The sequence below is a fragment of the Kitasatospora sp. NPDC088346 genome (genome assembly GCF_044740765.1).
Classification (GTDB): domain Bacteria; phylum Actinomycetota; class Actinomycetes; order Streptomycetales; family Streptomycetaceae; genus Kitasatospora.
The window spans coordinates 114234-171516 of sequence record NZ_JBIURH010000004.1 but is presented as its reverse complement, the minus strand read 5'-3'; the positions used below and the strand labels follow the sequence as shown (position 1 = coordinate 171516).

The following is a 57283-nucleotide window of genomic DNA, read 5'->3' as shown; positions in this document are numbered from 1 at the left end:
TCGACGAGGTGGCCGACGAGCTGGAGGGCGCGCTGGAGGAGCAGGGGCTGGACCCGGCCGACGTGATCGAGAAGACCGTGGTGGACCGCGGCGAACTCACCTTCCACATCAGCCGCGAGCACCTGCTGAGGACCGTCCGCACGCTGCGCGACGACCCGGCGCTGCGCTTCGAGCTCTGCCTCGGCGTGAGCGGCGTGCACTACCCGGGCGACCGCGGCCGCGAACTGCACGCGGTCTACCACCTGCGCTCGATCACCCACGGCCGGCTGCTGCGGCTGGAGGTCACCGCGCCGGACGCCGACCCGAGGATCCCGTCCGTGGTCAGCGTCTACCCGACCAACGACTGGCACGAGCGCGAGACCTACGACTTCTTCGGCCTGGTCTTCGAGGGCCACCCCGCGCTGACCCGGATCATGATGCCGGACGACTGGCTGGGCCACCCGCAGCGCAAGGACTACCCGCTCGGCGGCATCCCCGTCGAGTACAAGGGCGCCCAGATCCCGGCGCCCGACCAGCGGAGGTCGTACAGCTGATGACCACTCACTACGAAGCAGGTGCGCGCGAGACCACCGAGGGACGGGTCTTCACCGTCACCGGTGGCGACTGGGGCGAGGTGGTCGAGGCCGTCGCCCGGGCGGACGACGAGCGGATCATCGTCAACATGGGCCCCCAGCACCCGTCCACCCACGGCGTGCTGCGGCTGATCCTGGAGATCGACGGCGAGACGGTGACCGAGGCCCGCTGCGGCATCGGCTACCTGCACACCGGCATCGAGAAGAACATGGAGTTCCGCAACTGGGTCCAGGGCACCACCTTCGTGACCCGGATGGACTACCTCACCCCGCTGTTCAACGAGACCGCGTACTGCCTGGCCGTCGAGAAGCTGCTCGGCGTCACCGACCAGATCCCGGACCGGGCGACCGTGATCCGGGTCCTGATGATGGAGCTCAACCGGATCTCCTCGCACCTGGTGGCGCTGGCCACCGGCGGCATGGAGATCGGCTCCACGACGCTGATGATCTACGGCTTCCGGGACCGCGAGGTCATCCTCGACATCTTCGAACTGGTCACCGGCCTGCGGATGAACCACGCCTACGTCCGCCCCGGCGGCCTGGCCCAGGACCTCCCGCCCGGCGCCGTGGACCAGGTCCGCGAGGGCATCAAGCTGCTCCGCTCGCGCATGCACGAGTACGACAAGCTGGCCACCGACAACCCGGTCTTCAAGGCCCGGCTGGTCGACGTCGGCCACCTGGACCTGGCCGGCTGCCTGGCGCTCGGTGCCACCGGCCCGATCCTGCGGGCCACCGGCCTGCCGCACGACCTGCGCAAGTCCGACCCGTACTGCGGCTACGAGGACTACGACTTCGACGTGGCCGTGGCCGACACCGCCGACTCCTACGGACGGTTCCTGATCCGCCTGGAGGAGATGCGGCAGTCGCTGCGGATCGCCGAGCAGTGCCTGGACCGGCTCAAGCCCGGCCCGGTGATGGTGGCCGACAAGAAGATCGCCTGGCCGGCCCAGCTGGCCGTCGGCCCGGACGGCTTGGGCAACTCGCTCGACCACATCCGCACGATCATGGGTACCTCCATGGAGGCCCTGATCCACCACTTCAAGCTGGTCACCGAGGGCTTCCGGGTCCCGGTGGGCCAGGCGTACACGGCGGTCGAGTCGCCCAAGGGGGAGCTCGGGGTGCACGTGGTCAGCGACGGCGGGACCCGGCCGTACCGGGTGCACTTCCGCGACCCGTCGTTCACCAACCTGCAGACGATGGCGGCGATGTGCGAGGGCGGCCAGGTCGCCGACGTGATCGTCGCGGTGGCCGGGATCGACCCGGTGATGGGAGGCGTGGACCGGTGACCAACGTAGAACTCGGTCTGCCGGCACTGCCGGCCAAGCCGTACCCGGCCGAGGTGCAGGAGCGCCTCGCCGCGGACGCCCGCGAGCTGATCGGCCGCTACCCGGTGGCCCGCTCCGCGCTGCTGCCGCTGCTGTACCTGGTGCAGGCCGAGGAGGGCTTCGTCAGTCCGACCGGAATCCGCTTCTGCGCCGAGCAGTTGGAGCTCACCACCGCCGAGGTGACGGCGGTCGCGACCTTCTACACGATGTACCGCCGCAAGCCCGCCGGCACCTACCACGTCGGCGTCTGCACCAACACGCTCTGCGCGGTGCTCGGCGGCGACCAGATCCTCGCCGAACTCCAGGACCACCTGGGCCTGAAGAACAACGAGACCACCGAGGACGGCCGGATCTCGATCGAGCACATCGAGTGCAACGCGGCCTGCGACTACGCCCCCGTGGTGATGGTCAACTGGGAGTTCTACGACAACCAGACCCCGGAGAGCGCCCGGAAGCTGGTCGACGACCTGCGGGCCGGCCGGGACCCGGAGCCCACCCGCGGCGCCCGGCTCTGCTCCTTCAAGGAGACCTCCCGGATCCTGGCCGGCTTCCCCGACGAGCGCCCCGGCGCCGTGGACGCCTCCGGCGCCGGCGGCGCCCCCTCGCTGGCCGGCCTGCGGCTGGCCAGGGGCGAGGCCCTGCCCGGCACCCCGGGCACCAAGGTGGTTGCACCCCGGCACGAAGGGACGGAAGCGTGATGACCTCCGCAGAGCCGGCCGAGAAGCTCCTCTCACCGGTCCTCTCCGCCTCCTGGGACGACACCCGCCCCTGGACCCTGGACACCTACCGCCGCCACGAGGGCTACCAGGGGCTGCGGGCCGCCCTGGAGATGTCCCCGGACGAGGTGATCGCCCTGGTCAAGGAGTCCGGCCTGCGCGGCCGCGGCGGCGCCGGCTTCCCGACCGGCATGAAGTGGCAGTTCATCCCGCAGAACGACGGCAAGCCGCACTACCTGGTGGTCAACGCCGACGAGTCCGAGCCGGGCACCTGCAAGGACATCCCGCTGCTCTTCGCCAACCCGCACAGCCTGATCGAAGGCATGATCATCGCGTCGTACGCGATCCGCTGCGACCACGCCTTCATCTACCTGCGCGGCGAGGTCGTCCCGGTGCTGCGCCGGCTGCACGCCGCCGTCGCCGAGGCGTACGAGGCCGGGTACCTCGGCAAGGACGTCCTCGGCTCCGGCATCGACCTCGACATCACCGTGCACGCGGGCGCCGGGGCGTACATCTGCGGCGAGGAGACGGCGCTGCTCGACTCCCTGGAGGGCCGCCGCGGCCAACCCCGGCTGCGGCCGCCGTTCCCGGCCATCGCCGGCCTGTACGCCTGCCCGACGGTGGTCAACAACGTCGAGTCGATCGCCTCGGTGCCGCCGATCCTGGCCCGCGGCAAGGACTGGTTCAAGTCGCTGGGCACCGAGAAGTCCCCCGGCTTCACCCTCTACTCGCTGTCCGGGCACGTCACCAACCCCGGCCAGTACGAGGCGCCGCTGGGCGTCACCCTGCGGCAGCTGCTGGACATCAGCGGCGGGGTCAGGGCCGGCCACCGGCTCAAGTTCTGGACCCCGGGCGGCTCCTCCACCCCGATGTTCACCGACGAGCACCTCGACGTCCCGCTGGACTACGAGGGCGTCGGCGCGGCCGGCTCGATGCTCGGCACCAAGGCGCTGCAGATCTTCGACGAGACCACCTGCGTGGTCCGGGCAGTCACCCGGTGGACCGAGTTCTACGCCCACGAGTCCTGCGGCAAGTGCACCCCCTGCCGCGAGGGCACCTACTGGCTGGTCCAGCTGCTCAAGCGGATCGAGGCCGGCGAGGGCGTCGACGGGGACCTGGAGAAGCTGCTGGACATCGCCGACAACATCAACGGCAAGTCCTTCTGCGCGCTGGGCGACGGCGCCGCCAGCCCGATCGTCTCCTCGCTGCAGCACTTCCGTGCCGAGTACGAGCAGCACCTCGCCGAGCGCCGCTGCCCCTTCGACCCGGCCGCCGCCACGGTGTGGGCCGACCGGTCGCCCGCCCCCGAGTCCGCCACCGAGAGGGAGGTGCACGCGTGACCGTCACCGAGACGAGCACCGACCTCGTCACGCTCACCATCGACGGCGTGGAGGTCCAGGTCCCCAAGGGCACCCTGGTGATCCGCGCCGCCGAGCAGATCGGCACCCAGATCCCGCGCTTCTGCGACCACCCGCTGCTCGCCCCGGCCGGGGCCTGCCGGCAGTGCATCGTGGAGGTCGAGGGCCAGCGCAAGCCGGTCGCCTCCTGCACCATCCCGGTCGCCGAGGGCATGGTGGTCCGCACCCAGGTCAGCTCGCCGGTCGCCGAGAAGGCCCAGCGCGGCGTGATGGAGCTGCTGCTGATCAACCACCCGCTGGACTGCCCGGTCTGCGACAAGGGCGGCGAGTGCCCGCTGCAGAACCAGGCGATGTCCACCGGCGCCGCGGACTCCCGCTTCGAGGGCATGAAGCGCACCTACGAGAAGCCGGTGCCGATCTCCACCCAGGTCCTGCTGGACCGCGAGCGCTGCGTGCTCTGCGCCCGCTGTACCCGGTTCTCCCAGGAGATCGCCGGGGACCCGTTCATCGACCTGGTCGAGCGCGGCGCGCTGCAGCAGGTCGGCACCGGCGAGGGCGACGACTTCCGGTCGTACTTCTCCGGCAACACCATCCAGATCTGCCCGGTCGGCGCGCTCACCTCGGCCGCGTACCGGTTCCGCTCGCGCCCGTTCGACCTGGTCTCCTCGCCCAGCGTGTGCGAGCACTGCTCGGCCGGCTGCGGGCAGCGCACCGACCACCGCCGCGGCAAGGTGCTGCGCCGGCTGGCGGGCAACGAGCCCGAGATCAACGAGGAGTGGAACTGCGACAAGGGCCGGTTCGCCTTCCGGTACGCGCAGCAGCGCGACCGGCTCAGCACCCCGCTGGTCCGCGACGCGAGCGGTGAACTCGCCCCCGCCTCCTGGCCGCAGGCCCTGGCCGCCGCCGCCGAGGGGCTGCGCGGAGCCCGCACGGGCGTGCTCACCGGCGGCCGGGTGACGGTCGAGGACGCGTACGGCTACGCGAAGTTCGCCCGGGTCGCGCTCGGCACCAACGACGTCGACTTCCGCTCCCGCCCGCACAGCGGGGAGGAGGCGGACTTCCTGGCCGCCGCGGTCGCCGGCCACGGGGTGGACCTGGACGGCACGGGCGTCTCGTACGCCGCGCTGGAGGCCGCCCCGGCGGTGCTGCTCGCCGGCCTGGAGCCCGAGGAGGAGGCGCCGATCGTCTTCCTGCGGCTGCGCAAGGCCAACCGGGCCGCCGGGCTGAAGGTCTACGCGATCGCCTCGCACGCCACCCGGGGTCTGGGCAAGCTGCGCGGTGCGCTGCTGCCGGCGGCGCCCGGCACCGAGGCCGAGTGGCTGACGGCGCTGGCCGGTGACGAGGTGCTCGCCGACGACGCGGGCCGCGCGGCCGACCAGTTGCGCGCCGCGGGCTCGGTGATCCTGGTGGGCGAGCGGCTGGCGGCCGTCCCCGGCGGGCTGAGCGCCGCGCTGCGGCTGGCGGCCGTGACCGGTGCCCGGCTGGCCTGGGTGCCGCGCCGGGCGGGGGAGCGCGGCGCGGTCGAGGCCGGCGCCCTGCCGGGGCTGCTGCCCGGCGGGCGGGCGGTCTCCGTGCCGGCGGCGCGGGCCGAGGCCGCCGAGGTGTGGGGCGTCGCCGACCTGCCGGCCCGGCTGGGTCGGGACACCGACCAGATCCTGGCGGCGACCGTGCAGGGCGACCTGACCGCGCTGGTGCTCGGCGGGGTGGGCCTGGACGACCTGGCCGACCCGGCGCTGGCCGAGGAGGCACTGACCCGGGCGTCCTTCGTGCTCTCGCTGGAGCTGCGGCCGTCGGCCGTCACCGACCACGCCGACGTGGTGCTCCCGGTCGCCGCGGTGGCCGAGAAGGCCGGCACCTTCCTGGACTGGGAGGGCCGGGTGCGGATGTTCGAGTCGGCACTCAAGGCCGACCAGCTGATGCAGCGCCAGGTGCACTCGGACGTGCGGGTGCTGAACATGCTCGCCGACGCGCTCGGCCGGCCGCTCGGCCTGCCGGACGTCCGGGCGGCCCGGCTGGAGCTGGACCGGTTCGCCCCCTGGCAGGGCGACCGGCCGACCGCTCCGGCGGTCCACCCCGCCCCGCTGCCCCGGCCGGCCGCGGGCCAGGCCGTCCTGGCGGGTCACCGGCTGCTGCTGGACAACGGTTCGCTCCAGGAGGGCGACCCGCACCTGGCCGGCACCCGGCACCCGGCCCTCGCCCGGCTGTCGCCGGTGACCGCCAAGGAGATCGGCGCCGAGCGGGCCGTGCGGATCACCGGCCCGGCCGGTTCGCTGGTCCTCCCGCTGGAGCTCGCCGACGAGCTGCCGGACCGGACGGTCTGGCTCCCCCTCAACTCCACCCCCGGCGGCGCGCACCGCGCCCTCGGCACCACCGTCGGCCACCTGGTCACCATCGCCCCGGCCGAGGAGGAATGATGCTTGCCGCCTACGAGACCCTGGGCTTCTTCGGCCGCGACCCCTGGTGGCTGGTGCTGCTGAAGGCCGTCTTCGTCTTCGCCTTCCTGGTCCTGACGGTGCTGATCGCGATCGTCTGGGAGCGCAAGGTCGTCGCCTGGATGCAACTGCGGATCGGCCCGAACCGGCACGGCCCGTGGGGTCTGCTCCAGTCGCTGGCCGACGGCGTCAAGCTGGCGCTGAAGGAGGACCTGGTGGTGAAGGGCGCCGACAAGGCGGTCTACATCCTGGCTCCGATCGTCAGCGCCATCCCGGCCTTCATGGCCTTCGCGGTGATCCCCTTCGGCCCGGCCGGCGACGAGATCTCGATCTTCGGCACCCGGACCCCGATGCAGCTCACGGACCTGCCGATCGCCCTGCTGTACATCCTCGCCACCGCCTCGGTGGGCATCTACGGCATCGTGCTGGCCGGCTGGTCCTCCGGGTCCACCTACCCGCTGCTCGGCGGGGTGCGCTCGGCCGCGCAGATGATCTCGTACGAGATCGCGATGGGCCTGTCCTTCGCGGCGGTGTTCATCTACTCGGGGTCGATGTCCACCTCGGAGATCGTCGCCTCGCAGCAGCCGACCTGGTTCGCGGTGCTGCTGCCGGTGTCGTTCATCGTCTACATCATCGCGATGGTCGGCGAGACCAATCGGGCGCCGTTCGACCTCCCGGAGGCCGAGGGCGAACTGGTCGGTGGCTTCAACACCGAGTACAGCTCGCTGAAGTTCGCGATGTTCATGCTGGCCGAGTACGTCAACATGGTGACCGTCTCGGCGGTGGCGAGCACGCTGTTCCTGGGCGGCTGGCGGGCTCCGTGGCCGGTCTCGACCTTCTGGGAGGGCGCGAACCACGGCTGGTGGCCGCTGCTGTGGATCACCCTGAAGATCCAGCTGCTGCTGTTCTTCTTCATCTGGCTGCGCGGCACCCTGCCCCGGCTGCGCTACGACCAGTTCATGAAGCTGGGCTGGAAGGTCCTGATCCCGGTCTCGCTGGTCTGGCTGGTGATGGTGGCCAGTGTCCGGGCCCTGCGCAACGAGGGCTACGACTTCGGCAAGGTGGTGCTGTACGTCGGCGCACCCATCGCGGTGCTGCTGCTGCTGGCCCTGGTACGGGACGTGGTGTCGCGCAAGGCCGAGCCCGAAGTGCCCACGGTGCGGGCCGAGTTCGACCCGCTGGCGGGCGGGTACCCGGTGCCGCCGCTGCCCGGGCAGGAGCTTCCGCCGGTGCCGCGCAGGCGCAGCCGGGCCCCGCAACTCCAGGACGCCCTCAACGGGGCCGACCACTCCGAGGGGAGCTGAACCGATATGTCGGACAAGAGTGCTGACAAGCCGTCGATCCTCGGCCCGGCCGCCGGCTTCGGCGTGACCTTCAAGGCCATGTTCAAGAAGCGGCTGACCGAGCAGTACCCGGAGCAGAAGAAGCCCACCGCCCCGCGGTTCCACGGCCGCCACCAGCTGAACCGGCACCCGGACGGCCTGGAGAAGTGCGTCGGCTGCGAGCTGTGCGCGTGGGCCTGTCCGGCCGACGCGATCTACGTCGAGGGTGCGGACAACGCCGACGAGGAGCGCTACTCGCCGGGTGAGCGCTACGGCGCGGTGTACCAGATCAACTACGCCCGCTGCATCCTGTGCGGGCTGTGCGTCGAGGCCTGCCCGACCCGGGCGCTGACCATGACCAACGAGTACGAGCTGGCCGACTCCACCCGGGCCGACCTGATCTTCACCAAGGAACAGCTGCTGGTCGGGTTGACCGAGGGCATGGTCGACTCGCCGCACTCGATCTTCCCGGGCGCCGACGAGGGCGCGTACTACCGGGGCGAGATCACCGCGGCGGCGCCCGGCACCGTCCAGCAGGAACGCACCGACCACGAGAAGGAGGTGCAGTCATGACCTCCACCGGAGAGGCCGTCCAGTTCTGGGTCCTCGCCGTGATCGCCGTCGGTGGCGCACTGGGCATGCTGCTGATGAGGAAGGCGGTGCACAGCGCGCTCTGCCTGGCCGCCACGATGCTCGCGCTGGCGGTCTGCTACCTGGCGCAGGGCGCGGTCTTCCTGGGCGTGGTCCAGATCGTCGTCTACACCGGCGCGATCATGATGCTGTTCCTCTTCGTGGTCATGCTGGTCGGCGTCACCTCGGAGGACTCGCTCAAGGAGCAGCTCAAGGGCCAGCGGTTCGCCGCGGTGGTCTGCGGGCTCGGCTTCGGGGTGCTGCTGGTCGCGGGGATCGCCAACGCGAAGCTGGACCACTTCACCGGCCTGGGCGAGGCCAACGCCGAGGGCAACGTGCAGGGCCTGGCCCGACTGATCTTCACCAGGTACGTCTGGGCCTTCGAGGTCACCGGCGCGCTGCTGATCACCGCGGCGATCGGCGCCATGGTGCTGACCCACCGCGAGCGGGTGCACGCCGCCAGCACCCAGCGCGAGCTGGCCGCCCAGCGGGTGCGCGACAACATCCAGGTGCCGCCGATGCCGGCCCCCGGCGTGTACGCGCGGCACAACGCGGTGGACGTCCCGGGCCTGCTGCCGGACGGCACCGTCGCCGAGGACTCGGTGATGGCCACCCTGCGCGAGCGCGGCCAGATCCGCGACGTCAGCCGGCCGATGCTGGAGCGGATGGCCGAGCTGGAGGAGAGCACCGCCGACTGGCTGGGCCGCCCGTCCTCGGCCCGGCCGCAGGTCGCCGGCCCGCGCCGGCAGCTGGAGACCGTGCCCACCAAGGACGTGAAGGAGGAGGCGGAGTGAACCCCGTCAACTACCTCTACCTCGCGGCCGTGCTGTTCACCATCGGCGCGTCCGGTGTGCTGATCAGGCGGAACGCGATCGTGCTGTTCATGTGCGTGGAGCTGATGCTCAACGCCTCGAACCTGGCCCTGGTCACCTTCTCCCGGCTGCACGGCAACCTGGACGGCCAGATCATCGCGTTCTTCACCATGGTGGTCGCCGCGGCCGAGGTCGTGGTCGGACTGGCGATCATCGTGTCCATCTTCCGGACCAGGCACTCGGCTTCGGTCGATGACAGCAACCTGATGAAGCTGTAGGCGGAGGGCCTTCGGTGAACTCTCTCATTCCGCTGCTCGTGGCGGCCCCGCTGGCCGGTGCCGCCCTGCTGCTGCTCGGCGGCCGCCGGCTGGACCGGTTCGGCCACTGGCTGGCCACGCTGCTCGCCGCCGTCTCCTTCGGCCTCGGGCTCGCGCTCTTCTCGGACCTCCTCGGCCGCTCCGGCGAGGACCGGACGCTGACCGAGACCCTGTACAGCTGGATCCCGGTGAACGGCTTCCAGGCCGACGTCGCCTTCCAGCTCGACCAGTTGTCCATCGTCTTCGTGCTGCTGATCTCCGGCGTCGGCACCCTGATCCACCTGTACTCGGTGGGCTACATGGCCCACGACGAGCGCCGCCGCCGTTTCTTCGGCTACCTCAACCTGTTCCTGGCCGCCATGCTGTTGCTGGTGCTGGCCAACAACTACCTGCTGCTGTACGTCGGTTGGGAGGGGGTGGGGCTCGCCTCGTACCTGCTGATCGGCTTCTGGCAGCACAAGCCCAGCGCGGCCACGGCGGCCAAGAAGGCCTTCCTGGTCAACCGGGTCGGCGACCTGGGGCTGTCGATCGCGATCATGCTGATGTTCACCCAGTTCGGCAGCTTCGCCTTCGGCCCGGTCTTCGGCGCCGCGGGCGACGCGAGCGAGGGGAAGCTGACCGCGATCGGCCTGATGCTGCTGCTGGCGGCCTGCGGCAAGTCGGCCCAGGTGCCGCTGCAGTCCTGGCTCGGCGACGCGATGGAGGGCCCGACCCCGGTCTCGGCCCTGATCCACGCGGCCACCATGGTCACCGCCGGCGTCTACCTGATCACCCGCTCCTCGGCCATCTTCAACCTGGCGCCCGACGCCCAGCTGGTCGTGGTGGTGGTCGGCACGGTCACCCTGCTCTACGGTGCGATCGTCGGTTGCGCCAAGGACGACATCAAGAAGGCGCTGGCCGGCTCGACCATGTCGCAGATCGGCTACATGATCCTCGCGGCCGGCCTCGGCCCGATCGGGTACGCCTTCGCGATCATGCACCTGGTGACCCACGGCTTCTTCAAGGCCGGGCTGTTCCTCGGGGCGGGCTCGGTGATGCACGGCATGGACGACGAGGTGAACATGCGTCACTTCGGCGGTCTGCGGAAGTTCATGCCGATCACCTTCGTCACCTTCGGCCTCGGCTACCTGGCGATCATCGGCTTCCCCGGCCTGTCCGGCTTCTTCTCCAAGGACAAGATCATCGAGGCGGCCTTCGCCAAGGGCGGCACCGAGGGCTGGATCCTCGGCACCTGCGCGCTGGTCGGCGCCGCGGTCACCGCGTTCTACATGACCCGGGTGATGCTGCTGACCTTCTTCGGCGAGAAGCGCTGGAAGACCGACGACGAGGGCCACCAGCCGCACCCGCACGAGTCGCCGTCCACCATGACGGTGCCGATGATCATCCTGGCCTTCGGCTCGGTCTTCGCGGGCGGGCTGTTCACCCTCGGCAACTCCTTCGTCAACTGGCTGGAGCCGGTCACCGGCCACGCCGAGGGCGACTCCCCGCTGACCCCGCTGACCGTCACCCTGGTCACCACCGCGCTGATGGTGGTCGGCGTCGGCGTCGCGTACGCCATGTACGGCCGCGCGCCCGTCCCGGTCACCCCGCCGGTCGGCTCCCTGCTCACCCGGGCCGCCCGCCGCGACCTGATGCAGGACGAGATCAACCACGCGGTGCTGGTCCGCCCGGGCACCGGCCTGGTCGCCTCGCTGGTCTTCTTCGACAGCAAGGCCGTCGACGGCTTCGTCAACGGCCTGGCCGCCACCGTCGGCGGGCTCTCCGGCCGCCTGCGCCGGATGCAGACGGGCTTCGTCCGCTCGTACGCGCTCTCCATGTTCGGCGGCACGCTGGTGCTGGTCGCCACCACTCTCCTGATGAGGTCAGTGTGATGACTCCTGTCCGATACCCGGGAGGCCGGCCATGAGCCACCTGCTGACCGCCACCTGTGCCGTCCCCGCCGTCGGCGCCGTGCTCACCGCGGCGCTGCCCGCGGGCACCACCGACGCGCGCCGCCGCACCACCAAACTGGTGGCGATCACCGTCTCGGCCGCCACCCTGGCGCTCACCGCCCTGGTGGCCGCGCGCTTCGAGCCGGGCGGGGCCCGCTACCAGCTCACCGAGTCGTACAGCTGGATCCGCTCCTTCGGGATCAGCTTCTCGCTCGGCGTGGACGGCATCGGCGCGGTGCTGACGCTGCTCACCGCCGTCCTGGTGCCGCTGGTGATGCTCGCCTCCTGGCACGACGCCGATCCGGCCTCCCCGCCCGCGGCCGGGAAGGAGGGGGCCGGACCCGCCGCCGACGGCAGCTTCGAGAACCGCCGGCGCACCCAGGCCTACTTCGCCCTGATCCTGGCGGTCGAGGCGATGGTGATCGTCTCCTTCCTGGCCACCGACGTCTTCCTGTTCTACGTCTTCTTCGAAGCCATGCTGATCCCGATGTACTTCCTGATCGGCGGCTTCGGCGACCGGGCGGGCGGCCCCGACTCGGCGGCCCAGCGCTCCTACGCGGCGGTCAAGTTCCTGCTCTACAACCTGCTCGGCGGCCTGGTCATGCTGGCCGCGGTGATCGGGCTGTACGTGATCGGGCAGGACCAGGGCTTCGCCACCTTCGACCTGCCGACCCTGACCGGCGCCATCGCCGACGGCAAGCTGGTGATCGACCCGGTCGCCCAGAAGGCGCTGTTCCTCGGCTTCTTCTTCGCCTTCGCCGTCAAGGCCCCGCTGTGGCCGGTGCACACCTGGCTCCCGAACGCGATGGGCGAGAGCACCGCCGGAACCGCGGTGCTGATCACCGCGGTGGTCGACAAGGTCGGCACCTTCGCGATGCTGCGGTTCTGCCTCGGCCTGTTCCCGGACGCCTCGAAGACCTTCGCCCCGGCGATCCTGGTGCTGTCGTTGGTCTCCATCGTCTACGGCGCGCTGCTGGCCGTCGGCCAGAAGGACATCAAGCGCCTGGTCGCGTACGCCTCGATCTCGCACTTCGGCTTCATCATCATGGGCATCTTCGCGATGACCAGCCAGGGCCAGACCGGCGCGACGCTCTACATGGTCAACCACGGCATCTCCACCGCCGCGTGGATGCTGGTGGCCGGCTTCCTGATCTCCCGCCGCGGCTCGCGCCTGATCGCCGACTACGGCGGCGTCCAGAAGGTCGCCCCGGTGCTGGCCGGCACCTTCCTGATCGGCGGCCTGGCCACCCTGTCCCTGCCCGGACTCGCCCCGTTCGTCAGCGAGTTCCTGGTCCTGGTCGGGACGTTCTCCCGGTACCCGGTGATCGGCATCATCGCCACCTTCGGCATCGTGCTCGCCGCGCTCTACGCCCTGGTGCTCTACCAGCGCACCATGACCGGACCGGTCAAGGAGGGCGTCCGGCAGCTGCCCGACCTGAAGCTGCGCGAACTGGCCGTGGTCACCCCGCTGGTGGCCCTGACCATCCTTCTCGGCGTGTACCCCAAGCCGCTCACCGACATCGTCAACCCGGCCGTGGACGCCACCCTCTCCCAGGTCCACCAGACCGACCCGGCGCCGGCCCACCCGGTCGCCGCCACCACCGGAGGTGAGCACGAGTGAGCGCCACCCACTGGCTGGCCGCCGCCGGCGGCAACAGCCCCAGCATCCCCGCACCACACGTCGAGTACGGCCAGCTCTCCCCGATGCTGGTGGTCTTCGGCGCCGCGCTGGCGGGCATCCTGGCCGAGGCCTTCCTGCCCCGCCGGATGCGGCACGGCGCCCAGCTCGGCATCGCCCTGCTCGGCCTCGTCGGCGCCTTCGCCGCGGTGGTGGTGCTCGCCGCGCAGGGCCACGCCACCACCAAGGCCGGCCTGCTGGCGATGGGCGCGGTCGCCATCGACGGCCCGGCGCTGTTCCTCCAGGGCGTCATCCTGCTCACCGCCGTCCTGGCGGTGCTCACCTTCGCCGAGGGCCGGCTGGAGCCGCGCCTGAACGGCCACGCGGTGGACGCCTTCACGGCCCAGGGCTCGGCCGTCCCCGGCGGCGAGCAGGAGCGCGAGGCGACCCGGGCCGGCCTGCGGACCTCCGAGGTCTTCCCGCTCACCCTGTTCGCCGTCGGCGGCATGCTGCTCTTCCCCGCCGCCAACGACCTGCTGACCATGTTCGTGGCGCTGGAGGTCTTCTCCCTCCCGCTCTACCTGCTCTGCGCGCTCGCCCGCCGCCGCCGGCTGCTCTCGCAGGAGGCCGCGGTCAAGTACTTCCTGCTCGGCGCCTTCGCCTCGGCGTTCTTCCTGTTCGGCACCGCGCTGCTGTACGGGTACGCCGGCAGCGTGCGGCTCGGCGACATCGCGGACGTGGTGTCGGGCGTCGCCCCGGTCACCCCGGCCCTCGCCACCACCACCCAGAACGACGCGCTGCTGCTGATCGGCCTGGCCATGCTCAGCGTCGGCCTGCTGTTCAAGGTCGGCGCGGTGCCGTTCCACTCCTGGACCCCGGACGTCTACCAGGGCGCGCCCACCCCGGTCACCGGCTTCATGGCGGCGGCGACCAAGACGGCCGCCTTCGGAGCCCTCCTGCGGCTGTTCTACGTGGCCTTCCCCGGCCTGCGCTGGGACTGGCGGCCCGTCATGTGGGGTGTGGCGATTCTCACCATGGTGGTCGGCGCGATCCTCGCGGTGACCCAACAGGACGTCAAGCGGCTGCTGGCGTACTCCTCGATCGCGCACGCCGGCTTTATCCTGACCGGCGTGATCGCCACCAACCGGCAGGGGCTCGGCGCGGTCCTGTTCTACCTGCTGGCCTACTCCTTCGTCACCCTCGGCGCGTTCGCCGTGGTGACCCTGGTCCGGGACTCCAAGGGTGAGGCCACCCACCTGTCCAGCTGGGCCGGGCTCGGCCGGCGCTCGCCGCTGGTCGCCGCGGTCTTCGCGCTCTTCCTGCTGGCCTTCGCCGGGATTCCGCTGACCAGTGGCTTCGCCGGGAAGTTCGCGGTGTTCCAGGCCGCGGCGGCCGGCGGGGCCACCCCGCTGGTGATCGTCGGTGTGCTCAGCTCCGCCGTCGCCGCGTTCTTCTACATCCGGGTCATCGTGCTGATGTTCTTCTCCGACCCCCAGCCGAACGGCCCGGCGGTGGCCGTGCCCAGCCCGCTCACCGCCACCGCGATCGGCGTCGGCGTCCTGGTCACGCTCGGGCTCGGACTGCTGCCGCAGTACTTCATCGACCTGGCCTCGAAGGCCTCGGTCTTCGTCCGCTAGGTCCGGTCCGGTCGATCTCGTCGGGGGCCCGGCAGGATCGGCCGGACAGGGCCCGGCGGGCACCGCCCGGGCCGTGCCCGCCCGCCGCCCGCGACCCACGGTCCTGGGCTGCGGGCGGGCACGCCCGTGCAGTGATCCACTCCCGACCGGATACGCTGCCTTGTACGTGCAACGGCGGCGCTCAGGGAACCAGCCCGCTTGATCGACCAGGGACAGGAGTGGTCTTCGTGACCGTCGTGGGGCCCTTCGGGCTGAGCGTGCAGGACCGCGATCTGACCCGCGACGTCCGGGCCGGGATGGACGCCGTGGAGACCTCGCTGGTCGAGGCCGTCAAGAGCGAGGTCCCGTTCATCACGATCACCGCCAGCCACCTGATCGAGGCCGGCGGCAAGCGCTTCCGCCCGCTGCTGGTCATGCTCGCCGCGCGGTTCGGCGACCCGTACGCCCCCGGCGTGGTGCCCGCCGCCGTGGTCGTCGAGCTCACCCACCTCGCCACGCTGTACCACGACGACGTGATGGACGAGGCCCCCGTCCGGCGCGGCGCCCCCAGCGCCAACTCCCGCTGGGACAACTCGGTCGCCATCCTGACCGGCGACTTCCTCTTCTCCCGCGCCTCGCAGGTCCTCGCCGACCTCGGCCCGGAGGCCGTCCGGATCCAGTCCGACGCCTTCGAGCGCCTGGTCACCGGCCAGATCCTGGAGACCGCCGGCCCCCGGCCCGGCGACGACGAGCTCCAGCACTACCTGGACGTCATCGCCGGCAAGACCGGCTCGCTGGTCGCCGTCTCCTGTCGCTTCGGCGCGCTGATGTCCGGCGCCGAGCCCTGGGTGGTCGACCTCCTCGCCCAGTACGGCGAGCGCATCGGCACCGCCTTCCAGCTCGCCGACGACGTCCTCGACATCGCCAGCGACGGTCACGAGTCCGGCAAGACCCCCGGCACCGACCTGCGCGAGGGCGTGCCGACCCTGCCGGTCCTCCTGCTCCGCCAGATGCCCGCCGACCCCGCGGACCCCGAGGACGCCCGCCTGCGGGAGCTCCTCGACACCGACCTCGCCACGGACGACGACCGCCACGCCGAGGCCCTGCGGCTGCTGCGCCGGCACCCCGCGCTGGAGCGGGCCCGCCGCGAGACGCTGCGCTACGCCGAGGAGGCCCGCGCGCTCCTCGACCCGCTCCCCGAGTGCCCGGCCAAGGCCGCCCTCCAGGAGCTCTGCGACACGGTCGCCATCCGCACCATGTAGCGGGCGCCGGCCGAGAGCGCCCCGGGCGGGGCCCGGGGTCGGCCGTTCCGGGGCGGCCGGGCGCGCCGATGCGGGAGACTGTTCGGGCCGATCAAGATCCCGTACCTCCTGAAGGGCCGCCCCATGCTGCGCGTCGTCATCGCCGAGGACTCCGTACTCCTGCGGGAGGGCCTGACCCGGCTGCTCACCGACCGCGGCCTCCAGGTGGTCGCCGGCGTGGGCGACGGCGAGGCGCTGCTCAGGACCGTCGGCGAGCTGGCCGCCGCCGGCGAGCTCCCGGACGTCGTGGTGGCGGACGTCCGGATGCCGCCGACCCACACCGACGAGGGCGTCCGGGCCTGCGTCACGCTGCGCGGCCTCTACCCCGGCCTCGGCGTGCTGGTGCTGTCCCAGTACGTCGAGGAGCGCTACGCCGGCGAGCTGCTGGCGGGCTCCACCCGGGGCGTCGGGTACCTGCTCAAGGACCGGGTCGCCGAGGTCCGGGAGTTCGCGGACGCGGTGGAGCGGGTGGCCGGGGGCGGTACCGCGCTGGACCCGGAGGTGGTGCAGCAGCTGCTCAGCCGCAGCCGCAAGGGCGACGTGCTGGCCGGGCTCACCCCGCGCGAGCGGGAGGTGATGGGGCTGATGGCGGAGGGCCGGACCAACACCGCGATCGCCCGGCAGCTGGTGGTCTCGGACGGCGCGGTGGAGAAGCACGTCTCCAACATCTTCGCCAAGCTGGGCCTGGCCCAGAGCCCGGCCGACCACCGCCGGGTGCTGGCCGTGCTGACCTACCTGAACTCCTGACCGGGGGGATGCGCCGCAGGCCGGGAGCCGGGCGGCGGACCGGGAGCCGGCGGCCGACCGGGGGATGAGCGGCGCCCCCGCCGGCGTTGTACCGGACGGGGGAGCGGCATCCGGGCGAGACGGTGCGGTCCATGAGTCGGAGTTCCCCTCCCGCCGGGCCCGGCCCGCTTAGGATGCGGATTGGTGCACCAGGCGGACGGGGCACACGGCTCACGCCCGCGGCTGGCGCCACGAGGAGGTCCGCGGCAGTGACCAGTCAGGTCGATCAGTCAGCAGCAGTGGACGGCTCGGACGGGGAGGGCGGCCAGGAGTCCGCCACCCGGTCCGGTATCAGTGGAAGACCTGCCAAGCCGATTCGACGTCTGGATCGTGTGATCATCCGCTTCGCGGGTGACTCCGGCGACGGTATGCAGCTCACGGGTGACCGGTTCACCTCGGAGACGGCGTCCTTCGGGAACGACCTCTCCACGCTGCCGAACTTTCCGGCGGAGATCCGGGCACCCGCCGGGACCCTTCCCGGAGTGTCCAGTTTCCAGTTGCACTTTGCCGATCATGACATTCTGACCCCGGGCGACGCGCCGAACGTTCTGGTGGCGATGAACCCGGCCGCACTGAAGGCCAACCTGGCGGATCTGCCGCGCGGCGCGGAGATCATCGTCAATACCGACGAATTCACCAAGAGGGCGCTGACCAAGGTCGGTTACGCCGCCGACCCGCTGGGCGACGGCTCCCTGGACGCCTACCACCTGCACCGGGTCCCGCTGACCACGCTGACCCTGGAGGCGCTCAAGGACAGCGGCCTCGCCCGCAAGGACGCCGAGCGCGCGAAGAACATGTTCGCGCTCGGGCTGCTGTCCTGGATGTACCACCGGCCGACGCACGGGACCGAGTCCTTCCTGCGCACCAAGTTCGCCCGGAAACCGGCCGTCGCCGAGGCCAACATCACCGCTTTCAGGGCCGGTTGGAACTTCGGTGAGACCACCGAGGACTTCGCGGTCTCCTACGAGGTCCCGCCCGCCCGGCTGCCGGCCGGCACCTACCGCAACATCTCCGGCAACCTCGCCCTGTCCTACGGCCTCATCGCGGCGGCCCGCCTGGCCGGCCTGCCGCTGTTCCTCGGCTCGTACCCGATCACCCCGGCCTCGGACATCCTGCACGAGCTGAGCCGGCACAAGAACTTCGGCGTGCGGACCTTCCAGGCCGAGGACGAGATCGCCGGCATCGGCGCCGCGCTCGGGGCGGCGTTCGGTGGGGCGCTCGGCGTCACCACGACCTCGGGGCCGGGCGTGGCGCTGAAGTCGGAGACGATCGGCCTCGCGGTCTCGCTGGAACTGCCGCTGCTGGTGGTGGACATCCAGCGCGGCGGCCCGTCCACCGGGCTGCCGACCAAGACCGAGCAGGCGGACCTGCTCCAGGCGATGTTCGGGCGCAACGGCGAGGCCCCGGTGCCGATCGTGGCCCCGGCGACCCCCGCGGAGTGCTTCGACGCGGCGGTGGAGGCGGCCCGGATCGCGCTCACCTACCGCACCCCGGTCTTCCTGCTCTCGGACGGCTACCTGGCGAACGGCTCGGAGCCGTGGCGGATCCCGCCGGTGGAGGAACTCCCGGACCTCTCCGTCGAGTTCGCCGCCGGCCCGAACCACGTGCTGCCGGACGGCTCGGAGGCCTTCTGGCCGTACAAGCGGGACCCGCAGACCCTGGCCCGTCCCTGGGCAGTGCCCGGCACGGCAGGTCTGGAGCACCGGATCGGCGGCATCGAGAAGCAGGACGGCACCGGCAACATCTCCTACGACCCGGCCAACCACGACTTCATGGTCCGGATCCGCCAGGCCAAGATCGACGGCATCGCCGTGCCCGACCTGGAGGTCGACGACCCTCCCACCCCGCCCGGCAACGGGCAGGAGGGGCCCACCGGCCGGGCCCGCGTCCTGGTGCTGGGCTGGGGCTCCACCTACGGCCCGATCGCCGCCGCCGTCCGCCGGGTCCGCGCCGACGGCGGCCACGTCGCCCAGGCCCACCTGCGCAACCTCAACCCGTTCCCCGCCAACCTCGGTGCGGTGCTGCGCTCCTACGAGCGCGTCATCGTGCCCGAGATGAACCTCGGCCAGCTCGCCCTGCTGCTGCGCGCCAAGTACCTGGTGGACGCCCAGTCGTACAACCAGGTGCGCGGACTGCCGTTCAAGGCGGCCCAGTTGGCGGACGTGCTGTCCGCCGCGATCGGTACCCTGGAAGGAGAGCAGCGGTGACCGAGTTCCGCTCCCTCGACCTGGTCCCCAAGGCCGACGCTCCGCAGAGCGCCAAGGACTTCAAGACCGACCAGGAAGTCCGCTGGTGCCCTGGCTGCGGCGACTACGCCATCCTCGCCGCCGTCCAGGCGTTCATGCCCGAGCTGGGCATCCGCCGGGAGAACACCGTCTTCGTCTCCGGGATCGGCTGCTCCTCGCGCTTCCCGTACTACATGAACACCTACGGGATGCACTCCATCCACGGCCGCGCCCCGGCGATCGCGACCGGGCTGGCCGCCTCCCGGCCCGACCTGTCGGTGTGGGTGGTGACCGGGGACGGCGACGCGCTGTCCATCGGCGGCAACCACCTCATCCACGCCCTGCGGCGCAACGTCAACCTCAAGATCCTGCTCTTCAACAACCGGATCTACGGGCTGACCAAGGGCCAGTACTCGCCCACCAGCGAGCTGGGGAAGATCACCAAGTCCACGCCGATGGGCTCCCTGGACGCGCCGTTCAACCCGCTCTCGCTGGCGATCGGAGCCGAGGCGACCTTCGTCGCCCGCACCATCGACTCCGACCGCCAGCACCTGCAGTCGGTGCTGCGCGCGGCCGCCGAGCACGAGGGCACCGCGCTGGTGGAGATCTACCAGAACTGCAACATCTTCAACGACGGTGCCTTCGAGATCCTGAAGGAGCCGGGCACCCGGGACGAGGCGCTGATCCGGCTGGAGCAGGGCCGGTCGGTGACCTTCGCCGGCAAGGGCGTGTTCCGCGGGCCGGACGGCGGGCTGACCGTCGCCGAGCTCACCCCGGAGAACGAGGCCCGGGTGCTGGTGCACGACGCCGGCACCGCGAGCCCCGCCACCGCCTTCGCGCTCACCCGGCTCGCCGACGCCGACACCCTGCACCACACCCCGATCGGTGTCCTGCGGGACGTCCGCCGCCCGGTCTACGACACGCTGATGGCCGAGCAGTTGGAGCGGGCCGTCGCCGAGCGGGGTGAGGGCGACCTGGCGTCCCTGCTGTCCGGCAGCGACACCTGGACGGTCGGCTGACCGCGACGGTGATGCCCCCGCAACGGGGTGCACGCGGGCGCCCGGCCGGTACCGACGGCCGGGCGCCCGTGCGTCCGGTGGGGCGCCGCCGCGTTCGGTGGGGCCCGTGCCTCCGGTGGGGCGCCGCGTTCGGCGGATGGGGGCCATCCGGCGGAGCCGCGGGCCCGCGCCGAGGGTGTCGCGCGACAGCCGGGCCCGGTGGCCGGATAGTTGAGCCGTCCGCCCCGGCGAGCCGCCGGTCTGATTCTTGGGAGCCGGTGCATGGCCGAGTCGACCGGTCCGTCCCGCGAGGAGTACTCGGAGCACCGCTGGACGGCGCTGGCGGGCATGTGCGTCGCCGCCGGCATGGTCTGGCTGTCGTTCGCGGACTTCGGGGTCGCCGTCCCGACCATCTCCCGGGAGCTGTCGGCCTCGCTGCCCGACCTGCAGTGGGCCAACAACGCCTTCAGCCTCACCACCGGGGCCCTGGTCCTGGCGGCGGGCCGGCTCGGTGACGTGTTCGGCCGCAAGCGGATGCTGGAGCTCGGCCTGCTGGCGATGGGTGCGGTCTCGCTGGTCGCGGCGTTCGCGCCGGGGGTCACCGGTCTGATCGTCGGCCGGGCGGCGATGGGCGTCGGCGCCGCGCTGATCCTGCCGGCGACCCTGGCGCTGATCCCGCCGATGTTCCCGCCCGAGGAGCAGCCGCGGGCGTTCGGCGCCTGGATGGCGGTGGCCTGGGTCGGCCAGGCCGCGGGGCCGGCCGTCGGCGGTGTGCTGACCGGGGTGCTCGGCTGGCGCTCGACGTTCTGGATCAACGCCCCGCTGGCCCTGGTCGCCCTGTGGCTGGTGCGCCGCCGGGCCGTCGAGTCGACCGACCCCAACGCCTCCCGGCACATCGACCTGCCGGGCCTGTTCACCAGCGCGGCCGCCGCGTTCTGCCTGCTGTACGGGTGCACGGCCGGGCAGGAGAAGGGCTTCGACGACCCGCTGATCATCGGTCTGCTGGTCGGCTCGGTGGTGCTCGCCGGGCTGTTCGTGCTGCTGGAGAAGCGCGTGGCGGACCCGCTGGTCGACCTCCGGTTGTTCTCGTCCCGGCCGTTCTGCGGGGCGCTGGTCGCCAACTCCGTGATGAACATCGTCTTCGCCGGGGTCAGCTTCCTGCTCACCCTCTACCTCCAGGAGGTGCGCGGGTACGACGCCGTCACGGCCGGACTGCTGCTGCTGCCGTCGACCGTGACGATCCTGCTGTTCAACCCGTACGGCGGGCGGGTGTCCGCCCGGCGCGGGGCCCGGTTGCCGGTGGTGCTCGGGGTGCTGCTGCTGGGCGTCGGCACGCTGGTGGCGTCGATCATCGGGCGGCACTACAACTACGCGATCCTCGCCGCCGGCCTGCTGGTGCTCGGCGCAGGCCTCGGCCTGATGTCGATCCCGCTGTCCGACACCGCGGTGGCCGGCCCGCCGGAGGAGCTGGCGGGCACCGCGTCGGGGATGTTCAAGGTGACCAGCATGCTGGGCGGCGCGTTCGGCGTCGCCGTGACGGTCGCCGTCCAGCAGGCGGTGGAGACCAACCAGGCGACCGACCGGGCGAAGGCGGCGGGGCTGTCCGAGACGGACGTTCAGCAGCTGGGCAACGCGGTGACCGACTCCAAGCTGGCGGACCAGATCCTGTCCTCGGTCGACCAGGCGACCAGCGAGGCGCTCACGGCGGCGTTCCAGCAGGTGGAGGCGGTCGGTGCCGGCCGGGCGATGGCCCTGGCGGGTCTGCTCGCGGTGGTGGCGGCGTTCGTCCTTCCGCTGGTGTGGCGCCGGCCCGCGCCCGCCGACCGGGCCTGACCGGGCGGCGCGGCCCGGTCGCCCGGTCAGCGGCGGCTGCCCGCGGAGGCCATGCCCAGCCAGGTGTGCGGGTTGCCCTCCCAGCACCAGCCGAGCTTCGGTGCGCCCTGGCTGATCCAGATCGCCGGCACCCGGCGGTCGCCGCAGCGCGAGGCGCCGAGCGAGAAGCACTTGTTCCTGGCCAGCAACTGCGGGTACTGGGTGACCAGGGCGATGCCCTCCTCGACGGTCAGCAACTGCCGTCCGCGCCCGGCGATCGCCGCCATGGCGGCGCTCGGGACGGCGCCGCAGAACTCCTCGCCGCGCTGGACGTCCAGCAGCAGGTGGGCGGTGCCGGACGGCAACTCCACGGTGGGGACGAAGCGTTCGACGTCCCCCGGCGCGTAGTTGCGGTCGATCACGCCGGGCCGGGACCCGCCCGCGAGCGTGGTGAGCGGCACGGTCAGGGCCGGCGGCGCGAGTTCGCGCCCGACCACCAGGACGAAGGGCACCCGCCCCTCGGCGGGCTCGGGCGCGGTGTCGCCCAGCGCGGCCGCGTCCGCCCGCAGGGGGGTCAGCAGAGCGCGGAACCCGTCGGCGGAGACCGCCGCGGGCTCGCCCGTGCCGGTCGACGCCCGGCACGTCGCCGTGGTCGGCCACTCGATCGGCGGCGCGGCCGCGGTCGAACTGCTCGGCAGGGACGCGCGGGTGGACGCCGCCGTCGACCTGGACGGCGACTTCTTCACCGAGCCGCCCGCCGCCGGCCTGGACCGGCCGGTGCTGCTGCTCGGCGAGCAGCGGACGGCGGACCCGCTCACCTGGGCCGCCGCCTGGGAGCGGCTGCGCGGCTGGAAGCGCTGGCTGGACGTGGACGGCGCGGGCCACCTGTCCTTCACCGACGTGCACTGGTACGTGGACGCGCTCGGCACCCGCGACCAGGTCCCGCCGGAGGAGTCCGGCCCGGTCTTCGGCACCATGAAGGGGGCCCGGGCCGACACGGTGACCCGGGCCTACGTCGGGGCGTTCCTGGACCGGCAGCTGCGCGGCGTACCGAGCACCCTGCTGGACGGCCCGTGCCCCGCCTTCCCCGAGGTGGCCTTCCTGCGCCGGTGAACCGCCCGCCCCGGCCGCCGTCGCGGCCGGGGCGGGGCCGGTCTAGCGGGCGTCGTACGCCTCGCGGGCCTCGGTCACGGCGCACATCCGGCCCTCGACCCAGTGCGCCAGGTCGGAGACCAGCCGTGCCGCCTCGTCGCCGAGCGGGGTCAGGCTGTAGTCCACCCGGGGCGGGATGACCGGGTGGGCCACCCGCAGCACGAAGCCGTCGCGCTCCAGGTTCTGCAGGGTCTGGGCGAGCATCTTCTCGCTCACCCCCGCGACCCGGCGGCGCAGCTCGCTGAACCGGTACCCGCGCTCCATCAGGGCCACCAGGACCAGGACGCCCCAGCGGCTGGTGACGTGCTCCAGGACCCCGCGCGAGGGGCACATCCGGTCGTAGACGTCCGGCAGCCGCTCCACGATCGAGCTCTCCGGGTGGGTGCGTTCCTGCTCCATTACCTCCATGTCAGTACCCTACTTTCAAGTGCGTACTTACGGAAGGTTAGTGCCGTCCATAAAGTGAGTGGCGAAGCAGAGGACAACCTTCCAGGAGCAGAAGATGATCGTCGTCACCGGTGCCACCGGCCAGCTGGGCCGCCTCGTCGTCGAGGGCCTGCTGGCCGAGGTCCCCGCCGAGCGGATCGCCGTGGCGGTGCGTTCCGCCGAGAAGGCCGCCGACTGGGCGGCGCGCGGCGTCGAGGTCCGGGTGGTGGACTACGACCGCCCCGAGACGCTGGACGCCGCCTTCGCCGCGGGCGACCGGGTGCTGCTGATCTCCGGCAGCGAGATCGGCAAGCGCGAGCCGCAGCACCGCGCCGTGGTGCAGGCCGCGAAGGCCGCCGGGGTGGGGCTGCTCGCCTACACCGGGGTGCTGGGCGGCGACGAGGCGAGCTTCCGGCTGGCCGACGAGCACAAGGCGACCGAGGCCGCGATCCGCGAGTCCGGCCTGCCCTTCGTCTTCCTGCGCAACGGCTGGTACACCGAGAACTACACCGCGCAGGCCGCGGGCGCGGTGGCCCGCGGCGAGCTGGTCGGCAGCAGCCGTGACGGCCGGGTCGCCACCGCACCGCGCGCCGACTACGCCGCCGCGGCGGTCGCGGTGCTCACCGGCGACGGCCACGAGAACGCCGTCTACGAGCTGAGCGGTGACGTCGCCTGGTCGCTCGCGGAGTACGCGGCCGCGCTGGCCGCGCAGGCCGGCACCCCGGTGACCTACCGCGACGTCCCGCCCGCGGAGCACCGGGAGGTGCTGGTCGGTGCGGGCATGCCGGCCGCGTTCGCCGACATCTTCGTCGACGTCGACCAGGCGATCGCGCGCGGTGACCTGGCCCGCCGCAACGGTGACCTGGCCCGGCTGATCGGCCGGCCGACCGTCCGGCTGGCGGACACCGTGAAGGTCGCGCTGGACGCCTGACCTGCGACATCGCGGATGTCATGAGTAAAAACCGAAAACGGAGATGACATCCTGCCCTCCCGCCCGCTACCGTCGCTCCGACACCAGTGCGCGCGGAGGGCAGGCCCGGGATGGCAGAGGGACGCAGAGGACTCTGGTACGGCTTCGCCGCCTACGGGATCTGGGGCCTGTTCCCGCTGTTCTGGCCGCTGCTGGAGCCCGCCGGCGCGGCCGACATCCTGGCCAACCGGATGGTCTGGTCGATGGTCGCGGTCGCCCTGATGCTCCTCGTCCAGCGCCGCTGGGCCTGGATCCGGCCCCTGCTCGCCCAGCCCCGGCGGCTCGCGCTCTCCGCGCTGGCCGCCGCCTTCATCTCCGTCAACTGGGGCGTCTACATCTGGGGAGTGAACTCCGGTCACGTGGTGGAGACCAGCCTCGGGTACTTCATCAACCCCCTGGTCACCATCGGCTTCGGCGTCCTGGTGCTGCGCGAGCGGCTGCGGCGCGCCCAGTGGGCGGCGGTCGGCATCGGCGCGGCAGCCGTCGTCGTCCTCACCGTCGGGTACGGGCGGCTCCCGTGGATCGCCCTCACCCTGGCGCTGTCCTTCGCCACCTACGGGCTGCTGAAGAAGCGCGTCGCGCTCGGCGGACCGGAGAGCCTCGCGCTGGAGAGCGCGGCCATGTTCCCGTTCGCGCTGGCCTTCATGGGCTACCTCGCCGTCCACGGCCAGGGCAGCTTCGGCCGGGTCGTCCCCGGCGAGTACGGCTGGGGCCACTCCGGGCTGCTGATCCTCAGCGGTGTGATCACCGCGGTCCCGCTGATGTGCTTCGGCGCCGCCGCCGTCCGGGTGCCGCTGACCACGCTCGGGCTGCTCCAGTACCTCGCACCGGTGTTCCAGTTCCTGATCGGCGTCGCGGTCTTCCACGAGTCGATGCCGCCCGCGCGCTGGGCCGGGTTCGCCCTGGTCTGGGCCGCCCTGGTGGTGCTCACCGTCGACGCGCTGCGCCGGGTCCGGGCCGACCGCGCGGCCGCCGCCGCGGCCCGCGCCCGCGTCGCCGGAGCCGACGGCGCGGCAGCCGTCACCGTCGCCGGCCCCGGTGGGGCCGTTCCCGGTGCGGCGGCTCCGGGCGAGGCCCCCGCCGTCACGCGCTAGCGGCGCCGCCCGGCCGGGACGTGGCCGCCGCCGCGGCCAGCGCGTCCTGGAAACGCGCCACGTCCCGGTCACCGAGGAAGACCGCCAGCGCCGCGTCGATCCGCGCGTTCCATGCCGTGGAGGCCACCACGCCGTGGGTCAGTGAGCCGACGATCCGGGCGTCGCGCCACTGCTCCAGCGACCACCGCGCGTACGGGCCGAACAGCGTCCTGGCCTGCGCGGGCAGGTCGGTCCGGGCCGGGATCGCGCCCTTGGCGCCGTTGAAGGCCAGCTGCCCGTCCGGGCTGCCGCACTCGGCCAGCCAGGCCAGTGCCGCCGCCGGGTGCCGGGCGCCCGCGGCCAGCACGAACACGTCGGAGAGGTACTGGAACACCCCGTCGGTGCCGGGCGCCGGCGCCCAGTCGTAGCCGAGCCCGGGGCGCAGCCCCAGCGTGCCGCGCAGGTGGCCCTCGGCCCAGTCGCCGGTGACCTGGTACCCGGCCCGGGCGGTGCCGACCAGGGCGGTGGCGTCCTCCCAACCCGGCAGTGCGGGGTCGGCGTGGCTGCTCAGTGCCAGCAGCTCCCGGAAGTCGTTGAGGGCGCCGGTCACCCGCTCCGAGCTCCAGCCGCCGTCGGGCCCGTCGCCGTCGACTGGGCCACGTTCGGGTCCGCCGGTGCGGTGCTGTGCCGTGCCGGTGACCGCCGTACCGGGTGCGGGCACCGTGTCCTGCCCGAGCTCGGACCAGAGCCCTGGCCAGCCGTCGGGGCCGACCGCGGCCAGCAGGACCGTCTCCAGCAGGTGCTTGGCACTCCACGAGCCGCCGAGGGCGAGCGGGACCACGCCGGTGCAGGCCACCCGGTGGAGGTTGTCCACCAGCGCGCCGACCGTCGGGGGAGCCGGATCGGCGCCCGCCCGGGCCAGGACCGCGGGGTTGGACCAGATCAGGTTGGCCCGGTGGATGCCGACCGGGACGCCGTAGTAGCCACCGGGGCCGCGCAGCCCCGGCAGCAGGGCGGCCGGGAAGGTCGCGGCCCAGCCCTCCTGCCGGTAGAGCCCGTCCAGCGCGGTCAGCCGGCCGGCCGCGGCCAGGTCGGCGAGTTCGGCGCCGGCGTGCCACTGGAAGCTGTCCGGCGGGTCCCCGGCGGCGAGCCGCCGGCCCAGCTCCGCCTTCGGATCGGCGGTGGCCCGGCCGATGCGCGCGCCGTTGTAGCAGCTCAGCTGGGGAGCGCGGCCCCTGAAGTCGGCGAGCAGGGCCAGCAGGCCGTGCTGCTCGGGGCCGTCGGTCCACCAGGAGTAGAGCTCGAACTGCCCGGTGGGGCCCGGGGCCGAGGCCCGGGCGACGCCGGCCCGCCCGTACCCGGCCAGCACGGTCACGGCCCCGACGGCGGGCACGCCCAGCAGGAGCGCCCGGCGGCGGATCGGCGTGGCTGGTGGCTCCCCCGGTGGTGCGGACGACGGCGGCCGCGGGTGGGTCGAGACGCAGGGTGAACGACGGGTGCTCGCTCGGGACGGTGACATCCCACCCGCCCGGGGTGGCGGCCGTCAAGGTTCCCGGCGCCGGTCGGCGGGGGTGCCGGGTCCCGGAGCGGGTGAACATCTCCTTTCCGGATCTCCTCAAGCGGAGTGCTCTGCTGCTAACGTCCGGGGTGCCACACGGGGTTGTCGCCGGGTACCCAGCTCGGCACCGTGCCCAGGGGCCCGCAGGAGGGCTTGCGATGGTCGACCTTATGGGGCGGTTCACCCGCCCGTCGCGCCGGGCCGCCCGCCCGGGAACGGTCGCGGACGCCCTCCGGGTGCCCGCGGTCCGGCAGAAGCCGGCCAGCGCGGAGGCCGGGGAACTGGTGCTCACCCAGGGCTCGCGCGGCGGCCCGACGACCATCCAGTGGCAGCGGCCCGGCTGCCCCGCGATCACCCTCGCACCGCCGTACCGGCTGGACCGGGTCGACCTCAGGGGCTCCTACCGGGCCAGGCTGCACGGGCTGACCGCCGGGGTGCGGCTGGTCTGCCCCGACTGGTCGCCGCTGTTCCTGGTCGCGCCGGCCCAGCTGGCGGTGCTGGCCTGCGCCGCCGCGACGTCCCGCACGCCGCCGGCCGCCTGAACCGGCACCCGCTACGCGCTGATGTCCCGCGAGGTGAACCGCGCCCACGCGGCCGAACCGAACACGGCGACGTAGAGCGCCTGCAGGCCGAGGTCCTGGAGCACGTTGTCCCAGTACATGTCGGACCGCAGCAGGTCGCCGAAGCTCAGCCACTGATGGCTGAACAGGTAGGGCTGGACGGCGTGCAACTGCGGGAAGCTGTCCAGGATCTGCACGGTGATCACCAGCACCACGGTGGTCGCCATCGCCGCGATGCCGCTGCCGGTCAGGGTGGAGACGAACAGGCCGATGGCCACCAGCCCGGCCAGCGAGAGCGCCACCACGCCGGCCACCAGGACGGCCCGCAGCAGGGCCTCGCCGGGCCCGATCGAGTCGCCGGACAGCAGGGTGACCTCACCCATCGGGAACAGCGCGGCCCCGGTCGCCAGCGCGGCCAGCGCGATCACCACGGTGGCCACCAGGCAGTACGTCAGCGCCGCCGTGAACTTGGCCGCCAGCAGCCTGGTCCGGCCCGCCGGGGCGACCAGCAGGTAGCGCAGCGTGCCGCCGCTCGCCTCGCCGGCGATCGCGTCCCCGGCCACCACGCCGACCGACATCGGCAGGAAGACCGGCAGGGTCAGCGCGAGTGAGGTGAAGACCAGGAACAGGCCGTTCTGGGTCACCTGGGCGACGAAGGCCGGACCGCCGCCGCTCCCGCCGTCGGTCTCGGCCTTCACCACCACACCGATCAGCACCGGCAGCGCGGCCAGGATGGCCAGCAGGGCGATCGTCCGGACCCGACGGAAGGTCAGCCCCACCTCGCTGCGGAACAGGGCCAGGAAGCCCGGCACCGTCTGCGGCCGGACCCGCGCCTCCAGCGGCGCCCGCTCCGCCGCCCGTGTCGCCACGTCCACCGCCTCAGCCTGCGACATCGAAGCCCTCCCCGGTCAGCGCCACGAAGGCGTCCTCCAACGTGCCGCGCTCCACCCCGAAGCCGTGCACCCGCACCCCGGCGCCCACCAGCGCCGCGCACAGGTCCGCCAACGGGCCGTCGCCGAGCTCGGCGGTACCCTCCACCAGGCCCTCGCCGGCGCGGACGCCCGCCACCCGGTGCTCGGCCAGCACCGCCGCGGCCCGCTCGGTGTCCGGGGTGCGGACCACCAGCCGGCCCTGTGCCCGGGCGGCCAGCTCGGCGACCGTGCCCTGGACCACCAGCCGGCCCCGGGACATCACGGCCGCGTGCGTGCAGACCTGCTCGATCTCGTCCAGCAGGTGGGAGGAGAGGAAGACCGTGGTGCCCTCCGCCGCGACCTCCCGGATCAGGGCCCGGATCTCCCGCATCCCCTGCGGGTCGAGCCCGTTGGTCGGCTCGTCCAGGACCAGCAGCTCGCGCGGCTGCAGCAGCGCGGAGGCCAGGCCGAGCCGTTGCTTCATGCCCAGCGAGTACGCCTTCGCCTTCTTGCCGGCCGCCGCCGTCAGCCCGACCCGGTCCAGCGCCTCGGCCACCCGGCGGTCCCTGGTCCGCGGATCGGCGGTGGGGTCGGCGGCGTCGAAGCGCCTCAGGTTGTCCCGGCCGCTGAGGAAGCCGTACAGGGCCGGGCCCTCGATCAGCGCGCCGACCCGGGGCAGCACGCGGCCGACCGAGCGGGGCATCGGCTCGCCGAGCACCGAGGCCGTCCCGGCGGTCGGCGCGATCAGACCCATCAGCATCCGGATGGTGGTGGTCTTGCCGGAGCCGTTGGGGCCGAGGAAGCCGAAGACGCTCCCGCTCGGGACCGTCAGGTCCAGTCCGTCCACGGCGAGCTGGCCGCCGCGGAAGCGCTTGGTCAGCCCGCGGGTGCGGATCACGTCCTCGGCGGCGGGGGCCGGGCCGCCCTCGGCAGCCCGGCCCGCAGGCCGCTCCGTCACCGGAGAGGCCACTACTTCACCCCGGCCGCGCTCTGCAGCACCGGCAGCGTCACGGCGCCCGCGAAGACCCGGCCGTCGTCGGTGATCAGCACGTTCAGCAGCTTGGTGCTGACGAGCGTGCCGCCGCCGACCGGCTTGCCCAGCGAACCGGCCAGCGACTGCAGGTTCTGCGGGGCGCCGCCGTGGCCGCCCTTGCCGGGCGCGCCCTCGCCGGCGGCGGCCGCGGCCCGGGCGTCGGGCAGACGGGTGGTGAGCACCGACGTCCAGCCCTCGCCGACCACGTTGACGTCCGGGGCGGACCCGGCGCCCTTCGGGCCTTCGTGCGCGGCGGGTGCGGCGGGTGCGGAGGGGGCGGCCGGCGCCGCGCCCGCGTCCCGGCCGGCGTCCTCGGCCTCCGTCACCTTCGCGCCCTTGGGCAGGCTGAACTCGAAGGTCTTGGCGGCGGGCCTGGCGAAGGACACCGAGCCGAAGTGCGCGTCCAGCACCCTGCTGCCGTCCGACCCCTGGACCAGTACCGCCAGCGGCACGCCGCGCTCGGCGTCGACCGAGATCCGCACCTCGCGGATGGTCGAGCCGGTCTGGGTGGGCTTCACGCTCAGCTTGTAGGCCGCGCGCCCGGCCACCTCGACGGTGCCGTCCACCGTCACCGAGGTCGTCCCCGCGCCGGCCGCCAGGAACTGCCGGGCGAGCTCCTGCGGGGTCGGCATTCCGGAGCCGAGCGGTGTTCGGGCCGCCCCGCCGTGCGCGCCGCCCTTCGGCGCCGTCGCGTGGTACGCCTCGTTGTGGACGCTGTCCCAGGCCCAGACCTGGTCACCGTTGTGGATGACCTCGTAGCCGCTCAGGTTGCCGAGCAGGCCGACCCGCTGACGGTCCGGGCCGTCGGCGGCGACCTGAAGGGTGTGCTCGCCGCCGAGCAGCTCCACCGCCTTCTCCTGAGGCGAGCCGCCCCGGCCGCCGCCCGCCATGCCCAGCAGCTGGGTGGGCAGCCCCAGGTCGGCCTTCACCTTCACCGTTCCGCTGAACGTGTCGGTCTCGGAGCCCAGGACCTTGGCCACCAACTGCTCGGCGGTGATCGGCGGGAGGTTCGGCTGGCTGTCGCTGGCCAGTGCCGGCACCAGGCCGACGCCCGCCGCGACCGCGGCCGCCACGCCCACCGGCACCAGGACCCGCACGGTCGTCCGCCGCCGCGTCCGGCGCGGCGTGTTCTGCTCCACGATGTTCTCCCACCCTCGGTAGCTGCCGTTGCAGTCTCCATTAGAGGCCCCCGACCCGGGTCCCGGCATCGCCCCAGAGGGGCAGATCGGGGTACGCCTGCCGGCTCACGTGACCCTGAGTCCGCGTCAGGGTCACGTCGTCCTGTGGTCTGATCGCTCGCGTATCGTCGCCCCATGGACGCAACGGACGCCCCCCGCCCCGACCCCCGGCCGGCCCCCACCGCCACCTCGATGCGCAGGGCGCTGCGCCGAGCCCGGGACGGCGCCGCGCTGGACCCGGGCGAGGCGGCGGTGCTGCTCCAGGCCCGCGGCGATGACCTGCGCGACCTGTGCGCCACCGCGGCGCGGGTCCGGGACGCCGGGCTGGCCGAGGCCGGACGGCCCGGGGTGATCACGTACTCGAAGAAGGTCTTCATCCCGCTCACCCGGCTGTGCCGGGACCGCTGCCACTACTGCACCTTCGTCACCGTCCCGGGCCGGCTCAAGCGGGCCGGGCACGGCATGTTCCTGGCCCCGGACGAGGTGCTGGAGATCGCCCGTCAGGGTGCCGCGCTGGGCTGCAAGGAGGCGCTGTTCACGCTCGGCGACCGGCCCGAGGAGCGCTGGCCCGAGGCCCGCGAGTGGCTGGACGCGCACGGCTACGACGACACCCTCGCGTACGTGCGGGCGATGTCGATCCGGGTGCTGGAGGAGACCGGCCTGCTGCCCCACCTCAACCCCGGGGTGCTGGGCTGGACGGACTTCCAGCGGCTCAAGCCGGTCGCGCCGTCGATGGGGATGATGCTGGAGACCACCGCGACCCGGCTGTGGTCCGAGCCCGGGGGCCCGCACCACGGGTCGCCCGACAAGGAACCGGCCGTCCGGCTGCGGGTCCTGGAGGACGCCGGCCGCAGCGCCGTGCCGTTCACCACCGGCGTGCTGATCGGGATCGGCGAGACGTACGAGGAGCGCGCCGACGCGCTGTTCGCGATCCGCCGGATCGCCCGGCAGTACCACGGTGTCCAGGAGGTCATCGTGCAGAACTTCCGGGCCAAGCCGGACACCGCGATGCGGGCCATGCCGGACGCCGAGCTGGCCGAGCTGGCGGCCGCCGTCGCGGTGACCCGGCTGGTGCTCGGGCCGTCCGCCCGGATCCAGGCACCGCCGAACCTGGTCGACGAGGAGTTCGCGCTGATCATCGGGGCGGGCATCGACGACTGGGGCGGGGTCTCGCCGCTGACGCCCGACCACGTCAACCCGGAGCGGCCCTGGCCGCACATCGAGGAACTGGCCGCCCGGACCGCCGCCGAGGGGTTCGCGCTGCGCGAGCGGCTGACGGTCTACCCGGGGTACCTGCAGCGCGGGGAGCCGTGGCTGGACCCGCGGATCATGCCGCACGTGCGGGCGCTCGCCGACCCGGCGACCGGGCTCGCCCGCCAGGACGCGAAGCCGGTCGGCCTGCCCTGGCAGGAGCCCGAGGACCTGCCGGCCTCGTACGGGCGCACCGACCTGCACCGCACCATCGACACCGAGGGCCGGACCGGCGACCGGCGGGCGGATTTCGACGAGGTGTACGGGGACTGGGAGGTGCTCCGCGAGCAGGTCTCGGCGGGTCCCGTCCCGCGGCTGTCCTCCGACGTCCGGCAGGCCCTGGCCACCGCCGCCGACGACCCGACCCGCCTGACCGACGACCAGGCCCTGGCCCTGTTCCACGCCGACGGCCCGGCGCTGGACGCGCTGTGCCGGATCGCCGACGACGTCCGCCGCTCGGCGGTCGGTGACGAGGTCACCTACTGCGTCACCCGGAACATCAACTTCACCAACGTCTGCTACACCGGCTGCCGGTTCTGCGCCTTCGCCCAGCGCCGCACCGACGCCGACGCCTACACCCTCTCGCTGGAGCAGGTCGCCGACCGGGCCGCCCAGGCCTGGGAGGTGGGCGCCACCGAGGTCTGCATGCAGGGCGGCATCCACCCCGACCTGCCCGGCACCGCCTACTTCGACATCGCCCGCGCCGTGAAGGCCCGGGTGCCGGGGATCCACGTGCACGCCTTCTCGCCGATGGAGGTGGTCAACGGCGCGACCAGGACCGGCCTGTCGATCCGGGACTGGCTCCAGCAGGCCGGGGAGGCCGGTCTCGACAGCATCCCCGGCACCGCCGCGGAGATCCTGGACGACGAGGTCCGCTGGGTGCTCACCAAGGGCAAACTGCCCGCCGCCACCTGGGTCGAGGTCGTCACCACCGCGCACGAGCTGGGCATCCGCTCCTCCTCCACGATGATGTACGGGCACGTCGACACCCCGGCGCACTGGCTCGGCCACCTGCGGCTGCTCGCCGGGATCCAGCAGCGGACCGGCGGCTTCACGGAGTTCGTCACGCTGCCGTTCATCCACACCAACGCCCCGGTCTACCTGGCGGGCGTCGCCCGCCCCGGCCCGACCGCGCGGGACAACCGGGCGGTGGTGGCGATGGCCCGGCTGCTGCTGCACCCGCACATCCCCAACATCCAGACCAGCTGGGTGAAGCTGGGCGCCGAGGGTGCGGCCGAGATGCTCCGCTCCGGCGCCAACGATCTGGGCGGCACCCTGATGGAGGAGACCATCTCCCGGATGGCCGGTTCGGCGTACGGCAGTTACAAGTCCGTCCGGGACCTGGAGGCGATCGCCGAGGCGGCCGGCCGGCCGCACCGCCAGCGCACCACCACCTACGGCGTGGTCCCCGCCGAGCGGCGGGCCGCGGCCCTGGCCTCCGACGGGCACCTCCCGGAGCTGCTGCCGGTGCTGGACTGAGCCGGCCGCCAGCCGCTGGTCGCCCGCTGCTCGTAGCCGTCGCTCAGCCGTCGCTCAGCCGCTCCTCGGACCGTAGAGCACCTCGAAGGTGAGCTCGCCGGTGTGCTGCTGCCCGGGGACGGCGGTGTTCGCGGAGACCGACAGCAGGGCGTCCGCCCGGCTGGTGAACACGCAGATCCGGGTGCCGGGGTCGAAGCCCTGCGGGGCGAACCCGCCGACGGGGCTGAAGACCGGGCGGGCGGCCAGACAGGCCGCGTGGGTGGCGGGCTGGCCGGCGGCGAGGAAGGCGGCCGACCCGTCCTTGAAGCCGACCTGTTCGTGCCCGTCCCCGCCCTTGCCGTACCAGCCGGAGAGGGTGTCGGCCGTCCACGCGGTGGTGTCGCCGTGGTCCGGCACGGGGTCGTCGAGGTCGATCCCGTGGTCGGCCGGCAGCACCCAGTGGTAGCCGCCGGACCAGTCCCCGGCCGCCGTCCGGGACGGGCCGGGGCCGCCGGTCCGGCCGGGCGCGTCGGAGCCCGCCGAGCCGGGTGCCCGGTCCGCGGTGAGCAGCTTCGCGCCGCCCACCGCGCCGGCCACCAGGAGGAGGGCGAGCAGCCACGCGACCGGTCTCGGTATCCGCTGGAACAGCGAGAAGAGCACGACGCGTGCCTCGCCGGCCATGACCACCGGGCCGTGGTACGTCCCGCCGTTGATGTCGTTGTGCACCTGCCCGCCGGTGCCGGTGCCGGTGCCGGTGCCGGTGCCGCTGCCGCGGGCCTTCGGTCTGTGCCGGCGCACCGTGCCCCCCAGATTGTGGCCGGATCCGTCCCCTGGGTGAGTTCTGCCCGTCCGCGGCCGCCGCGCAACCTGGATCGGGTACGAACCCGGACGGCGCCTTCGGGCCCGTCGCCCCGACCATCGGGTCCTCGCGCAGGTCGCGCAGCTCGTGACGGCCCTGGCGCGGGCCCGGGTTGTCGTCGGCCTGCCGCCCTGCGGGTGCCGGTGGTGGGGCTGTTGAGGACCTGGCGTTCGAGGGAGGGGGTGAAGCCGTCAACCTCTTCGAATACAGTGCGGTGGCGCTCGAACGCTCGTGGGCGCCGGTCCGGCCGCCCCGCGGCGCGTCCGCGGCCGGCCCCGTCCCGCCGTGCCGCCCAGCCCCGCCCCGCCCCGGACGAAAGGCCCCTCCGTGATGCCACTGTGGTCACGCGCGCAGCAGCAGGACTTCCGCAGCCGGGTCCGGGGCTGCCTGCTCGGCGGTGCGATCGGTGACGCGCTCGGCGCCGGGATCGAGTTCGAGCCGCTGGAGAAGATCGTCGAGACCCACGGCCCGCAGGGCGTCACCGGCTACGTGCCGGCGTACGGTCGGCGCGGCGCGGTCACCGACGACACCCAGATGACCCTGTACACCCTGGACGGCCTGATCCGGGCCCACATCAACCGGGACGGCGGCAACTGGCACCCGCCCAGCGACGTCCACCGGGCCTACCTGCGATGGGCGGCCACCCAGCGGGACTGGGGCCCGGACGAGCGCCGCGCGGATCTCGGCTGGCTCGGCCGGGAGGAGTGGCTGTACGCCCAGCGGGCCCCCGGCCAGTCCTGCCTGTCCGGCCTGTCGGGCCCGGACGCCGACCGGCTCGGCACCGTCGACGAGCCGCGCAACCCGCACTCCAAGGGCTGCGGCACGGTGATGCGGGCCGCCCCGTTCGGCCTGCTCACCGCCTGGGAGCCGGGGCTGGTGTTCCAACTGGCCGTCGAGTGCTCGGTGCTGACCCACGGACACCCCACCGGCTACCTCTCGGCCGGGGCGTTCGCGGTGATCGTCCACACCGTGGCCCGGGGCGGCACACTGGAGGAAGGCGTGCACCTCGCGCTGGCGCTGCTCTCCGAGCGGCCGCGGCACGAGGAGGCCACCGCCGCGCTGCGGGCCGCCCTGGACGCCGTCCGGGCCGGTGCACCCTCGCAGGAGCGGGTGGAGGCGCTCGGCGAGGGCTGGGTGGCGGAGGAGGCGCTGGCGATCGGGCTGTACTGCGCGCTGGTGGCGGAGGACGTGAAGTCCGGGCTGCTGCTGGCCGTCAACCACTCCGGGGACAGCGACTCCACCGGCTCGATCTGCGGCAACCTGCTCGGGGTCCTGCACGGGGAGACGGCGCTGCCGCCCGAGCTGGTGGCCGAACTGGAGGGCCGGGGGGCGATCCTGGAGCTGGCCGACGACTTCGTGCTGGAACTGCTGCACGGGCCGGAGCTGCACGGGACCGAGGGCTGGCAGGCCCGCTACCCGGCCGGCTGACCGGACCTGGCCCGGCGGCACGGCGCCCGCCGCGGAAGCACGGCGGGCACCGGACGCGGCGGACGGAAGCGATCAGACCTCGCCGAAGGCGCCGGACCCGGCAGCGGTGGCGAACGCGGCCCAGGCCTCGTTGGAGAAGTGCAGTTGAGGGCCCTCAGGGTCCTTGGAGTCGCGAACGGCGACGGCGACGGGGCTCGGCACGGCGATCTCCACGCAGGCGCCGTTGCCGCCGCTGTGGCTGCTCTTGCGCCAGGCCAGGTTGCTCAGGGACTTGGTGCTCATTTGACTCTGAACCCTTCTACATAGGTGTGTATCAATGACCGGCTCTCCGTGACGCTGAGTGCGGCGGCCCGCAGGTGGTCATAGAGATTGGTATAGCGGCGCACGTCCGCGTCCTTCTCCAGGTAGAGATCGCTCGTCACCCCTTCGAAGTAGACAACCGTCGAATCCGCTGACTCGGGGAACTCCAGCAAGGAGAATGTCCCGGTCATACCGGGGTGGGCGCCTCGCTCGAAGGGGATCACCTGCAGATTGATGTTGGCTCGCTGACTGAGCGTGAGCAGCTGGCCCAGCTGATCCGCCATCACCTGGGCGCTGCCGACCGCCCGCCGCAGTACGGCCTCGTCTATCACCACCCAGAGGCTGCCCAGCTGGTCGTCGCCGTAGATCCGGTCCTGCCGCTTGAGCCGGACGTCCACCCGTCGCTTGATCGCCCCCGGCTCGGTGTCGGGCTGCGTCCCCGCGACCACCGCCTCGGCGTACTCCCGGGTCTGCAGCAGCCCGGGCACGAAGGAGGACTCGTACGCCCGGATCGAGGACGCCTCCGCCTCCAGGCCGATGTAGACGCTGTACGGGATGTCGCCGAAGTCGTGCCACCAGCCGCGCTGTCGGGACTCGCGGGCCATCTCCATCAGCCCGGCCCGGACCCGTTCGTCCGTCACCTCGTAGACGTCGCACAGGTCGCGGACGTCGCGCTGACTGATGCTGCGGCGCCCGTTCTCCAGCCGGCTGATCTTCGACTGGGACACCATCAGCCGGCCGGCCACCTCCTCGGCGGTCATCTGCCGCAGTTCACGCAGGCGCCGCAGCTCGGCGCCGAGCCTCCGGCGCCGGACTGTGGGATTGACGCTGGTGGACACATCGACCTCCGGCCGGACCTCAGGCGCGGCGGACGGCGCCGTGCCGCGGAAGAGTGTGGAAATTGGTACCAACCCCCTGATGTGGAGCAGCATGCCATCTCACCTCCGGTCCGTGCCGGTGAATCACCCGAGCGCGGTAGAACAGATCATCGGAAAACCGTTCATTCCGGATCTTGGCCCTTGCGCTCCGAACGCCCTTGCCGGTAAGGGCGTTCGAGGTGCGGTGAGCTGGTCGAGCCGGGCCGTGGCCCGTGCGTGGTGGAGACCGGCAGCGGGCCGGTGCGACCCGTACGGCCGACTGTATGCCTTCGCGACCGTCCGGCAGCGGGCAGTTCCGCGGGCCGGGCGGCGGGCCCGACGACCGGCGCGGGCGGCGCGGACGGCGCGGTGAGCTGGCCCCGGCCCGGGAGCGGGCCCGGAAACGGCGACAGGGCGGCCCGTCCGGCGCCTGGTGCGCCGGGCGAACCGCCCCGAGAAGTGCTGTGCGGGCTAACGGCGCGTGCCGATCACCGCGCGCCCACCCGTGCCGCCACACCACGACCAGGTGCGGGCCGGCCCGGCGGCGCCGCCGGAGCGCGATTCTGCTGCACCGGCAGGCCGTTCTGCACGTCCATCACGGCGTGCGCCACCATGCCGCCGAGGGGGTCGTAGCGAATCAGGTCGCGCAGCCGTGACCGCGAGGACCTGCCCTCGTTACCCGGGTAGAGGTGCTTCCCCAGCCCGACCGCGTGCGCGAGGGCGGCCAGCGCCGCGGTCCGGGGGTCCGGCGGCACGCCGGTCCGGATCGCGGTGTCGAGCCGCTGCTTGATCGCTCCATTGGTGCAGTCGTCCGACGCCTGGTAGCGCGTCGTCGGCAGCACCCCGCACATCTGACCCGGCACCGCCGTCACCATGCCGCACCGTTCCAGGTGCGCGAGGTACGTCTGGCGCAGCCCCAGCCGGGGCCCACCGATCCAGTGCGCGGCACGGACCGGGCTGCCACGACGGCGCAGCAGCTCCAGTGCGTGGTCCAGGGTCGGATCACCGGTCGGCCGTGCCATCACCACGGCGATCCGATCTCCGTCCGGGACTATCCGTCCGGCCAGGGACAGCTCCACCAGCTGTGCCCCGGCAAGTCCGAGGTCGAGGGTCTGCGGCTGCGCAGTGGTGCCCGTGGCCGGGTCCAGTGCGAGCAGCAACAGCTCCTCGGGAATTGTTCTGCGGCTCCTGCCCATCCAAGCCTCCCCGCGTGGATGAATGACAGAGTGACGCCTCTCACACAGGCTTGTCGAGTACGCCTCCGAATCGTGACCTTGCCGCAGACGGCCCCGCAGAGCGGGGAACCGTCGCCGAAGGGCGCAGCGTCTGACCCGGGGAACAGCCCGGGCGGGCGCAATAACCGCCGGTCGGGCGGGGTGCGCGTGCCCCTGGGGTCACGGGTGCCGGAGACTGTACAGCTAGTGGAGCAGGTCGAGAACCTGCGCGAAAAAAGACAGGTCGACGGTCGGCCCGGGCTGGGCCGGGCGGACAAGGAGGATGGGTCACGTGGGCGAGTCCCCCGACAACGTGCGCAGCGACGGCGAGACCGGATCGGCCGAGCCCGAGCCGACCGGGTCGGGTGCCGGGCCGAGCAGCTCGACCGTACAGCTTCGGATCCAGGATCTGGACTCCCGCACCACCGCGCTGCGCCTGCCGGTCGACAACGCCACCACGGCGCTGCGGCTGCCCAAGGACGTGACGGCGGCCGCTCCGGCGACGGGCGCGGCGACAGCCCGCGGAGCGGCACCGGAGCAGGCGGAGGCCGACGGGGACGATGCCGCCGACGCCCCCGAAGCCGGTGCCGACGAGGGAGCGGACGAAGCCGCTGCCGAGGTCGCTGCCGAGGTCACGGGTGGTTCCGACACGGCGGCCGGGAGCGCTGCCGCCGCCGGTGACGAGCCGTCGGCGAGCACTGCGGCCCAGGCGGCGGCGGAGCCGGGTGACCGGGCGCCGGTACGGGCGTCGGCGGGGGAGCCGCAGGCGTCGGAGACGAGCCGTCCGGCGGCCGAACGGGCCGCCGAGCCGGCCGGCGCCGATCCCCGTCTCGCGATGCGGGACGGCCGGGAGACCGCCGGGGCCTCGCTGAAGGCGACCGCGCCGACGGGGGCCAAGCCGTTCGCTGAGGCGGCTGAGGAGGCTGAGGAGGCTGAGGCGGCGAAGGTCGAGTCTGCGTCCGAGTCTGCGCCTGCTTCTGCTTCTGCTGCTGCTTCCAAGGCCGACCCGGAGCCCGTGCGGGCCGGCCGGCCGCTGCCGAGTGCCGCCCCTGCGGCGGCTGCCGCTGCCGCTGCCCCTGCTGCCGCTCCGGCCGCCGTTCCTGCTGCCGCGCCGCGGCCGCTCCCGGTGTCGGAGACCGTGCCGCCGGTTCCACCGGTTCCGCCGGTGCCTCCCGTCCCGCAGTCCGGTCCGCAGGCCGACGCGTGGCCGGCGCCGGGGCCGGAGAACACCGTCGAGGCGATGGAGGTGCTGGCCGCGCTCAGCCGGCGGCAGGTCACGCCGTTCCAGCGGGCGGTCAAGCGGGCCACCATCTGGACGGTCCTGGTGGCCCTGGTGCTCGGCGTCCTGGTGGTCGCCCAGCTGCTCCGGCCGCTGCTGGACCCCAAGGCCAGGATGAGCCTCGCGGGCACCTTCACGTTCGCGGGCGACCAGCTCGCCGTGCCGTGGCCGGCCAAGGGCCAGGCCGCCGCCGAGGTGGTCGGCGTCGGCAGCCTCGGCAGCTCCGGTCCGGAGACGCCGGCCCCGATCGCCAGCGTCACCAAGGTGATGAACGCCTACCTCATCCTCCAGGCGCACCCGCTGAAGAAGGGGGAGACCGGCCCGGTCCTCACCGTCGACAAGCAGGCCGCGCAGGAGTCCAGCGATCCCGACCAGTCCAAGATCACGCTGACCGAGGGGCAGCAGCTCAACCAGTACGAGGCACTGGAGATGCTGATGCTGCCGTCGGCCAACAACGTGGCCCGGCTGCTGGCCCGCTGGGATTCCGGTTCGGAGGAGGCCTTCGTCAAGAAGATGAACGAGCAGGCCGCCAAGTTCGGGATGACCAACACCACCTACGCCGACCCGGCCGGCTACAGCAACGACACCAAGAGCACGGCGAAGGACCAGCTCAAGCTCGCCGAGCAGGTCATGAAGATCGACATCTTCCGGCAGATCGTGGCCGAGCCCGACACCAAGTTCAACGGCCAGCGGGTCTTCAACACCAACGAGATCCTCTCGCCGAAGAACGGCGTGATCGGCGTCAAGACCGGTTCCTCCACCCCGGCCGGCTCCTGCCTGATGTGGGCGGCGGTCAAGGACATCGGCGGCACCAAGCGGATGATCCTCGGCGTCACCCTCGGCCAGCCCGCGACCAAGGAGGAGCCCAGCCTGGTCCGGGCCGCGCAGCCGATCAGCATGAAGATCATCACGGCCGCTCAGAACGGCCTCACCGGCCAGACCCTGGCCAAGCAGGGTGACGTGGTCGGCCACGTGGACAACGGTCTCGGCGGCACGGTCCCGATCGTCGCCGGCAAGGACCTCACGGTGGCCGGCTGGTCCGGCATCACCGCCCAGGTCACCCTGGACGCGGTCAAGCTCGGCCACACCGCCAAGGCCGGCACCCAGGTCGGGACCATCTCGGCCGGCGAGGGCGACGGACGGGTGGAGGTCCCGGTCACCCTGCAGTCCGACCTGGCGCCGCCGTCCATCGCGGACCGCCTGCTCCGGATCCTCTGAGCCCCGGCTCCCCGCAGCCAGGAGGCACCGAGCCAGGAGGCACCGAGCCCGGAGGCACCGAGCCCCGGACCGTACGGCACGCCGTACGGTCCGGGGCTCAGCCGTCGGCCGGGTTGTCCGGTGGGCCGTCCGCTTCTGTGGGCTTGGTCGGTGCCGTCGGTGCCGTCGGTCCTGTCGGGCCGGTCCGCGCACGCCATTCGCGCCATCCGCCCAGGCGGCCGGGTTCGGTTCGGGTGCCGAGCCAATGGGCGGCCGCCGGTTCCTCGGCGACGACCCGCCCCAGCACCAGCGACAGGGTGATCGCCGCAAACAGCACGATCAGCCAGGACAGCGAGGTGAACACCACCCCGAACGGCCCGAACTTCTGCACGCTGCGGGTCATCGCGCCCGGCAGGTACACCTGGGCGGCGACCCCGAGCAGCAGCTCGGCCACCCCGCAGAGCACCGCACCGGGCAGCAGCGGGTACCAGCGGATCCGGTTGCCCAGCAGCAGGTGCTGGGTCCACCACCAGAGCAGGGTGCCGACCAGGCAGGCCAGGGGGATGCCCAGCAGCGGGCCGAGACCGAAGCCCCGGCGGATCGGCACCTCGAAGACCAGGAACACCAGCCACACGGCCAGCCAGACCAGCCACCGCCACACCGCCACCCTGGTTTTGGACTTGGGCATCTCCCAGCAGCGTTCGCAGACCCGTTGCAGGGCACGGCTGAGGGCGGTCGCGGAGAGCAGGGTGACCAGGGCGCCGATCGCACCGAAGCTCTGCGTGACGTCGTCGTGGCCCGCCGACAGCAGTTGCTGGACCTGTTGCTGGGTGTTGCCCTTCAGGCCGAGGTGGTCGCGGAGCGAGCTGGTGACGCCGTCGCGGATGGTGGCGGGAGCGAACACCGCCACCACGAACAGGGCCGGCAGTGCGCTCAGGAAGGTCTGCGCGGCCAGTCGGGTCGCGTTGTCCAGCAGGTTGACCCGCAGCAGGTGGCCGACCGTCCGCCCCACGATCGGGATCTGCTCCGGTGCCGCCTTCGCGGACGTCGCGAAACCGGTGGCCCGGTCCCTCATCCGGCCCAGCCGGCCGTGTACCGGCTGATCGCGGTCGGACCGGTCGTCGCCCGGTCGGTCGTCGCCCGATCCGCCGGCACCCACCCGGCCGCCGTCCTGCTGGTCTGTCACGGGCACCTCCCGGGCCGGGCCGATGCCTCATGCTCCACCCGCAGGCCCGGGGCGCGCACCCGGACACTCCCGTACCGGCCGGTCCGCCGGCCCCTCCGTTGCCGGGACGGGCGGGGCGACAGGACGGTGCGGCCCGGCCCGGGTGCCTTCGCGGCGGCCCGGGCCGGTTCTCGGTACCGTCCTCGGCACGGTCAGCACGCGCGGTGTGCCCGGGCGGCGCCGGTACGCGGTGGGGGCGGGCGGGTGACGCGGGCGCGGGCGCGGAGGCCGGACCCGCGGAACCGTCCCGCCGAGGTCAGGCCTTGCGGCCGGTGATCTTCGCCACCCGGGCGCCGACACCCCAGGCGGTGACCCGCCAGAGTGCCTCGACCACGATGTTGCGGCTCATCTTAGACGCGCCGTGCTCGCGCTCGACGAAGGTGATCGGCACCTCCGCCACCTTGAAGCCGGCCTTGACGGCACGCCATGCCAGGTCGACCTGGAAGCAGTAGCCCTGGGAGGCGACCTGCTCCATGCCGAGGCCGAGCAGGGTCTCCTTGCGGAAGGCGCGGTAGCCGCCGGTGACGTCCTTGATCGGGACGTCCAGCAGGACCCGGGAGTAGAGCGAGCCGCCGCGGGAGAGCAGCAGCCGGGACTTCGGCCAGTTCACCACCGCGCCACCGGGCACCCAGCGGGACCCGAGCACCAGGTCGGCACCGCGCAGGGCGGTCAGCAGGCGGGACAGCTCCTCCGGCTGGTGGGAGCCGTCGGCGTCCATCTCGACCAGGACGTCGTAGCCCTGGTCGATGCCCCAGCGGAAGCCGGCGAGGTAGGCGGCGCCGAGGCCCTCCTTGCCCTTGCGGTGCAGGACGTGCACGTTGCCGTCCTCCGCCGCGATCTTGTCGGCGAGGTCGCCGGTGCCGTCCGGGCTGTTGTCGTCTGCCACCAGGACGTGGACCTCGGGGACGGCAACGCGGACCCGGGAGACGATCCGTTCGACGTTCTCGGCCTCGTTGTAGGTCGGGATGATCACCAGCACCTTGCCGAGATCGGCGAAGGTGCTCTCCTGGGGGGCAGTCACGTCTGTGCCTTTCACTCTGGTGTGGCGCGTCGGCCTGTCTGGCTTCCGCGTCGGCTACCGGCGGCTGCGTACCAGCAGCGACACCGTGAGTCCGCGGACATATCGGACCTCGGTCGGGGCGAATTCCGTCCGCAGCGCCCTGGCCTGGTCGGCCGGGAGACTCAGGTACGGGTCATCACCAGTGCCGATGGTAACGACCCACACCCGTGGCTCGGTTCCGATGCAGCTTGCGGGCACCGAGCACTCCTTCGGGTAGAGGTCCTCGGCCTGCGCCGCGGACTGTCGCACGAACAGCGGAGTGGGCTGCACCCCGGGGGTCAGATGGTAGGCGATTCCGGGGCCGATCATCCGCCAGGCCTGGCTGCCGGCCGCCGTGACCAGGCCGTCCCCGCGCCGGTAGCCGGCCGACACCAGGGCGGCGGCCGCCCGGTAGTCGGTGGGGCTGTGCGCGAGGGCACCGCGCTGCGTCCGCTGCACGGGGAGGCCGAGGGCGGAGGGGACGAGCACCGCGAGCGCGACGGCGGGCACGGCGAGCGCGGCCACGACCCGGGCCCTGACGGCGGGACCCGGGCGAGCGGTGGCCGGGGGAGCGGCCGACGGGGGAGCGGTGGCCGGCGCGGGGTTCGTGCGCAGCGGCTTCGTCCCCCGAAGGGTGGCCCAGACGGCGCCGACCCCGCCGCCCGCCAGCGCGGCGCAGGCCGGAACGGTGAACAGCAGGTACCGGTCCAGGAAGTACGAGGTCCCACCCTGCGACACCAGCCACACCGCCACCACCGGCACCACTGCGAGCAGCAGCAGCTCCACCGCCGGACGGCGGGCACCCGGCCGCACCAACACCAGGGCCGCCAGCGCGAGGAAGGCGTACAGCACGGAGGACGGCGCGAGCAGCCCGTCCCAGAAGGTCCGCAGCAGGCGCAGGTCCGGCCGGGCCAGCCAGCTGAGCTGCCGCCCCGACTGCCGGGCCCCCAGCAGTATCACCGGGACCGCCGGCACCACCGCGACCAGCGCCGCGAGCGGGTACTGCCACAACAGGCGGCGCGAGCCGGACTGCCGGGCCCGCAGCAGCACGAGGGCGGTCTGCCCGACCAGCGCGCTCAGCGACACCAGGTGGAACACCCCGCCCACCGCCGTGCACGCCGCGTACGCCGCCCACCGGCCGAAGCCGGGCCGCTCCAGGGCCCGCAGCAGGAACCAGGTGGCCGCCGCCGTCGCGCAGACCACCAGCGCGTACGCCCGGGCCTCCTGCGCGTAGCGGGAGACTGCCGGTACGGCGACGAACAGCAGTCCGGCGGCGAGCCCGGCGGCGGAACTGCGGAACATCCGCCGCCCGATCAGCGCCGTGAACGCGGCCGCCCCGGCCATCGCCAGCACCGAGGGGAGCCGCAGCGAGGTGGCGGAGGCGCCGAAGAGCCCGGTCCAGAAGTGCAGGACCACGTAGTAGGCGCCGATGCTGGCATCCACCTGGTGGAGCATCGCGAACAGCTCGCCCAGCCCGCGGGTCGCGGCGGTCCAGCTGGACAGCTCGTCCCGCCAGAGGTCCGGAGTACCGATCCGCCACAACCCGGCGGCCAGCATCGCCAGCGCGGGACACAGCCAGACGCCGGTGGACCTGATGATCCGTGGCAAATCGCTCATCTACCCAGCAAACTACTTGAATCGCCCCAAAGGGGCATGCACCGTTCGACATCCCGACCGGCCACAGCACCGGATGCCGGGCGCAGCAGGGCGGTCGGGATGCACAACGAGCGGGCCGCCCTCCCGGGCACGCTCCGGCCGGCACGAGCGGCGCGCGACCGCAGCACGGCCGGGCGGCCGTCGAACGACGCGGGCCCGCATCCCGACGGCGGCAGCGACCGGCTCCGGACGATGGTCCGGCAGAGGAGATCTTCGGAGGCTGCATCCGCTAGTCTGTCAGGGGTCGGTCGGCCCCTCGGCTGTGACCTCGCACCCTGAAATCCCTTCAGGCCGGGCGAGGTGGCTCCGCGGGCAACCCGTCCGTCGGCCTCAGTAGCTCAGGGGATAGAGCACGGCTCTCCTAAAGCCGGTGTCGCAGGTTCGAATCCTGCCTGGGGCACACCGCCGCTCGCGGCGCAGAACGCAGCAAGGGCCGGCTCCCGAGGGTGATCCTCGGGAGCCGGCCCTTTGTCGTCGATGCGGCCGGCGGGCGGCGGGGGTCGGGTGTCCGCGCCGGTGCGTAGGGTGCGGGGCGTGCTGACGGATGCGGAGTTGGAGAGCCTGGTCGCCGCCTGCTGCGAGGGCGACGACGAGGAAGCGGTGTGGGAGCTGGCGGACGCCGCGGCCGGGGAGCCGGGGCGGGTGGCGCCGCACCACGTACGGTTGCCGGCCGCCCGGGTGTTCGGGCGGAGCGAGGTCTACCGGGGTGCGGACGCGGCCATCACGGGAGCGTTGGTGGCGATGGTCGACGCCGGAGACCCGGAGCCGTACCTGCTGCGTGACTGTGTGGCCGCCGGTGATCCGGAGGTCGCGCTGGCGGCGTTCCTGCGGTGGCGGGAGTCCGTGGACGTCGACGATCACACGCGGTCGGCCGGTTGGGAGTTGGACCGGGAGGGGCGGCGGCGCGACCTCGTGACGGGTCGGGCCTTCGAGCTGCTGGCGGTCGACGGGGAGGAAGCCGGTCCGGGGGAGGCGGTGTTCGGCGGGGCGTCGGGTGAGCACTGTCCCTGGTGCGGCATGGAGTTGCACGACGCCCTCGACCTGCCGCCGGGATCGGCGGCCGCGAAGGCGCTCGCGCTGCCGACGGAGGACCACGTGCGGGTGCTGGTCTGCCCCCGCTGCGCGGACTACGGGACCGTGCTCAGCGAGTACGACGGCGAGGGCGGTTGCGCGTGGTCGGCCGCGAACGTCCGGCCGTCGTGGAACGGCCCGGTGCTCGACGGCTGGGACCCCTACCCGAGCCGGCTGGTGCTCGGCCCGGCCCGGCCGGCGGGGGCGAGCGGTTCGGCCTGGAACGACGGCGGATCGACCCTCGGCGGGCAGCCGGACTGGATCCAGGACCCGGAACGGCCGGCCTGTTCGCGGTGCGGGCGGACGATGCTCTTCGTCTCGATGAACTGCGGCAGCGACCTGTGGGACGGCGAGGGCTGCCTGTACGTCTTTGTGGACCTGGACTGCCGCACCGGAGCGGTGCTGTACCAGCAGAGCTGACCGGGTGCGCCCGGTGCGCCCGGTGCGCCCGGGGCCGCGGTGGGCGCACCGGGGTCGCCTGGCATCCTGGCGTGGACGTGACACGACCAGGGGGAGAACGCACGGATGGACACCCACATGACCCAGGCGCCGGAGCCGACCGTCCGGGAGGCGGTGGCGCTGGTCGTCTTCGACTGCGACGGCGTCCTCGTCGACAGCGAGCCGATCGCCGTCCGCACCCACGTCGCGCTGGGCGCCGCCTACGGCTGGCCGTTGAGCGAGGCCGAGGTGATCGAGGAGTTCGTCGGACGCTCCACGGCCTCGATCGGGGAGAAGATCGGTGGACGGCTCGGCGCCGCCGTGGCGGAGGAGTGGGACGAGCGCTTCCGTGAGCTCCACCGGGAGGCCGTGGACGCGGCGCTGCCGGCCGTCGACGGCATCGCGGAGGCGCTGGACGCCCTGGACGGGCTGGGGCTGCCGTACTGCGTCGCCTCCAGCGGGAGCCACGAGAAGATGCGGCACACCCTGGGCAGGACCGGCCTGTACGAGCGGTTCGCGGGGCGGATCTTCAGCGCCACCGAGGTCGACCGGGGCAAGCCCGCGCCGGACCTGTTCCTGCACGCCGCTCGGCGGCTCGGCGTGGACCCGGTGCGGTGCGCCGTGGTCGAGGACAGTGCGCCCGGCGTGCAGGCCGCCCGGGCGGCGGGCATGCGGTCGTTCGGCTACGCGGGCGGGGTGACTCCGGCGGCCCGGCTCGCCGGGCCCGGGACGGTGGTCTTCGACGACATGCGCGCCCTGCCGTCGCTGCTGACCGGCGTCTCGGGTCAGAACATCTAGCGCCGTCCGGCCGGCGGCAGGCCTCGGGCCTGCCGCCGGGGACCGGATGTCAGCGGCGGTGGCGTCCGGCCGTACCCGCGGCGGCCGCCGCGGGCTCCGGGTACGGGATGCGCAGCTTGCGGGCCAGCGGGGCCACGGCCGAGCCCGCGCCGAGCGGACGGGCGAACACGAACAGGGAGACCAGGACGGCCGCCGAACCGGCCGCCAGACCGGCCAGGTTGCCGAGCAGCCCGGCGCCGCACCAGGCGGCGATCCAGTGGGCGGCCACGGCGCCCGGCACACAGGCCAGCAGGATGGCCAGGTGCAGGGTGACCACCCGGCCGCCCTCCAGGCCGCTGGTGGGCTTGCCCCGGCGGGTGTTCAGGACGAGCGTCGCGTCCGGTGCGGCGGCCGGTTCGGCCGGCTGCGGCGCCGACCGCAGTCGGCGGCCGAGCGCCCAGCCGGTGATGGTGACGCTGACCAGACAGGCCACGGTCTGCGCGACGGCCATCCCGATGATGATCCAGCGCGGCTCCAGCAGCCAGAACGCGACGCAGGAGAGACCGGCGTTGGTGCCGGTGCTGACCACTGTGAGCCAGAACGGGGTACGGGCGTCGCCCATCGCGTAGAAGCCGCGGGCCAGCGCGTACTGGGCGCAGAACGCGGGCAGGCCGATCGCGAACGCGATCAGGACCTGGGCGACCACCCAGGTGTCGCCCGGCGTGGTCTTGCCGTGGCCGTAGGCGATCGTGGTGATCTGCGCGGCGAGGGCGACCAGCAGCACCGTGATCGGGACGATCATGGCGGCCGAGGAGCGCAGCATCCCCGAGAGGTCGGAGCCGATCCGGCTGTACCGGCCGGCGGTGGCCGCCCGGGACATCCCGGGAAGCAGCGCCGTGACCAGGGAGATGGTGATGACGCCCTGCGGGACGATGAACAGCTGGTAGGCGTTGGTGTAGGCGAGGTTGCCGAGGCCCAGGTGCAGGTTGGCGTCGTCGGCGAGGTCGCCGGCGCGCGCGGTCAGCTGGCTGATCACCGCGAACGACAGCTGGGTGACGACGACCAGCAGCAGGGCCCAGCCGGCGGCGCGCAGCGGCTTGCCGAGGCCGGCGCCGCGCCAGTCGAAGCGGGGGTGCCAGCGGAATCCCGAGCTGCGGAGCGAGGGCAGCAGACCGAGCGCCTGGATCACGATGCCCAGGGTGCTGCCGAGGCCGAGCAGCATGGTGTCGGAGGAGGTGACCTGCTCCACGCCCTGGGCGTTGCTGCCGACGACGGTGTAGAGGCCGAAGACGCCGATCGCCACCAGGTTGTTGAGCACCGGCGTCCACATCATGGCGCCGAAGCGGTCCCGGGAGTTGAGCACCTGACCGAAGAGGGTGAAGACCCCGTAGAAGAAGATCTGCGGGAGGCAGTAGCGTGCGAAGGCGATGGTCAGATCGCGCTTCACACCGGGCGGGTAGCCCGAGTAGGCGTCCACGATCAGGGGGGAGGCGAACCAGGCGGTGACGGTCAGGAGGACCAGGGCCACCCCGCAGATCGTCAGCAGCCGGTCGGTGTAGGCGACGCCGCCGTCCTTGTGGGTCTGCGCTGCGTGGACCAGCTCCGGGACGAAGACCGAGGCCAGGACGCCGCCCATGAGCATCATGTAGACGACGTTGGGCAGCGAGTTGGCGATGTTGAAGGTGTCGCCGAGCGGGCCGGAGCCGAGGGCCGCGACGATCATCGCGCTGCGGACGAAGCCGAGGGCGCGCGACGCCATGGTGCCCAGCGCCATGATCATGCCGTTGCGACCGGGGGAGGCGGCGGGCTTCTCGGCGGCCGGCGCGGACGCCTGGGGCGGGACGGTCGGCGGCGCGACCGGCATCGGCGGGGAGCCGGGGGCGCCCTGCATCGGGATGCGCAGCGCCATGGTGGGCGGGTCGATGTACGCGTTCGGGTCGGAGGACCCGTCCGTCGTGTGCGTGGTCATCAGACCCCCGTCACTCGGTGCCTGGGAGGTGGTGGCGCGGGAAACCTCGCGACACCGGGCCGGCGAAACGTCGGTGTACGGAGGCGGCCTGTCGGACAAGGCCGACCAGGTCCGTGCCGGACTCGGCGTCCCCGTGCCGGGTGCGGGCTGCACCCCAGCCGGAGAAGTCTGCCTTACCGCGGCACTCCCTGGGGAGCCGGGTGCACGGTGGTGATGATCGCCACGGCGGCGGCGACCCTGCGGAGTTGGGCATCACACGACCCCGATTGCGATCGATTGGGGTGATTCGTGAGGTTTTGTCCCGCCGCATCGCAGGCTGATTCCGCTGGTGGAACACGGTTGACCCGTCCTTCCGGTTCGCTCGACAGTGGTGTGACCTTCCTCACCGTCCGTCAGGAACCCCGGCGGGTCGGGGCCGTTCCGGCTGGTGGCAGGCGCGAGCCCGAGTGTGGGGGCGGGGTGGTCGCCCGGCCGGGAACGCCGCCCGGCCGGATTTCTCCCCGGTTGCGGCACGACGGGCGCGGTGTCGTCGTTGTTGTGGGTGAGGTGTGTCGGATCGGTCGCTGCGGCATGACTGTCCTCTTCCCGGGGCGGTGCGCCCTCCCGGCGGTCGGTGGGTCGCAATTCGGCATCTTCTGTGGTGGGTTGGCGCCCACCAGGTGAACGCGAGGCGTGTGTCAGCCGTCACGCTGGGTACCCGGCCGGGTGAAAATGGGCAGGATACTCCATCGCAGGGGAAAATCTGAGGGAGTTGGGAATGTTGTCCGATTTCTGTGCGTTGGATCGTTACGTGTGAGCCTCGGTGAGGCCCGCGCATCTCTTTGAGCCCGTGGATCTCCCCGCGGGATCCCGTCGGATCCCGCTGTACCGATCCGCCTGATCGGCGCAGACGCAGGCAGACCCGGCAACACCAGCAAGGGAGCAAGCATGGCCACCCGTGCCGTCGTTCGCGACAGAGCCGACCGGACTCGCTCGGCCCGCCCGACCAACTTCGAGGCCGACCGCGACCTCGTCGGCATGTATCTCGACGAGATCGCCAGGACACCCCTGCTCGATGCAGCCGAGGAGGTCGAGCTCTCGCTTCGGATCGAGGCCGGTGTCTACGCCCAGCACCTGTTGGATGAGGGGCCGCTCCCGAAGGGCATGACCCGGGAGGAGCTGGAGGTGATAGCGGAGGACGCCGAGCGCGCCAAGGACGTCTTCATCCGTTCCAATCTGCGACTCGTGGTCGCGGTGGCCCGGCGCTACCCGCGAAGCGGCCTGCCCCTGCTGGACCTCATCCAGGAGGGCAACGCGGGTCTCGTCCGTGCGGTCGAGAAGTTCGACTACTCCAAGGGATTCAAGTTCTCCACGTACGCGACGTGGTGGATCCGGCAGGCGATCACCCGGTCGATCGCCGATCAGTCGCGGACGATCCGGCTGCCCGTCCACCTGGTGGAGGAGCTGGGACGGATCCGCCGCGTGCAGCGCGAGAAGGCGAAGGAACTGGGCCGTGAGCCCGAGCCGGCCGAGGTCGGCGCCGAGCTGGACATCAGTGAGCAGCGGGTCAAGGACGTGCTGGACTGGGCCCGGGACCCGGTCAGCCTGAACATGTCGGTGGACGACGAGGGCGAGACCCAGTTCGGCGACCTGGTCGAGGACACCGGGGCGGTCTCTCCCGAGGACGCGGTGATGGTGATGCTCCGCCGCGAGGAGCTCGACACCCTGATCGACCGGCTGGACGACCGGACGGCGTCGATCATCCGCTCCCGCTACGGCATGGAGGACGGCCGTGAGCGGACGCTCACGGAGGTGGGCAAGCAGCACGGCCTGACGCGGGAACGCATCCGGCAGATCGAGAAGCACGCCCTGGCCGAGCTGAAGAAGATCGCCGACCACGCGGGCTTCGAAGCCGCCTGACCGGCGCCCTCCGCCGCGCAGCGGTGGTGCAGGACGGCGGTGGTGGTGGGACGGGAGCCGACGGCCCCGGTACGGCTGCGGCTGTGCCGGGGCCGGCCCCTGTCCGGCCTAGGCTGGGCAGGGCGGAGACGACGGAGGCGGACGAGATGGCTGAGCAGGACGCGGAGCGGGACAAGGGCATGGGCGGGGATCAGGGCGGGGAGGGCGACGCGCGGAAGCCGGAGCGGGGCCGCCCGGCACCGAAGGCGCGGCTGGTCTTCGGAGACCCGCTGGAGCGGCAGACCAGTGACGACACCGACCAGGGCTGGGGCGAGCGCCCGGCCCGTGGGGACAGCGGCGGGCGAGGCCTCGACTGGTACCTCAGCCAGCGCCCGCCCCACCACGGCGACTGACATCGGGCGAGGACGGCGAGGACGGCGAGGACGGCGAGCACGCCGACCGGGCAGGGGGACCGGCCGATCGGGACCGGCCGGGCAAGGGGGCGGGAAGCAGGAAGCGGGCAGGGGAAGCGGGCAGGGGAAGCGGGAGACGGGCGGGGGCGCACGAGGGCGTGTGGGCGGGCGGAACGGGAGCGGCGACCCGGGGCCGCCGGTCAGCGCTGGTTGACCAGGGCGTCCCGGATCTCGGTGAGCAGTACGACCTCCCGGACCTCGGCGTCGGCCGCCACCTCGTCGACCGTCCTGCGCTTGGCCATGAAGTGGTTCATCGGGAGGATGAGCGCGAAGTAGACCACCGCCGCGACGATCACGAACTGCAGGAGGGCGCTCAGCACGGAGCCCCACAGGATGTAGATGCCCGAGGTCACGGCACCCGAGGCGTCCACCGTGCAGGGGCCCTTGAGACAGGACCGGTAGGCGGCGAGGTCCTCCGTGCCGAAGACGCCGACCAACGGGTTGACGACGCCCGTGACGAAGGCGTTGACGACGGTGGTGAACGCCGCGCCGATGACCACGGCGACGGCGAGGTCCACGACGTTGCCGCGGAGCAGGAATTCCTTGAAGCCCTTCATGCTGCGCTGAACGCCGATCAACGCCGCCGGTTACGGGTGAATCCGCAGGTCATCGGGTTGACCTGCCGGACGGGCTCAGTCGGGCGACGCAGGCCCGGCGGGGCAGTGGGCGGCGGCGTCGGCCCCGGAAGAGGGCCCGGTGGTGGGCACCACGGTGGCGGGCGGCGGAGGGCCGAGCCGGAGCGGCCCGGCGGACAGGGCCGCGGCAGCGACCAGCAGGACCGCCAAGAGCACGCCGGGCCGGTGGCGGACGGTCTGCCGGAGCCGGTGCCGCGCACGACCACCGGGCCGGATCGGCGGGAAGAGGGGGACCTCCTGCCGCGGGGGCACGGTGGGGGCGTGCGGCGGGGGAGCGAGGTGGGTGGCCGTGGTCATGGTGGGACACCGCCTTCGGGTGCTGGGGTCACGGGCCCCGTCGGGCCCGCCGGAACCCAGAGTGCGCCGGTGGCCGAGCCGTCGGAATACCCCGGCGTTTTCCTGTGGACAACCCCGCCCTGTGGACAACGCATGTCCCTCACACGAGTGAGTGGTCGCAACGCATTGACGCCGACGAGCCCGGAAGCGCCGACCCCACGGAACCGCCGACGGCCGGCGAACGCGGACGGCCCGGCTCCGCCGCATCGCTGCGGGGTGCCGGGCCGTCCGTCGTGAGTTCTGCGGTGCTGCGGTGCTGCGGTGCTGCTGCCTCAGCCGGCCGCGGGCGCCGAAGCCGGCGCGGACGACGAGGTGGAGGACGAGCTGCTGGAACCGCCGGAGGACGATCCCGAGGAACCGGTGGAGGCCGCGGAGCCGGTGGAGGACGAGGACGACGTCCCCGAGGTCACCGAGCTGCTGGACGAGGAGCGGCTGTCGGTCCGGTAGAAACCCGACCCCTTGAAGACGACGCCCACGGCCGAGAAGACCTTGCGGAGCTTCCCCTGGCACTCGGGGCACGTGGTCAGCGCCTCGTCGGTGAACTTCTGCACCGCCTCCAGGCCGGTCCCGCACTCGGTGCACTGGTACTGGTACGTGGGCACTTGCTCTTCCTCCTGCACTTCCCCCTGGCACTCTGGCCTGATGAGTGCTAACGATCCTCAATGATGCGGTATTCCGTTGATTGAGTCCAGCGCTCCGGGTGTGATCCGAGTGTCAGCGACCGTGACGCCGCCACCGGACCCGCCACCGCACCCCGCCGCGGTACCGCGCCCGCTCAGCCCTCCGCGGCCGCGATCTTCGCGCCCCGGGGCACCTGGCCGGAGCCGCGGGCGACCGTCCGGCTGCGGGTGCCGGGTGCCACCAGCAGGCGGCGCAGCGCGACCAGTCCGACCAGGCCGATCCCGGCGCCGGCGACCGGCACCAGGAACCCGGCGGACGGGCCGCTCCGGTCGATCAGCTGGCCGGCGACGGTCGAGCCGATCGCCAGGCCGAGGCCGATCGCGCCGGTCAGCCAGGTGAAGGCCTCGGTCTTGGCGCCGTCGGCGACCAGCGTCTCGACCAGGGTGTACCCGGTGATCAGCGTGGGGGCGATGGCCAGACCGCAGAACAGTCCGGCGACCGTCAGCGCGACCAGGTTGGGCATCGCCCACAGCGTGGAGCAGCCGACCACCAGCAGCGCGTAGCAGAACAGCATCCGCTGCCGGGCGGAGCGCTTCCAGCCGATCATGCCGTAGAGCACGCCGGCCACCATCGAGCCGCCGGCGAAGATCCCGTAGACGGTGCCGCTGGCGCCGGCCCGGCCGATCGACTCGGTGAAGGCGGTGACCGAGACCTGCATGGCGCCGAAGACGGTGCCGACGCCCAGGAACGAGGCGGCCAGCAGCCGGACGCCGGGGGAGGCGAGGGCGGAGACCCGCTGCGCGCCCTCGACCCGCGGGTGGCGGACGGGAGCGGTGCGGCGCTGCGCGGCGAACGCGAGGCCGCCGACCACCGTGAGGGCGGCTTCGGCGATCAGTCCGGCGGCCGGGCTGACCTGGGTCGCGATGGTGGTGGCCAGGACCGGGCCGACGACGAAGGTGAACTCGTCGGTCACCGACTCGAACGCGAAGGCGGTGTTGAGCATGGCGGGTTGGTCGGACAGCCGGCCGACCCAGCGGGCCCGGACCATCGCACCGATCTGCGGCACGCTGGCCCCGGCCGGCGCGGCCGCCAGGAACAGTGCCCAGGCCGGTGCGTGCCCGAGGGCGAGCGCGATCAGGGCGGCGACCGACAGCGCGTGCACGGCGACGCTGGGCAGCAGGACGGCGGCCTGGCCGTAGCGGTCGGCCAGCCGTCCGGTCTGCGGGCCGACGAGGGCCTGGGCGACCGCGGAGATCGCCGCGACGGTGCCGGCGGTGCCGTACGAGCCGTGGGTCTGCAGGACCAGCAGGACGATGCCCAGGCTGAGCATCGCGTAGGGGAGCCGGGCCGCGAAGGCCGGGGCCAGGAACGTCCAGGCGCCGGGGGTGCGCAGCAGCGCTCCGTAGCCGGCGCGGGCGGGGGCGGTGGGGCTTTCGACCGTTCGGCGGGCCGTCACGGTCGTCCTTCCTGCTGCCTGGTAGCGCACACAGGGCAGGGAGAGCCCCGACGGCGCCGAGAGTCGTCCTCTCGCGCGTCGACCGGGGTAGATACCGGGTCCGGCTGGCCGGGGCGTGGAAGCGGGGCCAGAGATCACAGTTCACTGCGGACCGCGGCCGCCGAGCGGTCGCGCCAACTCTGCTTCAGGCAGATGTTGCGGGTGATTCAGTCAGTTCGATGCGTATCAGCCTTCATGGTAGCGGGTGCCGGCGCCCCGGCCCCGACCCCGGAAGGTGAACAGCGGCACATTCCGACGGCCCGCCCCGGCCCGCCCCGGCCCCCTGGAACCCGCGGGAACACCGTCCTCGGCTACCGCCGCCCGCCACCGCCCTGCAGCCAGTTCGCGAGCTTGCCGCCCTTGTCCACCGCGCGCAGCCGCCGCTCCGCCGCCTCGCTGACGGCGTCGGTGGTGACCACCAGGAGTTCGTCGCCGGCCCGCAGCACGGTGGCCCGGTCGGGCACGAAGCTCGCGCCGTCGCGGACCACCAGGGTGACCGCGGCGCCGGTGGGCAGCCGGAGCTCGCTGACCTCGACGCCGGAGATCCGGGACTCCGCCGACAGGGAGACCGACAGCAGGTGGCCGTGGAGCTTCTCCAGCGGCGCGGACTCGATCCCGAGGTCCTGGCCGAGCGAGCCCTCGCCGATCCGCAGCCACCTGGCCACCAGCGGCAGGGTGGGGCCCTGGAGCAGGGTGAAGACCACGACCAGGATGAAGACGACGTTGAACAGTTCCTGCGCCCGGGGCACGCCGGCGACCAGGGGGATGGTGGCGAGCACGATGGGCACCGCGCCGCGCAGTCCGGCCCAGCTGAGCAGGGCCTGCTCGCGCCAGGGGAGCCGGAACGGGGTCATGGTGGCCAGCACCGAGGCCGGTCGCGCGACGAAGACCAGCACGGCGCCGATGACCAGGGCCGGGACGACGGCGGACTTCATCGAGGCGGGGGTGCACAGCAGGCCGAGGACCACGAACATGCCGATCTGTCCGATCCAGGCGAGCCCGTCGGCGAAGCCGCGGACGGCCGGGCCGTGCGGCAGTTTGCTGTTCCCGAGCACCACCGAGGCGATGTACACGGCCAGGAAGCCGGAACCGTGCAGCAGCGCGCCGCCCGCGTAGGCGAGCACCACCAGCGCCAGCACGGCGATCGGGTAGAGGCCGGAGGAGGGCAGCGCGACGCGCTTGACGCCGTACGCGCCGAGTCGGCCGACCGCGTAGCCGACGGCCGCGCCGATGGCCAGTTCGGCGATGATGACGCCGACCATCACGTACCAGGGGTCGGGTTCGCCGGCGGTGGCGAAGGCGACGACCAGGATCACCACGGGGGCGTCGTTGAAGCCGGACTCGGCCTCCAGCAGGCCGGTCAGCCGCTCGGGCAGCGGCACCATCCGGAGCACCGAGAAGACCGCGGCGGCGTCGGTGGAGGAGACGACGGCGCCGAGCAGCATGGAGCTGCGCCAGTCCAGGCCGACCAGCAGGTGGGCGCCGGCGGCGGTGACGAAGACGCTGACGGCGACGCCGAAGGTGGCGAGCACGGTGGCGGCCGGCATGACCGGCTTTATCGCCTTCCAGCTGGTCTTGAGGCCGCCCTCGGCGAGGATCACGACCAGGGCGGCGTAGCCGAGGACCTGGGTGAGCTCGGCGTTGTTGAAGGTGATGCCGAGGCCGTTCTGGCCGAGGGCGACACCGATGCCGAGGTAGATCAGCAGGCTGGGAAGGCCGGAACGGGTGGAGAAGCGCACGGCGACCACCGCGACCAGAAGGATCACGGAGAACTCGAGCAGGAACTGGTTCAACTGGTCGACGGTCACGCAGGAGCACCTCGGTGTCGTGAGGGGGCAGCTGATGAATCGATGAATCGTTACTCAGTCTAACATTTTACTTGATCTTTGATGTCGCCCACCAGCCACCCTGCCCGGGTCCCGCGGCCACCCCCGCCAGGTATCGTCCCCCTGATCCACCGTGGGCGTCCCCCGTGTTCGTCCGCCACCTGAGTCGCCCTAATGTGGTGACCTGTCACGGCCGTCATCTCCCAGCCAAGGATCCGGATGTCCCGCTCGAAGAAGTTCCGGCGCGCTCGCCTGATCGTGATCGTGCTGGCCGTGCTGCTGGTCGCCGCCGTGGCCGGTGCCGGCTACTGGGGGGTGCGCACCGTCCACGCCTCGTTCCCCGTGGTCGAGGGCACCGTGAAGGTGGCCGGGATGACCGCGCCGGTCGACGTGAAGCGGGACGCCAACGGCATTCCGCAGCTGTACGCCGACACCAATGCCGACCTGTTCCGGGCCCAGGGCTACGTCCAGGCCCAGGACCGCTTCTGGGAGATGGACGTCCGACGGCACATCACCGCCGGCCGACTGTCCGAAATGTTCGGTTCGAGTCAGATCGAGACCGACGGTTTCCTGCGCACCATGGGCTGGCGCCAGGTCGCGCAGCAGGAGTACGACACTAAGCTCTCCGAGGACACCAAGAAGAACCTGCAGGCCTACACGGACGGCGTGAACGCCTGGCTGGACGAGCACCGGGGCGGGTCGAGCGCCTCGCTGGAGTACTCCCTGCTCGGGGCCGTCAACGGCGACTACCAGCCCGAGAAGTGGGACCCGGTCGACTCGGTGGCCTGGCTGAAGGCGATGGCCTGGAACCTCTCCGGCAACCTCCAGGAGGAGGTGGACCGCGCCCTGCTCGCGCAGGACTTCGGCCAGGACAAGATCGCCCAGCTCTACCCGGACTACCCCTACGCCCGCAACGGCACCATCGTGAAGGGCGGCGGTGCCGTCGGCGCCGACGGCGTCTTCAAGCCGGCCGACGGCTCCACCGCAGCCCCGGCCTCGCCGGCCGGCGCCACCGCGCAGAGCCGGGCCGCCACCGACGCGCTGCTCGGCGACGTCTCGGCCAAGATCGCCGGGATGCCGCAGCTGCTCGGCCGGCCGGGCCAGGGCATCGGCTCCAACTCCTGGGTCGTCGACGGCAAGCACACCACCACCGGGCTGCCGCTGCTCGCCAACGACCCCCACCTCGGCCCCGGGATGCCCTCGGTCTGGTACCAGATGGGGCTGCACTGCCGGACGGTCGGCGCGGGCTGCAGCTACGACACGGCGGGCTTCACGTTCGCCGGCATGCCCGGGGTGGTCATCGGCCACAACAAGGACATCTCCTGGGGCTTCACCAACCTCGGCGCCGACGTCACCGACCTCTACCTGG

General features: G+C 72.8%; 48 protein-coding genes and 1 tRNA gene (2 of these 49 only partly in view). 30 read left to right on the top strand and 19 right to left on the bottom strand.

Annotated elements, in window-relative coordinates; translation table 11 throughout:
* The 17 genes from ACIOFR_RS08545 to ACIOFR_RS08465 form a co-directional block, all read left to right on the top strand.
* A protein-coding gene (locus ACIOFR_RS08545) for an NADH-quinone oxidoreductase subunit C (protein ID WP_400993626.1) crosses the window boundary here: on the top strand, positions 1–533 show its 3' portion. Its footprint begins 184 nt before the window's first position; 533 of the gene's 717 nt are visible here — the last part of the coding sequence; its start codon lies off the left edge, out of view; its stop codon occupies positions 531–533.
* Positions 533–1858 (top strand): NADH-quinone oxidoreductase subunit D, encoded by a 1326-nt coding sequence (locus tag ACIOFR_RS08540; RefSeq protein WP_400993624.1) that lies wholly within the window; start codon positions 533–535, stop codon positions 1856–1858. The genes ACIOFR_RS08545 and ACIOFR_RS08540 overlap by 1 nt, the downstream gene beginning before the upstream one ends.
* Positions 1855–2595 (top strand): NADH-quinone oxidoreductase subunit NuoE, encoded by a 741-nt coding sequence (gene nuoE / locus ACIOFR_RS08535; protein ID WP_400993621.1) that lies wholly within the window; start codon positions 1855–1857, stop codon positions 2593–2595. Before ACIOFR_RS08540 ends, nuoE begins: the two co-directional genes overlap by 4 nt.
* Positions 2595–3953 (top strand): NADH-quinone oxidoreductase subunit NuoF, encoded by a 1359-nt coding sequence (gene nuoF / locus ACIOFR_RS08530; RefSeq protein ID WP_400993618.1) that lies wholly within the window; start codon positions 2595–2597, stop codon positions 3951–3953. Before nuoE ends, nuoF begins: the two co-directional genes overlap by 1 nt.
* On the top strand, positions 3950–6385 hold the full coding sequence (locus ACIOFR_RS08525; protein ID WP_400993615.1) for an NADH-quinone oxidoreductase subunit G: 2436 nt from the start codon (positions 3950–3952) through the stop codon (positions 6383–6385). Before nuoF ends, ACIOFR_RS08525 begins: the two co-directional genes overlap by 4 nt.
* The gene (gene nuoH, locus ACIOFR_RS08520; protein ID WP_400993613.1) at positions 6382–7707 is read left to right on the top strand and encodes an NADH-quinone oxidoreductase subunit NuoH; all 1326 of its coding nucleotides are present in this window, start codon (positions 6382–6384) and stop codon (positions 7705–7707) included. The genes ACIOFR_RS08525 and nuoH overlap by 4 nt, the downstream gene beginning before the upstream one ends.
* A 6-nt stretch (positions 7708–7713) precedes the next feature.
* On the top strand, positions 7714–8298 hold the full coding sequence (nuoI, locus tag ACIOFR_RS08515; protein ID WP_400993610.1) for an NADH-quinone oxidoreductase subunit NuoI: 585 nt from the start codon (positions 7714–7716) through the stop codon (positions 8296–8298).
* Positions 8295–9149 carry an NADH-quinone oxidoreductase subunit J gene (locus tag ACIOFR_RS08510; RefSeq protein ID WP_400993608.1) on the top strand — a complete coding sequence of 285 codons (855 nt, stop codon included), beginning with the start codon at positions 8295–8297 and terminating at the stop codon, positions 9147–9149. The genes nuoI and ACIOFR_RS08510 overlap by 4 nt, the downstream gene beginning before the upstream one ends.
* Positions 9146–9445: an NADH-quinone oxidoreductase subunit NuoK gene (gene nuoK, locus ACIOFR_RS08505; protein WP_400993606.1), complete on the top strand. Its 300-nt coding sequence runs from the start codon at positions 9146–9148 to the stop codon at positions 9443–9445. The genes ACIOFR_RS08510 and nuoK overlap by 4 nt, the downstream gene beginning before the upstream one ends.
* A 14-nt stretch (positions 9446–9459) precedes the next feature.
* Positions 9460–11355, top strand: coding sequence for an NADH-quinone oxidoreductase subunit L (gene nuoL / locus ACIOFR_RS08500; RefSeq protein WP_400993604.1), 1896 nt, complete (start codon positions 9460–9462; stop codon positions 11353–11355).
* Between the two features lie 31 nt (positions 11356–11386).
* Positions 11387–13036, top strand: a complete 1650-nt coding sequence (locus ACIOFR_RS08495; protein WP_400993602.1) for an NADH-quinone oxidoreductase subunit M — start codon at positions 11387–11389, stop codon at positions 13034–13036.
* Positions 13033–14670: an NADH-quinone oxidoreductase subunit NuoN gene (gene nuoN / locus ACIOFR_RS08490; RefSeq protein WP_400993600.1), complete on the top strand. Its 1638-nt coding sequence runs from the start codon at positions 13033–13035 to the stop codon at positions 14668–14670. Before ACIOFR_RS08495 ends, nuoN begins: the two co-directional genes overlap by 4 nt.
* A gap of 227 nt (positions 14671–14897) precedes the next feature.
* Positions 14898–15911 carry a polyprenyl synthetase family protein gene (locus tag ACIOFR_RS08485; RefSeq protein WP_400993598.1) on the top strand — a complete coding sequence of 338 codons (1014 nt, stop codon included), beginning with the start codon at positions 14898–14900 and terminating at the stop codon, positions 15909–15911.
* Positions 15912–16034: 123 nt separating this feature from the next.
* Positions 16035–16697, top strand: a complete 663-nt coding sequence (locus ACIOFR_RS08480) for a LuxR C-terminal-related transcriptional regulator (protein WP_400993596.1) — start codon at positions 16035–16037, stop codon at positions 16695–16697.
* A 248-nt stretch (positions 16698–16945) separates the two neighbouring features.
* Positions 16946–18943 carry a 2-oxoacid:acceptor oxidoreductase subunit alpha gene (locus ACIOFR_RS08475; RefSeq protein ID WP_400993593.1) on the top strand — a complete coding sequence of 666 codons (1998 nt, stop codon included), beginning with the start codon at positions 16946–16948 and terminating at the stop codon, positions 18941–18943.
* Positions 18940–19980, top strand: a complete 1041-nt coding sequence (locus tag ACIOFR_RS08470) for a 2-oxoacid:ferredoxin oxidoreductase subunit beta (protein WP_400993590.1) — start codon at positions 18940–18942, stop codon at positions 19978–19980. The genes ACIOFR_RS08475 and ACIOFR_RS08470 overlap by 4 nt, the downstream gene beginning before the upstream one ends.
* A gap of 261 nt (positions 19981–20241) precedes the next feature.
* On the top strand, positions 20242–21792 hold the full coding sequence (locus tag ACIOFR_RS08465) for a DHA2 family efflux MFS transporter permease subunit (protein WP_400993588.1): 1551 nt from the start codon (positions 20242–20244) through the stop codon (positions 21790–21792).
* 26 nt (positions 21793–21818) lie between these two features.
* Here ACIOFR_RS08465 and ACIOFR_RS08460 read toward each other — a convergent pair whose 3' ends face one another.
* The gene (locus ACIOFR_RS08460; protein WP_400993996.1) at positions 21819–22340 is read right to left on the bottom strand and encodes a DUF5701 family protein; all 522 of its coding nucleotides are present in this window, start codon (positions 22338–22340) and stop codon (positions 21819–21821) included.
* A 52-nt stretch (positions 22341–22392) separates the two neighbouring features.
* Here ACIOFR_RS08460 and ACIOFR_RS08455 point away from each other — a divergent pair, with 52 nt between their 5' ends.
* Positions 22393–22884 (top strand): hypothetical protein, encoded by a 492-nt coding sequence (locus tag ACIOFR_RS08455; RefSeq protein WP_400994023.1) that lies wholly within the window; start codon positions 22393–22395, stop codon positions 22882–22884.
* A gap of 42 nt (positions 22885–22926) precedes the next feature.
* Here the strand turns inward: ACIOFR_RS08455 and ACIOFR_RS08450 are convergent, their stop codons facing one another.
* Positions 22927–23322, bottom strand: a complete 396-nt coding sequence (locus tag ACIOFR_RS08450) for a winged helix-turn-helix transcriptional regulator (protein WP_400993994.1) — start codon at positions 23320–23322, stop codon at positions 22927–22929.
* 103 nt (positions 23323–23425) lie between these two features.
* Here ACIOFR_RS08450 and ACIOFR_RS08445 point away from each other — a divergent pair, with 103 nt between their 5' ends.
* Positions 23426–24280: an SDR family oxidoreductase gene (locus ACIOFR_RS08445; RefSeq protein WP_400993992.1), complete on the top strand. Its 855-nt coding sequence runs from the start codon at positions 23426–23428 to the stop codon at positions 24278–24280.
* Positions 24281–24390: 110 nt separating this feature from the next.
* Positions 24391–25413, top strand: coding sequence for an EamA family transporter RarD (gene rarD, locus ACIOFR_RS08440; RefSeq protein ID WP_400993585.1), 1023 nt, complete (start codon positions 24391–24393; stop codon positions 25411–25413).
* On the opposite strand, the gene ACIOFR_RS08435 is transcribed toward rarD, so the two are convergent.
* Entirely contained in the window at positions 25403–26785 is a 1383-nt protein-coding gene (locus tag ACIOFR_RS08435; RefSeq protein ID WP_400993582.1) for an ABC transporter substrate-binding protein, read from the bottom strand. The two genes, rarD and ACIOFR_RS08435, sit on opposite strands and share 11 nt — an antisense overlap.
* Before the next feature lie 323 nt (positions 26786–27108).
* Between ACIOFR_RS08435 and ACIOFR_RS08430 the strand changes: the two genes are divergently transcribed.
* Complete coding sequence (locus tag ACIOFR_RS08430) at positions 27109–27492, top strand: hypothetical protein (RefSeq protein ID WP_400993580.1); 384 nt, start codon at positions 27109–27111, stop codon at positions 27490–27492.
* Positions 27493–27503: 11 nt separating this feature from the next.
* On the opposite strand, the gene ACIOFR_RS08425 is transcribed toward ACIOFR_RS08430, so the two are convergent.
* The 3 genes from ACIOFR_RS08425 to ACIOFR_RS08415 are packed head-to-tail and all read right to left on the bottom strand — an operon-like array spanning position 27504 to position 30593.
* Positions 27504–28403: an ABC transporter permease gene (locus ACIOFR_RS08425; protein ID WP_400993577.1), complete on the bottom strand. Its 900-nt coding sequence runs from the start codon at positions 28401–28403 to the stop codon at positions 27504–27506.
* The gene (locus ACIOFR_RS08420) at positions 28390–29379 is read right to left on the bottom strand and encodes an ABC transporter ATP-binding protein (protein WP_400993574.1); all 990 of its coding nucleotides are present in this window, start codon (positions 29377–29379) and stop codon (positions 28390–28392) included. The genes ACIOFR_RS08425 and ACIOFR_RS08420 overlap by 14 nt, the downstream gene beginning before the upstream one ends.
* Positions 29380–29390: 11 nt before the next feature.
* Positions 29391–30593: an outer membrane lipoprotein carrier protein LolA gene (locus ACIOFR_RS08415; protein ID WP_400993571.1), complete on the bottom strand. Its 1203-nt coding sequence runs from the start codon at positions 30591–30593 to the stop codon at positions 29391–29393.
* 174 nt (positions 30594–30767) lie between these two features.
* Here ACIOFR_RS08415 and ACIOFR_RS08410 point away from each other — a divergent pair, with 174 nt between their 5' ends.
* The gene (locus tag ACIOFR_RS08410; protein WP_400993568.1) at positions 30768–33362 is read left to right on the top strand and encodes a bifunctional FO biosynthesis protein CofGH; all 2595 of its coding nucleotides are present in this window, start codon (positions 30768–30770) and stop codon (positions 33360–33362) included.
* Between the two features lie 54 nt (positions 33363–33416).
* Here ACIOFR_RS08410 and ACIOFR_RS08405 read toward each other — a convergent pair whose 3' ends face one another.
* Positions 33417–34139 (bottom strand): hypothetical protein, encoded by a 723-nt coding sequence (locus tag ACIOFR_RS08405; protein WP_400993565.1) that lies wholly within the window; start codon positions 34137–34139, stop codon positions 33417–33419.
* Between the two features lie 391 nt (positions 34140–34530).
* On the opposite strand from ACIOFR_RS08405, the gene ACIOFR_RS08400 reads away from it, so the two are divergent.
* Positions 34531–35628, top strand: coding sequence for an ADP-ribosylglycohydrolase family protein (locus tag ACIOFR_RS08400; RefSeq protein WP_400993562.1), 1098 nt, complete (start codon positions 34531–34533; stop codon positions 35626–35628).
* Between the two features lie 72 nt (positions 35629–35700).
* Here ACIOFR_RS08400 and ACIOFR_RS08395 read toward each other — a convergent pair whose 3' ends face one another.
* The 3 genes from ACIOFR_RS08395 to ACIOFR_RS08385 all read right to left on the bottom strand — a co-directional run bounded on the left by ACIOFR_RS08395 (position 35701) and on the right by ACIOFR_RS08385 (position 37981).
* Positions 35701–35910, bottom strand: coding sequence for a DUF397 domain-containing protein (locus tag ACIOFR_RS08395; RefSeq protein ID WP_400993559.1), 210 nt, complete (start codon positions 35908–35910; stop codon positions 35701–35703).
* Entirely contained in the window at positions 35907–36767 is an 861-nt protein-coding gene (locus ACIOFR_RS08390) for a helix-turn-helix domain-containing protein (RefSeq protein WP_400993556.1), read from the bottom strand. Before ACIOFR_RS08390 ends, ACIOFR_RS08395 begins: the two co-directional genes overlap by 4 nt.
* 506 nt (positions 36768–37273) lie before the next feature.
* Complete coding sequence (locus ACIOFR_RS08385) at positions 37274–37981, bottom strand: GPP34 family phosphoprotein (RefSeq protein WP_400993554.1); 708 nt, start codon at positions 37979–37981, stop codon at positions 37274–37276.
* 310 nt (positions 37982–38291) lie between these two features.
* Between ACIOFR_RS08385 and ACIOFR_RS08380 the strand changes: the two genes are divergently transcribed.
* On the top strand, positions 38292–40496 hold the full coding sequence (locus ACIOFR_RS08380) for a D-alanyl-D-alanine carboxypeptidase (RefSeq protein ID WP_400993552.1): 2205 nt from the start codon (positions 38292–38294) through the stop codon (positions 40494–40496).
* Between the two features lie 97 nt (positions 40497–40593).
* Here ACIOFR_RS08380 and ACIOFR_RS08375 read toward each other — a convergent pair whose 3' ends face one another.
* The 3 genes from ACIOFR_RS08375 to ACIOFR_RS08365 form a co-directional block, all read right to left on the bottom strand.
* Positions 40594–41661 carry a YhjD/YihY/BrkB family envelope integrity protein gene (locus ACIOFR_RS08375; protein WP_400993549.1) on the bottom strand — a complete coding sequence of 356 codons (1068 nt, stop codon included), beginning with the start codon at positions 41659–41661 and terminating at the stop codon, positions 40594–40596.
* Between the two features lie 295 nt (positions 41662–41956).
* Complete coding sequence (locus tag ACIOFR_RS08370; RefSeq protein ID WP_400993547.1) at positions 41957–42721, bottom strand: polyprenol monophosphomannose synthase; 765 nt, start codon at positions 42719–42721, stop codon at positions 41957–41959.
* 54 nt (positions 42722–42775) lie between these two features.
* A complete protein-coding gene (locus ACIOFR_RS08365; RefSeq protein ID WP_400993545.1) occupies positions 42776–44356 on the bottom strand; it encodes a glycosyltransferase family 39 protein in 1581 nt (526 codons plus the stop codon).
* 366 nt (positions 44357–44722) lie between these two features.
* Between ACIOFR_RS08365 and ACIOFR_RS08360 the strand changes: the two genes are divergently transcribed.
* From ACIOFR_RS08360 to ACIOFR_RS08350, 3 genes are all read left to right on the top strand, one after another.
* A tRNA-Arg gene (locus ACIOFR_RS08360) sits at positions 44723–44795 on the top strand.
* Between the two features lie 134 nt (positions 44796–44929).
* Positions 44930–45886 carry a hypothetical protein gene (locus tag ACIOFR_RS08355; protein ID WP_400993542.1) on the top strand — a complete coding sequence of 319 codons (957 nt, stop codon included), beginning with the start codon at positions 44930–44932 and terminating at the stop codon, positions 45884–45886.
* A gap of 105 nt (positions 45887–45991) precedes the next feature.
* Positions 45992–46702, top strand: a complete 711-nt coding sequence (locus tag ACIOFR_RS08350) for an HAD family hydrolase (protein WP_400993540.1) — start codon at positions 45992–45994, stop codon at positions 46700–46702.
* Positions 46703–46751: 49 nt separating this feature from the next.
* On the opposite strand, the gene murJ is transcribed toward ACIOFR_RS08350, so the two are convergent.
* On the bottom strand, positions 46752–48650 hold the full coding sequence (gene murJ, locus ACIOFR_RS08345) for a murein biosynthesis integral membrane protein MurJ (protein WP_400993538.1): 1899 nt from the start codon (positions 48648–48650) through the stop codon (positions 46752–46754).
* A 927-nt stretch (positions 48651–49577) separates the two neighbouring features.
* Between murJ and ACIOFR_RS08340 the strand changes: the two genes are divergently transcribed.
* Complete coding sequence (locus tag ACIOFR_RS08340; RefSeq protein ID WP_371498728.1) at positions 49578–50549, top strand: RNA polymerase sigma factor RpoD/SigA; 972 nt, start codon at positions 49578–49580, stop codon at positions 50547–50549.
* A gap of 146 nt (positions 50550–50695) precedes the next feature.
* A complete protein-coding gene (locus ACIOFR_RS08335; protein WP_400993535.1) occupies positions 50696–50941 on the top strand; it encodes a hypothetical protein in 246 nt (81 codons plus the stop codon).
* A gap of 200 nt (positions 50942–51141) precedes the next feature.
* Here ACIOFR_RS08335 and mscL read toward each other — a convergent pair whose 3' ends face one another.
* The 5 genes from mscL to ACIOFR_RS08310 all read right to left on the bottom strand — a co-directional run bounded on the left by mscL (position 51142) and on the right by ACIOFR_RS08310 (position 55896).
* Positions 51142–51579 carry a large conductance mechanosensitive channel protein MscL gene (gene mscL, locus ACIOFR_RS08330; protein WP_400993532.1) on the bottom strand — a complete coding sequence of 146 codons (438 nt, stop codon included), beginning with the start codon at positions 51577–51579 and terminating at the stop codon, positions 51142–51144.
* Positions 51580–51633: 54 nt separating this feature from the next.
* Positions 51634–51933, bottom strand: a complete 300-nt coding sequence (locus ACIOFR_RS08325) for a hypothetical protein (RefSeq protein WP_400993530.1) — start codon at positions 51931–51933, stop codon at positions 51634–51636.
* 311 nt (positions 51934–52244) lie between these two features.
* The gene (locus tag ACIOFR_RS08320) at positions 52245–52574 is read right to left on the bottom strand and encodes an FmdB family zinc ribbon protein (RefSeq protein ID WP_400993527.1); all 330 of its coding nucleotides are present in this window, start codon (positions 52572–52574) and stop codon (positions 52245–52247) included.
* Positions 52575–52747: 173 nt separating this feature from the next.
* Positions 52748–54049: an MFS transporter gene (locus ACIOFR_RS08315; RefSeq protein WP_400993524.1), complete on the bottom strand. Its 1302-nt coding sequence runs from the start codon at positions 54047–54049 to the stop codon at positions 52748–52750.
* A gap of 350 nt (positions 54050–54399) precedes the next feature.
* Entirely contained in the window at positions 54400–55896 is a 1497-nt protein-coding gene (locus tag ACIOFR_RS08310) for a potassium/proton antiporter (protein ID WP_400993522.1), read from the bottom strand.
* A gap of 237 nt (positions 55897–56133) precedes the next feature.
* Between ACIOFR_RS08310 and ACIOFR_RS08305 the strand changes: the two genes are divergently transcribed.
* On the top strand, positions 56134–57283 hold the 5' portion of the coding sequence (locus ACIOFR_RS08305) for a penicillin acylase family protein (RefSeq protein WP_400993519.1). 1589 nt of this gene lie beyond the right edge of the window; 1150 of the gene's 2739 nt are visible here — the first part of the coding sequence; the start codon lies at positions 56134–56136; the stop codon falls past the right edge of the window.

Coding starts and splice junctions, on each gene's coding strand:
- ACIOFR_RS08540 (WP_400993624.1), top strand. CDS start 533: ATGACCACTCACTACGAAGCAGGTGCGCGCGAGACCACCGAGGGACGG.
- nuoF (WP_400993618.1), top strand. CDS start 2,595: ATGACCTCCGCAGAGCCGGCCGAGAAGCTCCTCTCACCGGTCCTCTCC.
- nuoH (WP_400993613.1), top strand. CDS start 6,382: ATGATGCTTGCCGCCTACGAGACCCTGGGCTTCTTCGGCCGCGACCCC.
- nuoI (WP_400993610.1), top strand. CDS start 7,714: ATGTCGGACAAGAGTGCTGACAAGCCGTCGATCCTCGGCCCGGCCGCC.
- ACIOFR_RS08510 (WP_400993608.1), top strand. CDS start 8,295: ATGACCTCCACCGGAGAGGCCGTCCAGTTCTGGGTCCTCGCCGTGATC.
- ACIOFR_RS08495 (WP_400993602.1), top strand. CDS start 11,387: ATGAGCCACCTGCTGACCGCCACCTGTGCCGTCCCCGCCGTCGGCGCC.
- ACIOFR_RS08480 (WP_400993596.1), top strand. CDS start 16,035: ATGCTGCGCGTCGTCATCGCCGAGGACTCCGTACTCCTGCGGGAGGGC.
- ACIOFR_RS08465 (WP_400993588.1), top strand. CDS start 20,242: ATGGCCGAGTCGACCGGTCCGTCCCGCGAGGAGTACTCGGAGCACCGC.
- ACIOFR_RS08450 (WP_400993994.1), bottom strand. CDS start 23,322: ATGGAGCAGGAACGCACCCACCCGGAGAGCTCGATCGTGGAGCGGCTG.
- ACIOFR_RS08445 (WP_400993992.1), top strand. CDS start 23,426: ATGATCGTCGTCACCGGTGCCACCGGCCAGCTGGGCCGCCTCGTCGTC.
- rarD (WP_400993585.1), top strand. CDS start 24,391: ATGGCAGAGGGACGCAGAGGACTCTGGTACGGCTTCGCCGCCTACGGG.
- ACIOFR_RS08430 (WP_400993580.1), top strand. CDS start 27,109: ATGGTCGACCTTATGGGGCGGTTCACCCGCCCGTCGCGCCGGGCCGCC.
- ACIOFR_RS08425 (WP_400993577.1), bottom strand. CDS start 28,403: ATGTCGCAGGCTGAGGCGGTGGACGTGGCGACACGGGCGGCGGAGCGG.
- ACIOFR_RS08410 (WP_400993568.1), top strand. CDS start 30,768: ATGGACGCAACGGACGCCCCCCGCCCCGACCCCCGGCCGGCCCCCACC.
- ACIOFR_RS08400 (WP_400993562.1), top strand. CDS start 34,531: ATGCCACTGTGGTCACGCGCGCAGCAGCAGGACTTCCGCAGCCGGGTC.
- ACIOFR_RS08395 (WP_400993559.1), bottom strand. CDS start 35,910: ATGAGCACCAAGTCCCTGAGCAACCTGGCCTGGCGCAAGAGCAGCCAC.
- ACIOFR_RS08385 (WP_400993554.1), bottom strand. CDS start 37,981: ATGGGCAGGAGCCGCAGAACAATTCCCGAGGAGCTGTTGCTGCTCGCA.
- ACIOFR_RS08365 (WP_400993545.1), bottom strand. CDS start 44,356: ATGAGCGATTTGCCACGGATCATCAGGTCCACCGGCGTCTGGCTGTGT.
- ACIOFR_RS08350 (WP_400993540.1), top strand. CDS start 45,992: ATGGACACCCACATGACCCAGGCGCCGGAGCCGACCGTCCGGGAGGCG.
- murJ (WP_400993538.1), bottom strand. CDS start 48,650: ATGACCACGCACACGACGGACGGGTCCTCCGACCCGAACGCGTACATC.
- ACIOFR_RS08340 (WP_371498728.1), top strand. CDS start 49,578: ATGGCCACCCGTGCCGTCGTTCGCGACAGAGCCGACCGGACTCGCTCG.
- ACIOFR_RS08335 (WP_400993535.1), top strand. CDS start 50,696: ATGGCTGAGCAGGACGCGGAGCGGGACAAGGGCATGGGCGGGGATCAG.
- ACIOFR_RS08325 (WP_400993530.1), bottom strand. CDS start 51,933: ATGACCACGGCCACCCACCTCGCTCCCCCGCCGCACGCCCCCACCGTG.